Origin of the sequence: Streptantibioticus parmotrematis (assembly GCF_019890615.1) — a bacterium.
GTDB classification, from domain to species: Bacteria; Actinomycetota; Actinomycetes; order Streptomycetales; family Streptomycetaceae; genus Streptantibioticus_D; species Streptantibioticus_D parmotrematis.
In genome coordinates, this window is the sequence record NZ_JAINVZ010000038.1 from 1 (window position 1) to 43224 (window position 43224).

Sequence of the window (43224 nt, forward strand, 5' to 3'; positions counted from 1 at the left end):
CCCGACTCGCCGGAGCTGCCCCCGCTGTCGGCTCCCTGATCCTCGCCGTGAGCGGAACCACCGTCGTGGCCTGCGCACTCCACCAGAACCAGTTCCCGAGCACGAACTCCGGCGCGCAGCGGCAGGGCCCACCGCTTACGACGGCGCTACCGCGCTCGCCCTCCGCCACGCCGACCACGAGCAACCACGGCGCCGCAGATGCGGGCAGCGACACACGTCCCGCGCCCGCCTCCAGTTCCAGCGCGACCGTCCGGGCGCAGCACGAGCAGACGGTCCTCGGTGACAGGCCCGCCGGCGACCAGGCCATCCAGGAAGTCCTCGAAGCTAGCAGTCGCCGGAACCTCCCGGTCGCCACCGAGCACCAGTTGACGGCCTTGGGCCGGGAAGTGCTGCTCGCCGAGGTCACCGGGGCAGGCCGGAGCACCTGGCCGGGCTACTTCGGCTCCACCGGCACCCCCTGGGTCTACACCCGCGTCAGAGTCCAGGCCGCGATCGCCCGGGCGACCAGCCCGGGCCACGCGGATGTCCATCTCGTGTGGACCGGCACCTACCCCACCGGCCTCGAACACGACGACCAGCCCGCCACTATCCACCTCCAGCAGCAAAACGGCGCCTGGCAGCCCGTTCAGTGACACTCGGCCACGGCTCGCCGGAAACGGCGCCCCCGCTATTCAGGGCCGGGTGCGGGCGGGCCAGCGGGGTGGTCATGAGGGATCGGGTGCGGTGACGCGTAGCTGTTCAGTGGTGGTACGGATCGTCTCCCGGCGGATCCGACGCGCTGGAGCGTGGAGTGGGCCACGGCCCCGCAACCCCGACGGCCAAGATCACGGTGAGGATCCGGTACCCGGCGTGGTCGAGCTGCGCCTGGTCCGGAATGCGGCCGGTGTGCTTGGTGTGGATGGCCGTCACCAGGGCGTAGACGAAGATCGAGGCGACCGCGGTCACCAGCGCGGTGGCCAGCCACATGCCCACGATGGTCTTCGCCGAGAACAGCAGCCGCCCGACAGGCAGGCCAAGAGCGGCCTGCTCCCGCCGGGCCCAGGCCAGTATCTATGTGCCCAGACTGCCCCGGGGCGAGCCTGTGCCGCATTCGGGCCGTCCTCGCTTCTGCATACGCTTAGACAGCCCTGCTCACTTGTGAGGTGCGCGAGAGAAAGCGGGGCTAGTGTGGCTGGCTGTGACGAGCTATGTATGGCATCAGGCGTGGCCCGCTCCGGGGCATCTCCCCGTCCGTCAGGTGTATGCGTGGGTACTCGACGAGAACGCCCAGGTCCTGCTGATCGAGATGCCGGGAGGGTGGAACCTACCTGGTGGCACTCCTGAGCCATGGGACGAAGGCTGGGAGGCGACCTTGAGCCGGGAGGTCGCAGAGGAGGCAAGCATCACTGTGCGGGAGGTCATCCCGCTCGGCTATCAGGCCGTGCGCACCGATGATGGGGAGTCTTTCGCTCAACTGCGGGTCGTTGCCCGGGTGCAGGAGTGGCTTCCGGCTGGGGCTGATCCGGATACGGGGCTGGTGTATCCGCGGGTGTGGGTGCCGCTGGAGCGGGCGGCTGGTCTGCTCGGGTGGGGGGAGCCGGGCCGGGCGCAGGCGGTGGCTGCCGCCCGGGTCGCTCACGACGTCTACGGGTTCGCCGCGGCGGCGCCGCTCGCCCAGGGCGCCAGGTGTGCGAGTACGCCGGTGATGCAGCGGGTGTAGTCCCGGGCTGCGACCAGTGCGGCGCCTGCCGCTCGCAGCCGCTCGACCGTGTCCGGCGGTGCGGTCAGCGCGCGGTGGATGGCGTCTGCGAGTGCCGCCGGGTTGGCAGGGGGCGCGGTGTAGCCGGTGATCTGGTCGGTGACGGTCTCGGCCAGTCCTCCGGCGGTGGTGGCGACCACCGGTGCGGCTCCGGCCGCGTGTGCCTCCAGCGGGATGCGGCCGAGAGGTTCGGTGCGGGACGGCACGATCACGGCCCGCAGCCTGGGGTGATAGAGCAGGCCGGGCAAGGTCGGGTCGTACCGAGTCCACAGGGACACCGGCAGCGGCAGGGCGGCGGCGCGCTCGCGCAAATGGTGCTGGTAGGTGTTCGGTTCGCCGTTGTCGGTGACGGCGGCGAGCAGCAGGGGCGGCACCGCTACCTGGCGGGTGGCCAGGAGAGCGAGCGCGTCGAGCAGGTCGGTGAACCCCTTGTACGGGGTGGCGCGGCCCATGGAGAGCAGGAACCCGGCCTCGCCGGCGACGTCGGAGGGTAGGGCGGGGGCGGCGCTCAGCGGGGTTCGGTCGAGCTCGGTCAGGCCGCCGGGTACGGCGAGGATGCGGGTGGCGGGCGCGCCTTTGCTGATCAGCAGGGTGCGCATGTGGTCGCTGATCGCGCCCAACTGGGCGCCGGTGCGGACCCATCCGGTGATGCCGTCGCGTTCCCAGGCGGCTCGGTGGTGGTCGTCGTGGTGGTCGGCGCTCGACCGCGGCAGGTACATCAGCCGCCATCCGGGGCGCGGGGTCAGCAGGGGGCCGAGTCCGGCGAAGGGCTGGTCGATGGCGAGCAGCAGGCCGCGGCGGTGACTGGTCATCACTTCGTCCAGGACGCGCGCGGCGTGGTGGGTCAGGTGCCGGAAGGCATCCAGCCCGCCGAACCGCTCTCGTCCTTGCGTGCCGTTGTCGAGGTCGATGACCTGGTGCGGCGCCGGTGCGATCCGCTCGCGTAGGCGGTGGTGGCCTGCCGCGTCGTATTCGGGGCTGGAGGGGTCCAGCCGCACGGGGAGCAGGATCAGGCGCACGTCGGGTGCGAGCGCGTCGGCCACTGCGGTGATGAGGGCGCGGTTGCTGCGTCCGGCGCCGGTTCCGGTGCTGTACCAGCCGTCGTGCAGCGCGATGGCCACGACCGGCCCGTTCCCGTTCACCGGGTGCCGGCCGCTTCGATCGCGCGGGCGAGCTGCTCGGGGTCTCGGTCGGCGTCGATCCGCAGCCGGGGCACGGCTGTCACGAGTGCGGCAAGGTCCTGGTGGGCGTGCGTGAGTGCGGCGGGCGGGTCGCGGTAGAAGTCGCGGAGTCGGTGCAGGACCCCGACGTTCCACCAGGGGTGAGCGGGCTCGAGTCGCGCGCGGCGGCGGGCGAGGCTGACAGTTGGGGGGACGTCCAGCACGATCCAGCACCGCGGCGGGAGCAGGGTCCCGGCGGCGAGGTGCCGGTACGCCCAGGCGGCCCGCTCCGCCAGGCCGCCGGTGCTGGCCGCGTAGGCGAGTGCGGTCAGCCAGTTGCGATCCACCCATACCGGCCCCGTGCACCCGCGGACCTGGGCCGCCTTGCGCAGCCAGTTCGTCAGGTGCGCCGCCTCGTCGCGGTGGTGCGGGTGGTCAGCGGGGGCCAGCAGGGCGCCGCCCGTAGTCGTGTACTCGCCGAGGACGGTGTGTCCGGCCCTCTCCAGCGCGCGTAAGGCGGTCGTCTTGCCGGCGCCCGGCAGTCCCTCGACGGTGAGGTCAAAACAGTGCATCTTGTGTCGTCTCCGGGTGGTTGACGGCGGCCACCGGGGCGGTGACCGGTGCGCCGGGCGGGGCGGGGGCCAGGGCCCAGCCCGTCAACTGCCGTGTGTCCAGCAGCAGCAGGCCCGCGCTGGTGTGCAGATACAGATCCGTCCCGATGCGGCATGCGATGCGTCCGCTGATCACGCATCCGGCCGCGAGCGCGGTCACCTCGATGTCCGGGCGCACTCCGCCGTCCGGCAGTCCGTAGGTGGGGGTGTGGTCGACCGGCTGCGCCTGGCGCCGCTCCTGCGCCTCGGGCCAGGCGAGTGCGTGAGCGCTCTCGGCTGTGGCTGTCAGCTCGTCGGCCCGCTGGCCGGGGGTGCCTGGGTCGCGTCGGGCGGTGCGTTTGCGGCTGGTGGTGATGCGGTCGGGCAGGCCGAGGGCCGCGTGTAGTAGGTGCTCGGTGCGCCGGGCGGACGCCAGTGTGCCGGCGGACACCACCAGGGAGGACAAGGCGCCCTGTTCCAGCAGCCGGACCGCGCCGCGCTCCTCGGCGGTGATGCCCACCTTGATGCCGGCTGTGCCGTGGTGGGCAAGGTAGACGAGGAAGGGGCGCGGGTCGTCCATGGCGGTATCGGCCGCAATGGAGCGGGAGCGGTCTACCGCAGTGCAGGAAGGGCACTGCGGCGTGCGGGCCGCCGGGGCGAGCTCGACGGCGGTGGGGCAGGGCAGGCGCCGCCCGGCCCGCCACACCCCGACACAGCGGCGGTCTGCCGAGGCGCGCATCGACACCTCAGCGTCGATCGTCAGCGGGCTCGTCCGCGCCGGGCGGCCGTCGGGGGCCGACCACTCCAACTCCGGTCCCGTGGCGCTCCAGGTAAGCGCGGTAGCCCGCCACGCGGGCGGCCGTGTGCCGTCCATGTCCACTCATCTCCCACCGCTCGTACAGGGTGCGCAGGACGTCCCAGCCAGCCAGTAGGGCGATATCGGCCAGGGCCTCGCCGGGATTGTCGGGCATGTGCAGGTGATTGCGCAGCGGCCCGGCCCTGAGCTGGTCACGCACCGCCCGCTTGAGCTTCGTGCCGGTGGTGACCGCGGTCGTGTCCCCAGCCAGCACCACCACCTGAACCGGGCCGCTGGTCAGGTACGCGGTGCGGCGGTCGACGAACGCGGCACCGTAGGCGTCCGGATACAGCCGGTCGCACACGGCGGGCGTCAACACGGCGTCGCTGACGTGGACCTCGCGCAGGACGTACCTCAGCCGGGCGCGGATCGCCTGGCGGGGCGCGCCGGGCTTGAGCAGAGCGATGGTGAGCCGCTGCGGCACGGTCGGCAGGTCGCGGGCCGGAGCCCGCATCGCCTGAGCCCAGGTGCGGTGACAGCCGCACCGGCGCTCACCGTGCCCGGGGTGCACCGGCACCGGCGGCGCCATCGCCGCGGCGGCGTCGCCGGCGCACAGCGCGCACGCCCCGCCCGGGCCGGGTGCGGGCCGGACGCGCCCGGCCGTTCGCATGGCTACCCACCAGGCGTCCCACGGGTGCGCCACCGTTGGCAGCGGGACGGGTCGGGCGGACAACACCGCGTCCAGGGACAGGCCGAGGACTGCCGCAAGGCGGCCCCGGCCCATCCCCGGCCCCAAGACGGGAGCGGGGGCGCTCATCGCCAGGATTTGACTATTCCTCCGCTGCGCCCGGCGAATGCCGATGGCCCTCCTCTAATCGCCAGGGGAGGACCATCGTCTCGCGCGCTACCAGAGTTCGAACGCCATCAAGCTCCGTCGAAATCCACCTCGCCTGACTGAGCCAACGCGACGAATGACGACCACCCGACCGGACTGAACTGTAGGGCCGGGCCGCTAGGGTCCTTGGAGTCGCGGACGCCGACCACCCCACGGGTGGTGCGCAGGTCCGCGACCTCGACGCAACTGTTGCCTGAGCCTCCGCTGTACGACGACTTGTACCAGGCGCCCTCGGGCGCCAGCTCCGGGGCTGGGATGTGAGTGTTGATGGCTCTACAACTCTCGTGCTAGTCGTTGCATGAACTCGGGGGTCTCCTCGGACGGGAGTGCCGAGGCGATCATCTGGTTGAACCTACGGGTGAACCGTGCCACCTCCTTGGGCTTGTCCGAAGTCGACACTGCCCCCCAAGCGTTGTCCACCTGGACCATCGGGGGAAGCCCGTCACCCAGATCGAGGATGGCCAAGTCGCTGCTCGCCCGATACCCCCGACCGCTGATGGGCAGCACCTGGATTTTGACATGGTCGAGTTCCGACAGCCTCGTGATCTCCTCGTACTGCTCGCGCATGACGTCGGGGCCCCCGATGGCGTACCGGAGCCCCGCCTCGCCGAGGATCGCCCACAACTTGACCGGATCGGGATCACGCGCCAGGACGCGCTGCTTGCGCTCCATGCGCAGTGCCACGTTGACACGGTTGAACTCGCTGGTCGTCTCTTCGATGGGCTTCTCGATCTCGAAGATCGCCTGAGCGTATGCCTCGGTCTGGAGTAGCCCATGCACCACCTGCGGGTGGTAGATCCTGATCTCCTGAGCCTCGGCCTCGATGCCCACGAATCCCTGCATCGTGGGGAGCATCTGGCCCCGGTAGCGCGTCACCCAGTCCTGGCTGGTCGCGTCACGGTTCATCTCGACGAAGGAGTCAATGGTCTCCTCGTCGTCCACCCCGTACTTGGCCAGCAGCTTTCGTAGGTCGCCGACTTTGCGGAAGTTGAGGCCCCCGGTCTCGATCCGTTGGAGTGCGGCTTCGGAGAGCTTCGTTCCCTGCACCGCCACCTTGCGGGTCATCGGCTTGCCGTTGACCAAGATGTTCTCGCGGATGCCTCTCAACTGGAGACCCAGTTCGAGACGCCTGCCTGTCGCCCCCCGCTTCGCTGCCACCTGTGCGCCCTCCTTGTGCCCGTGTGCCGACCTCAAGGTGCCCTGTGCGCAGTGTTGCACCTTGTGTTCGGGGCTGGCAGCCCCTTGTGCAGGTTCATGCATAGTCCAATGTCGTCTCCGCTGAATTTTCAATGCAGATGCGGTTGCAGATGAACCTACCTACACGAGACGGTAGTTGAGCCAGCACGAACGCGGGCGGCGAAGTCGTGATTCCCCACTACAGGCTGTAGGGGTTCAGGCTGCGTTGTCCCTCTGAGCTGCGGAGGAGTGGGGCATGGCTGTCACTGCGCTGGGCCCGGAGATCCTTGAGGAGCTACGAGCCGGGTGCTCTTCGGACGCCGTGCCCGCCGTCCTTGACGACCTTCATCTGACCATTGAACGTGAGGGCCCGGTAATCGGTACGGAACTGCCGGACGCCGCCGCTGTCTGGGTCGGGCGTCTTCGCCGGATCGGCCGGGCCAAGCTGAACGCCTGGGGTCTGACAGCATTGGTTGATGACGCGCAGCTACTGATCAGCGAACTTGTCACGAACGGTCTCCGGCACAGCACCGAGCAGCAGATCACCTTTCGTCTGGTGGTCGGCACGGACGTGCTGGTGATGGAGGTGGATGACGGTTCGCCTGCTCTACCGCGACTCCGCCAGGCCGACTCCGATGCGCTCGACGGCCGCGGCCTCCTCCTCGTGGATGCGGTTGCAGCGTCCTGGGGCGTCAGCTCGGACGGTACGAGGACCTGGTGCACCCTCAAGTTCCCTGACACGGCACGGAGAAGTCGATGAGGTACAGGGTGCTTGGGCGCAACGTGGACTCACCTCGTCTCAGTCAGGAGGGGCTTTGCCGGACCGACCCTCTGGTGAAGGCACGAACTCTCGCCGCGTTGCGAGGGCACTTCCTCTTGGAGTCGCCGGAAGTCCCCGTGGTTGACGCCGTCTTCGATGACCTGGAACTCGTCCTCGGCGAGGATGCCGAGCTGACAGGTGCAGACGTAGCGCGCCTCACGCCACGTCTGCACCTGGTGTACCGACGCATCCTGCTCGCCGCCAGCCAGCCGAGCAGCGGCGTCCGCCCCGAGACGGCCGCGGCGTCCCGGAATCTCTTAGTCGAGAGATTCCCGAACGAGTTCGTCCCGGCCCGCGCCCACCTTCGACGTCTAGCCATGGCCGTTTCGGATCTGCTCGACGAGCTGCTGGAGGACATGCCGTGAACCTTCTAGCGACTGCGGCCGGGCAGCACGACCGCACCCGTACGTCTCTGTCGGTCGAGATATTGCCCGCTCGCGAAGCCTACGACTACGAATTCGTAGCCGCGCGGCTGCACGACCAGGGCCTTCTGGCCGGTAGCGTCGCCGTGCGCATCTTCCGGGCTCCGCTCCTCGCAGTACCGGTAGGCGGGTGTCGACGGGGCAGACGGACGGACATAGGACCGGTGACGGCAGCCTTGGCCGTTCGCTCAGCCCTCCTCGGCCGACCGGGCTTCCCCCTGCTCCGGGTCAGCTTGTCCAGGGACGCACGCGGGGAGAGTTGGCTTGTCGAATGGGGCGAACAGGCGCTGGGTCACCGCGCTGGCACCCCGGAGCGGCTTCGATTCTTCGGGTACTCCGATTGCGGGCGCTGCCGACTGTCCTCACCGGTCGCCCTGCGGCCCTGCGCGAACACTGTCGGCCTCGGCGTCCGTGGGCATCAGCGTGAGACGGACACAACCCGCCACCTCTAGACGGCCGCCCTGGTGAACCGGTGCTTCGAGCAGATCATCGGCGCGGCGCAAGACCCGGACTGGGAAAAGCGGCCCCTCGCAACTCACGTCAGGGGCATGGCACCTCGGATCGGTGGCCGGGATCCACCTCTGTGGAGTTGCGTTCTCCGTACGCTCCGCGCGTAGGTGCCCGGCAGTAACACCACCCGCATTTCACATCGACACCACGGGAGTTCGAATGAGTCCCCAGATCACCCACAGCAGGCAGGCACAGCCCACGGGCCTCGGCGCGTCGGACGGCTTTGACCTGGACGTCACCCTGGTCGAGGTCGGCGACACCGCCGGGCTGGTCAGCCTGACCGACGACGGCTGCGGCGAGACCTGCGGCGCCTGCACGACCAACGTCGCCTGATCAAGGCACACGGAATCCAGGCCGGTGCCTTCGCGCAGCGCGAAGGCACCGGCCGCCCGCCTGGACCCCCGAAGGTTGCGATGGCTTCGAGCACCGCGTTCCGCGCCGGGAAGACTGCTCTCCTCCGTGCGGTCGCCCAGCCGGAACTTCACGTTCCCCCCTGCCCAGACCTGGACGCCACCTCTGCGCAGGACACGGCAGCCCGCCTCGCGTGGCTGCGCGAGGTCTCGGCCGTGGAAGACCTCGCCGAGGCCCTGGAGCACGCCAGCCCGGTCCTGGCCGCCCAGGTTCGGGCACTGTGCTCCGCCGAAACTCCGTCCGACCGCGATGTGCGGCGAGCCGCTGCCTCGGTGGCTCGCTATGTGTCGCGCGCCGCGCAACGGGCAACCCCCTTCGGACTGTTCGCCGGCGTGGCCCCAGCCATGATCGGCACTCGGGCCGAGGCGAACTGGGGCTCCGACCACACGGTGGTCGCGCGGACCAGCGCGGAGTGGCTGACGGCGGTCGTGGAGCGGCTGGAGTCCTGCCCCGAACTGGTGGAACGGCTTGCTGTGACCCTCAACAACGCCGCCCAGGTGCGCGGCGGACAACTCGTGGTGCCGTACCAGTCCGACGGCCAGGGCGAGCGGCAGCGGGCAGTCGAGGCGTCCATGGCCCTGACCGATCCGGTACGCATGGTCTTGGACACCGTCCGGGAACCCATCTCTGTGGGCACCCTCGCCGACAAGCTGGTGGCGGACTTCCCCACAGCGGGCCAGCGGAGGGCGCAGCAACTCGTACGAGGGCTGATCCACAACCACGTGCTGATCACCAGCCTCCACGCGCCGAGCACGGAGACCGAGGTTCTGAGCTACCTGCTCGGACAACTCGACGCCGTGAACGCAGACACGATCGCGCCCGTGGCCGACCTGATCCGTGATCTGCGCTCGGTGCAAGCCGAACTGCACGGGTGCGGCACCCGGCGCGACCGAACCGCGGCTGCCGACAGGATGCGCGCACTCGTTCCGGACCTCCGCCGCCATCCCCTCGCCCTCGACCTGTGCTTGGACGCCACGGTCGAGTTGCCGGATCTGGTCGCCCGCGAGATCGAGCGCGCCGCCAGCGTCCTGACCCGGGTCAGCCCCCTGCCCTACGGGACCGCCGCGTGGAAGGCATACCAGCGGCGGTTCTACGAGAAGTACGGCATCGGCACGCTGGTGCCCCTCAACGAGGTCGTCGCCGACAGCGGCACCGGCTTCCCCGACGGATATCCCGGCACCCGGGCCGCCGATCGTCGCTCGCGCCTGTCCGTTCGCGACGACACCTTGGTGCGACTGGCGCAGGCCGCCGTTCTCGACGGCCGCGACGAGGTGATCCTCACCGACGAGGTGATCGCCGCCATGGACCTGGGGCCGGAATCTCCGAGGGTGCCTCCTCACCTGGAACTGACCGTGCAGGTGCACGCCGCGAGCACTGAGGAGCTGCAACGGGGCCGCTTCCGTCTCGAATTGGTGAGCGTGTCGCGCGGCGTCGGCGTCACCACCGGCCGCTTCCTCAGTGTGCTGGCTCCCGAGGATCACGAGCGGCTGACCGCAGAGCTGTCTGACCTGCCGACCGCCGACGCCGGCACCGTCGCTGCCCAGTTGTCCTTCCCTCCACTGCGTCCCACCAGCGCCCACGTCACCCGTGTCCCGCAGGTCCTGCCCACCGTGATCAGCGTCCAGGAGCACCGAGGTACCGACAGCGACGTGCTCACGCCGCACGACCTGGCGGTGGGCTGCGACGGACGCCGCATGTACCTGGCGGCACCGAAGCGCGGCCTGCGGATCGAGGCCGTAGGGATGCACGCGCTGAACCTCAAGGAGCACACGCCGCCCTTGGTCCGGTTCCTCACTGAGCTGCCCCGCGCCCAGTGCGCGCAGGTCACCATGTTCGACTGGGGCGCCGCGGAGGCGATGCCGTTCCTACCCCGGCTGCGCTACGGCCGCACGGTGCTCGCCCCGGCCCGATGGTGGCTGGAGGCCGCCGAGCTGCCCGGCCGTGACTGCCCGCAGGACGAGTGGGACGCCGCTCTCCAGGGGTGGGGCACCCGGCGGAGGTTGCCGGGGCGGGTCCACCTGGCCGAAGGCGATCGACGCCTCCTCCTCGACCTCGCCCTCGCCGCGCACCGAACCCTGCTGCGCCAGCACCTCACCCGGGCCCCGTCGGCGGTGCTTGTGGAAGTCCCTGATCTCGACGCCTACGGCTGGAGCGATGGGCGCGCACACGAGGTCGTTGCACCTCTCAGGGCGGTCCGGCCCCCGGCTTGGCCCGTGCTACCGGCCCCCACCCCCGCCCGGACCTTCTCCCCGGCGCAGATCCAGACGCCGGGCGTCTCCTCGCTGCTGCTCGCCACGCTCTACGGCGACCTGCGCCGACAAGACGTCCTCCTCGCTCGCTACGTCCCTGACCTGTTGGACCGGCTCAGTGATCCGCCCTGGTGGTTCATCCGATTCCGCGACCCGGACCACCACCTCCGGCTGCGCATCGCGCTGCCGGAATCCGACGCCTTCGCCGAGACCGCACATGCTGTTGGCACCTGGGCCAACGAGCTACGCGCAGCCGGCCTGTTGTCGGACGTACGCTTCCCGACGTCTTACCGCGAGATGGGCCGATGGGGCTCCGGCTCAGCGTGGGACGCAGCCGAGGACGTCTTCCGCGCCGACTCGCGATCCATCGTGGCCCAGCTCGGCCTGCGGCAGCAACCGTCCAGGCGCGCGCTGGTGGCCGCCCACACCATCGCTATCGCCACAGCGTTCCTCGGTAGCACCGAGGCCGCGATGCGCTGGCTGGCCGCCAACATCCCCTCCTCGATGCACGCTCGCGTGCCGCGCCCGGAGTTCACCGAAGTCGTACGGCTGGCCGACCCGACCAACGACTGGGCGGCGCTGCGCGACGTAGCAGGCGGGCAGGCCATCGTGGAGGCGTGGAGAGAACGGGACGCGGCACTATCCGCTTACCGCCCCCACCTCTTCGGCCCGGACACCCAAGGAGTCCACCCGGACGACGTCCTCTCCTCGCTGCTGCATGTCCACTTCGTGCGGCACGTCGCGGTCGACTTCCCGGAGGAAGAAGTCTGCCTCTACCTCACCCGCGCCGCCGCCCTGGCCTGGCTGTCTCGGAGGGCACGGTGACCAGTCCCCTCGCGCTGGAGGTCGCGGACGCCGTCGCCGACCTCTTGGCCGATCCCAACACCGCCCCGGTGAGCCCGCGCACCACAACCACCGACCGGCAGCAACTCGCCTACGGCCCGCTGGGAATCGCACTGCTGCACATCGAGCGAGCCGCAGCCGACCGCGGCCCGTGGCAGCGCGCCCAAGCCTGGCTCGCAGCCGCCACCCGGGAACCCTTCACGAGCGGACCCGACAGCCATCCCTTCTACGGTGCCCCGGCGCTCGCCCATGCCGTGGCGTGCGCCGCCGACCACCAACCTGCTTCGTACCAGCGCGCCCTCCGAGACCTGGACGCGCAGATCGACCGCGACGTACGCCGTCGTCTGGATGCAGCGCACCGCCGGATCGACGCCGGCGAACTGCCGGAGCTGGCCGAGTTCGACGTAATCCGTGGTCTCAGCGGCTACGGCGCCCACCTACTCCACCGCGACCCGCTGAGCCCGACTCTGAGCAGGGTCCTGCACTACTGCGTCCGTCTCGCCGAGCCGGTCGGGCACGACGGCGAACGACTGCCCGGCTGGTGGGCAGCTTCCGGGCCCTCCGGCCGCCCGGACGAACGCTTCCCCGGAGGACACGCGAACAGCGGCATGGCCCACGGCATCGGAGGAGTCCTCGCCCTGCTGGCCCTCGCTGCCCGGCAGGGCAACACCGTCGGCGGCCACTACGAGGCGATCCGAACGATCTTGGCGTGGCTCGACCGGTGGCGAGAGAACGGCCCCGGCCCGGCTTGGCCGTACTGGGTCACGCGTGACGAACTCCGCGACGGTCGTCTCGCCCCTGTCGCCCCGCGCCGCCCCTCGTGGTGCTACGGAACCGTCGGCCTCGCCCGTGCCCAGCAGCTCGCGGCCCTCGCCCTGGGCGACTCCCCCCGCCAGGCCGAGGCCGAGAACGACCTCGTCGCCGCCATCACAAACTCCGCGCAGCTCAAAGCCACGGTTGATGACGGCCTGTGCCACGGCATCTCCGGGCTTGCCCACGTCGCGGCCCGGACGGCCGCCGACGCACTTCCCTCAACCGCCTCGCAGATCCGGACGGTCATACCGGCTCTCCTGAGCGTGTTGTGCCCGCCGGGCGCCTACCCCGCCGCGGTGGCCGCGGCCCTGCTGAAGGACGAGGGAGCGGGGCCCGGCTTCCTCGACGGGGCCGCAGGGACAGCCTTTGCCCTGCTCGCACCTGCCTCCGCCGCCTCGCCCGTATCCGCCTGGGACTCCTGCCTGCTCCTCGCCTGACGTCTCCGATCGAAGGACCCCCATGGACCACGACCGCTGGCACCAGCACAACATCGTCTTCATCGAGCGCGAGAACGGCAAGCGCGCCATCGCCGAACGCCTCGGTCCCGCGCTGCTCGCGGCGGAGCGCGCCGGACAGCTCGGAGGCTGGTGGTTCATGAACAAGCAGCCGTGGCCACTGCGCTACCGGGCCGTCGAGCCGTCACCGCTGGTTGAGTCGGCCTTGAGCGGACTCGTTGAGGACGGCACGGTGCAATCCTGGCTGCCCGGCATCTACGAGCCGGAATCCGCCGCCTTCGGTGGAGCCCTCTCGATGGACGCCGCCCACGACCTGTTCCACGAGGACAGCAGGCACCTGCTCACCTACCAGCCCGGTCCGGGACGCGTCGGGCGCAGGGAGACCGCTGTCCTGCTGTTCAGCGCCCTGATGCGTGCCGCCAATCTGGACTGGTTCGAGCAGGGAGACGTCTGGGCGAAGGCCGCCGCGCTGCGCACAGCCCCCGTCCCTCTCACACCGGAGCGGACCGCCGCCCTCATACCGGCGATGCGCACGCTGATGACCGTCGACGCCCACAGCCTGTCCGTCGCGGGCGGCCCCCTCGACGGCCACGCCGAGTGGGTGGCGGCGTTCGAGCGGGCCGGTACGACGCTGGCCTACCTCGCCAGCGGTCCCGGCCTCTCGCGTGGCCTACGAGCCGTCATCGCCCACCACGTGATCTTCCACGCCAACCGGGCTGGTCTCCTTCCAGACGACCAGAGCGCCCTGTTCAACATCGCACGAGAGGCAGTCATGGGATCGAGTGACAACACCGCGTCGTCCGCCGGGAGCACGCCCGAAAGCACTAGCGTCAGGGCGGTGAACACCGACACGATCACCACCTCCCAGGCCGACGCCGCGCGGCTCCGCAACGACCTGGTCGACAAGATCCGTGAGTCCGGATACGCCCGCACTCCCGAGGTCGAGAACGCTCTGCGCACGGTGCCGCGCCACCTGTTCGTGCCGGACTCAACTCTCGAAGACGCCTACGCCAACACCCCGGTGAACGTGAAGTACGACACCGACGGCACGTCGATCTCCTGCGCCTCACAACCCGGAGTCGTCGCCCTCATGCTGGACCAACTGGAGGCTCAGCCCGGCGAGCGCATCCTCGAACTCGGCGCTGGCACCGGCTACAACGCCGCCCTCCTCGCGCAACTCGTCGGCGAGAGCGGCCACGTCACGACCATCGACGTCGACGACGACCTCGTGGAGGGGGCCCGCGAGCACCTGGCCGCAGCCGGGGTCACCAACGTGGAGGCCCTGACCCGCGACGGGGCGGTCGGTCATGCGGAGGGAGCGCCGTACGACCGGATCATCGCAACCGTCGGCGCGCACGGGGTCCCGCACGCCTGGATGCAGCAACTCTCCGACGGGGGACGGCTCGTCGTGCCCCAGCGTCTCAAGGGCAGCGTGTCTCGATCCATCGCCTACGAGAAGCGCGACGGCCGCTGGACCAGCGTCAGCAGCAAGATGAACACGTTCATGCCGCTGCGGCGGGGCATCGCCGACGACGACCGCCGCGTCATCACGCTCAGCAGCGACGGCACCGTACGCCTCCAGGCCCCCGCCGGGCAGACCATCGACGCCGAGGCCCTGGCCGGTGTGCTGGAACAGCCGCGCACCGAGGAGTGGACCGGGATGATGGTCCGGGCTATGGAGTCCCCGGAGTGGATGGAGCTGTTCGTCTCCTGCTCCGTGCCCAGCGGGCTGATCCGGATGCTGTTTCCGCAGGACGCCAAGGGGACGGTCCTCACGGACGATCCCTACCCGTCATCCACCGCAGCCGTGGACAAGGGCGCCCTCACCTACCTCGCCCGGCGCCTGTCGGAGCAGAAGACCCCGGAGGGCGGCAAGCTCTGGGAGTTCGGGGTCATCGGCCACGGACCCGGCAGCGAGGACCTGATCGCACGGGTCGCCGACGCGATTCGCACGTGGGACCGCGAGTTCCGGGACCGTGAGGCCACGTTCGAGATCCAGGACCTGGGCGCTCCGGCACTGGAGCCGAGCCCCGGTCTCTTCGCTCTGGACACCCCGCTGAACCGCATCGTCATCGACTGGCGGTGATGGCCGCCTCAACCTGATGGTGGCGGTGCCCGCGTCCGATCGGCGGGCACCGCCACCCTCTCGCCCACCGCATCCCGCACCCGTCGCCCCGGGGGGCACATGGACCCGCACGGCCCGATAGCAAGGCGCTTCCCGCTCGTGGCCCGGTTCCGGCCTGCCTGCCCACCGCTGCCCGCCCGTATCCGGGCGCTGACGGAACTCGCCGACAGGGCCGTTGAGGAAGATGGACAGGGGCTGGCCTCCACCGTCTTCAACCAGGCCGCGCTTCTCGCGTCCGATCTCGGTCTTCCCGAGCTGGCCCGCTCGATGTGCCACCGGCACGCCGACGCGTACCTTCGGGCCTGCCCGCTCACCGCGATGAGCGCCATCCGAGGACTGGAACCGCTGGTCAACCTGGCCCGATTGCAGATCCGCGCCGGCCAGACCGATGACGGGCGTCACCGGCTTCTTGACCTGTACGAAGCTGTGGGCGCCGGGAACACCGCCGTCTTCGAGGGCATCACCGTGCCCCCCGCACTGACCACGACTGTCGAGGAACGGCGCGAAGTCCACGCATGGCTCTGGCGCGTGGTACTCGCCGACGGCACACGCACCCTCACCACCACAGGCCGCTGGCGCGAGGCTCTGGCCCACATCGAGCAGCACCGAGGCGTGGGTACCAGGATGCTTGACGGGCGACAAGTCGCCGTAGTGGCGGCCCTCACGGGGGGCGACCGGGAACGCGCGGCGGCGCTGCTCGCCGAGACAGCCCCAGGTGAACCGTGGGAGCAGGCTGTCACCGCGTGCTTGGTGGTCCTCTCCCGCCGCGACGTCCCGCAGCGAGAGGACGGCAGTGCGGCCGAGCTGGTGAACATCTTCCTCGGCCGTGAGGCGGAGCCGGGCTTGACCGTCTTCGACACCAGGCTTGGCCTCACGGTCCTTGACGCGGTCGGGCTGGAGCACCCCGGAGCCCGCTCGGTCGCCGAGGACTTGATGCGGCGGGCCACCGCGTCACTCAACGGCTACGCCGCCCGCGACCTGATCTCGCACGCGCTGTTCGCCGCACTTGCCACCGACGGCGAAGCCCGTGCCTGCCGCGACCTGATCCGGGCCTGCGGGCTGGGAGCGGAACTTCTTCCCGATGAGTTGTCGAGTGAACTCTCGACGGCACTGGACCGCAGTGAGGCAGTGATCACCCAATCGTCAGCGGCTGCGGCGTGAGCACGGCGACCTGACGGTCCCCGACCCGGGACCTTGGCGGCCACGGAATCCGGACTGTCTGTGAGCACGGCTACGCTCGAACGCTTGAGTGCGTCTACCGAAGGGCTGACTCTGGGGGCCGTCAGCGCGATCGTCGAGAAGAAGATCCTTACCAACAAGATCCGCATCTACCGGCCTGGCGAGCCGGTCTTCAATCCGGACACGGGGCAGTACGAGCCCGGTCCTCCCATCACGATCTACGAGGGGCCGGGGGCGATCTTTCCCATCGGTGGGCCGTCCGTCGTGCTGCACCTCGCCGGACAGGCGTACGCGCACGACGCTTCTTCCGGTACCGACTGCTTGTCAGCGCCGGTCGCCTCCCGCGAAGACACCGTCACCGTCGTCCAGGCGGACGACGAGTCAGCCGTCGGCCGGACGTGGCGAGTGATCGACATCGGGGAGACCTCCACCCTCAGCATCGTCCGCACCACGTGGGTGGACCAGAACACGCAGACGACGGGGGCCGGGGTATGACACCGCCTGTGTCAATCTCACATCGCTTGAGCGGACGGTTGTGGGGTTGTGAGACGTTGAAGTCCGCCGTGTCGGTCGGGCTGGTAGGGCTCGTGGTTGAGCCAGCAGCGGTGGATCACGCGGATCCAGGCGCGGGCCAGGACGCGGACGGCGTGCGGGTGGTCCATGCCCCGGCCCCGGGCCCGTTGGTAGGTGTCCGCCGCCCACGCGCTCTCGTGGCGGCTGTTGTCGGCGAACGTGGTCATCGCCTGGCGGAGGCGTTTGTTGCAGGCCCACCGGCAGGACACCCCGCGCATGCGTCCGGACGCCTTGGTGACCGGGGCGACGCCGGCGAACGCGGCGACGGCGTCCGCGCTGTCGTAGGCGGTGCGGGAGTCTCCCCACTCGGCCAGGATCTAGTGTCCTGAGTCTTAGAAAGTCCATAGAAGTATGCTGGGTTCATGGCGCGGATGGGTCGGCCGACGGTCGAAGTGGTCCTGACGGATGACGAGCGGGAGACGTTGCTTCGCTGGTCACGGCGTGCAACGTCTGCCCAGGCCCTGGCGCTGCGCTGCCGGATCGTCTTGGCGTGCGCCGACGGGTTGTCGAACACGCAGGTGGGCAAGGATCTTGGGCTCCATCCGACGACGGCGGCGACCTGGCGCAAGCGTTTCGCTGCCCACCGGCTGGAGGGTTTGGCGGACGAGAAGCGGCCGGGGCCGGCCCGCACGGTGACCGACGACCAGGTCGAGGACGTGATCGTGCGGACGCTGGAGACCACGCCGAAGGGTGCCACCCACTGGTCCACGCGGGAGATGGCGAAGCAGAGCGGGCTGAGTCAGTCGACCGTCTCGCGGATCTGGCGCACCTTCGGCCTCAAGCCGCACCAGGGGGACACCTTCAAGCTCAGCAAGGACCCGCAGTTCGTCGAGAAGGTCCGCGACGTGGTGGGCCTCGGCACGTCCACAAGACCCGCAGCCACCAGCAGGACGGCTTCAAGGCCTACCTCGCCTTCGAACCCGAGACCGGGCTGTTCACCGCCGTCGCCCTGCGGCCCGGCACCGGCGCCGAGCACCACGAAGCCGCCGTCGCCCTGGACTTACTGGGCGAGGAGGACGGCCCCCTGGACGTGCTGGGCGACACCGCCTACTCCAGCAGTCGGGCCCGCCAGGCCCTGGAAGAAGCCGGTCACCGGCTCTTCGTGAAGCCGCCACCCCTGCGGCCCGCCGTCCCCAGCGGCTTCGCCCTGGACGACTTCGCCATCGACACCACCGCCGACACGGTGACCTGCCCCCAAGGCCACACCGTCGAACTCGCCCCACCACGCGGACAGCACCAGCAGCGCAAGGCGACCTTCGGGAGCCTGTGCACCGGATGCCCGCTGCACGAACGCTGCACCACAGCCAAGGCCGGGCGCATCCTGACCATCCGCCCGCACTACGACCAGCAGGCCACCGCGCGCCGCCAGGCCGCCACCGACCCCGCCTGGCAGGCCGAATACCGCCGATGGCGACCGCCGGTCGAGCGGGCCGTCGCCTGGATCGTCCAGCACGGCAACCGCCGCCTGCACTACCGCGGCACCCTCAAGAACGACACCTGACACTAGGCGGCGTTGACCTGCCCGGCCCGAGGCAGCGAGATGAAGATCCGTCCGTCGGGATGTTGACCGAGGTGGGCGGCGATAGACCGGTCGAGGTCCTTCTTCACCGTGCCGAGTGTCCGCACCACCGTGACCAGCGCGACGACAGCATCACGACCGGTCTCGGCTTCGCCGGTGACGCCGGCCGTGGCCGAACGCAGGCGTTTGACCAGCTCGTCCGCGCTGCGGCGGCCGGAGTATCCGTGTTTAACGCAGAACGCGGCCATGCGCTTTTGGCCGAGTGCGGCGGCGGAGGCCAGGGTCGGGTAGTGGGTGAGGAAGTCCAACGCGATCGGCGACTCCACTTCTGCGAACAGGGTCTTGGCTACCGGGCCAGAAGGCGTCCAGCAGCGAGGTGAGCATGCTGGTGGCCATCGCCCGCAACCGCACCACGTCGTCGCGGGTGCGGGCCGCGCTGAGCTTGTGGTGCCGCCGCCGCAGGTACTCGGCGATCATTATCGCGTCGCCCGGGTCGGACTTCGCGCCGGACAGGACCTCGGCGTCCCGCCATGCCTCGATGGCGTTGGACTTCACCGCACCACCGGATGGCCAGCCTCCAGCAACTGGTCGACCAGCCGTCCGTCGGGCCGTTCGATCGCCACGGGTATGTCCTCGGCCTGGCCGAGCTTCGCGAGCCTGCGGATCACGTCGGCGAACCCGATGGCGGTGTGGGTGATGGCGAACTCGGTCTTCACGCGGCCGGCTTCGATCAGGACGCAGACCGCGTGCTCGGCCGAGCCCAAGTCGATGCCGACGTAGTACGCGCTCTCGGGCAGTGCCACAGCTCTCCTCGTGCCTATCGGTGGCAGGCCGGTGGAGGCCGCCGGGTCGAACCTCTCTTGTCGAGCCCCCCGTAAGCCCCCGCGCCATCGAGTGAGCCAACGGGCGGGTAGAAGCCTCAGCCGCAGCCACCGCCCACCCTGATCCGACCCTGCCAGCCACCGAGGCAAAGCCGTCGCCGGTGATCCCGCCGCGACCGCAGCAGCCGTCCGCTGTCCTGCGCCCGCCCTCGCCTCCGCCGGTGGCGCCGGTGGATGGTTCCCGACAGCGTTGGCTCCGTGGGCTGTTCGGCCGCCCGCGCCGCCCCTGGCGCCAGGTCGCCGACGTCGATGGAGGCAGCGGAGGACGAGCGGGGGATGCGGCGACCGAGCTGCCTGGGGGTTGCACAGATGCTTGCACAGACCGATTGCACCGCAGGTCGCAGGCATTCCACCCCTCGTTTCCAATCGGGTTTCGCACCACGTTCCGATCGACCCTCGTCGTTTCCAACGGGCAGCCGGGCGAGAGCTTGAGCAGATCGGCGGTCACCTTGCCGGGGCGGGCGGCACTTGCTCTGTGTGGCTGGTGGAGTGTGTCCGCCAGCCACAAGGAGACGATCATGGTTCATGCGGTGGAAGGCCTCGGCGGGTGGGCGCGCTGGCTCGGGCCGGTGGCGTACGGGCCGAGCCGGGCTCTGGGCTGGGCCGGCGCCCACGAATGGCTGCCGGCGGCGGTCGCGGCGTTCGCGGCTGCGGGATGTGCGGCGTTCGAGGCGTGGCGCCGGAGGCGGGCTCAGGAGGCGCTGGAGGGCCGTTTCACGGTGGAGCTGGTGCCCGCCCGGTCCTTTGATCCGGCGCCGGCCGAGGTGGGGTGGTTCACCCGGCAGGTGGCGTCTGTGCGGGCGGCGGCCGGGCCGGTACCGCAGCGTGCCGCGGGGACCCGGGTGCGGCTGGTGTGCGTGGACGGGCAGATGCGCTACCAGCTCGAGGGTCCGGCCCGGGCGGCGAGTGTGCTGCGGATGCCTGGCTATCAGGGAGTCGAGGTCGTCACGGCTGATGCCCGCACGCACTGCCCGCCCCGGATTCGGTTCAAGGGCGCGCCGCCGGTGGCCGGTGGGCGCCGGTCGGGCGGTGGTCGGTGATGGTCGACCTGGCCAAGGACGTGGCGGCCGGTGAAGGGCGTGGGCGTCGGTATACGGCGCGGGCGGAGCTGGTGCTGGCCCGGCCGGATCACCGGCCGCTGGCCTCTTTGGGCCTGAGCCCGGATCCGTTGCAGCGGATCGCGGGGGCGATGGGAACGGTGCGCAGCGAGGCCGGTGAGGAGGCGGAGGTGGTCCTCGACCTGGTGCCGGTGCCGGATGGGGTGGTCGCCCGGCGGCGCCGGCGGTTGATGCGGGGCGCGGCGCGGCGGGGGCCGTCCGCGTTCGGCGAGCGCATCGGCGGCGCCGGTGGTGGTGGGGGCTGGTTGTCCTCGCTCGCGGGCACGCTCAACGGCAAGCCCGCCGGGCCCAGGCAGGGGGCGGGCCGGGTACCGCGGCAGACGGATCTGGCCGACGGGGTGGGGAAGTTCGTCCCCGGGCAGGACGTCTTCCGTGTCCAGTTGCTGGTGCGGGTGACCGCGACGCATCCGGCGCGGGCGCAGGCGCATCTGCACCAGCTGCTGGCGGCCTTGGAGATGTACGCGGGCGAGAACCGGTGGGTGCCGGTCGGTCCGCGGCGTACCGGGTGGCGGCCGTATTCGAATGTGTGGTGGCGGCGCGCGTCGTTCGATCGGCGGATCGGCAGCGGGGAGTTCGCTCCGGCGCGGCGGCAGTGGGTGACGCGGGCGGAGATCGCGGGCCTGCTCAAGCCGCCGACGGTGGAGTGCGCGGCGGCGAACGTGGCGCGGGGCGGGGGCATGGTGCCGCAGGCCCCGGCCGGGCTGCCGACGTGGAGCGGGCAGCCGGATGTGGTGCCGCTCGGGCTGGTGACGGATGCGGACGGGCGGCCGCGGATGGGCGGGGTGTATGCGAAGGACACCTTGTTCGGCGCGTTCCTCGGAAAGTCCGGCAACGGCAAGTCGGAGATCGGTCTGGTGCAGGCGATCGCCCGCGCGTATGCCGGGCGGGGTGTGTGGTTTCTCGATCCGCACAACACGACGATCGAGCGGGCTCTGCCCTACCTGACGCATCCGGCGGTGCGCGACCGGGTCCAGCGGATCGACCTGAACACCCCCTCGATGGACGACATGGTCGCCTCCTGGAATCCGCTGTCGATGGCCGGGCGGCGCATCGAGCACGTCCAGGAGGTGATCGGCACGGTCGTCAACGCCGTGGCCGCGGCCCAGGGCTGGGGAGAAGGCGCGCCGCGGGCGCGCACGATTCTGGCGAACGCGGTGCAGGTCCTTGCGTGCTTGTCGAAGTGCATGATCGACGCGGGGCGGCCGGATCTGCAGCCGACGGTCTTCCAGATCAAGACGCTGCTGGAGGACGACGCGTGGCGCGAGGAAGTCCTCGCTCATCTGCCGGACCGGTTTCTGCCGGCGCGCTCGCGCCGGTTTTGGACCGCCAGCTTCCCCAAGTACTCTGGCGAGGCGCTCACTACCGTCACCAACGCGCTCAACCGGCTGGAGACTTCGCTGTCGATGCGGGCGTTCCTCGGCTCGCCGACCGGCTCCTACAACGTGCGCCGTGCGATGGACACCGGCCAGGTGGTGTGGATCTGCCCGACCGGCGGCGGCGAGTGCGACGACCTGATCACCTCGATGCTCATCTACGACGTGTTCGTCGCCGGCCTGTCCCGCCGGGACACCTCCTTCGAGGACCTGGAGGAGTTCTGGGTCTGGATCGACGAGATGAGGGCCGTCGACGGCGCCGGGCGCGGCTACATCGCCAAGGTTCTCGAGCAGCTGCGCAAGTACCAGGTGAGGATGATGGGGCTGACGCAGATGGCGATGCGGCTGTCCGACGACACCCGCCAGGCGCTGCTGCAGAACCAGTCGATCCTGTCCGTGATGGCCTGCGACACCGACGAGGCGAAGTTCATCTCCGCGCGCCTCCCGCACGTGGAGCCCGCCACCGTCGCCAACCTGCCCAAGTACGAGTACGTGATGCGGGTGATGCTGGGCGGCGAGTACACCCAGCCGTTCCGCGTGCGGGGCGTGCCGGTCCACCAGGTCTACGCCGACTACTACGACCCGGCCGGACTGCCCGCCCTGGAGAAGGCGATCGACGCGAACCTCAAGCGGCGCCCCGTCGCGGAGATCCTCGCCGCGCTCGACTCCCTCGACAACGACATCCTCACCCACCTGACCGGCGGCGCCTCACCGGGCGGGCGGGCACCGGGCCGGCGGGCCGTTGAGGACGCGGACGTCGTCCACGACCTGCCCTCCCGCACCCTCCCCGACAACCATCACGACGACGATGACGAGGTCGCCTGATGCCCTACCCCGCCGGGCTCCAGCCCCACGAGCACGGACTTCCGCGACTGGCCCAGGACGCCTTGCCGGTCCTCTACCAGCACCGGCTGCTCACCACACGCCAGCTGCACCGGCTCCTGCAGCCCCAGGCCAACCACGCCGTCTACCTGCGTCGCCAGCTGTCCCGGCTGCGCGAGCGCGGCCTGGCCGCCGCCACCGTGCGGCACCGCGGCGGTCAGGGCGAACTCGTGTGGTACTGCACGCCCACCGGCAGCGAGATCGTCGAAGCGGCTGGCGAAGTCACCCCACGCGCCTACCGGATGACCGAGGCCGCGGCCGCCAACCAGCTCCAGGAGCACACCCTCGCCGTCAACGACACCGGCATCAGCTTCGTGGAAGCGGCCCGCCGGTACGGGCACGACTGCGGGCCCCTGGACTGGCACCCCGAGCGCGCGCACCGGTTCCGCGACGGCACCGGCGACGACGCCTTCCTGATCCCTGACGCCGTCTTGTCCTACGTCCACGACACCGACGGGCGCCGCCGGATGCTCACCTACTTCCTGGAGATCGACCGCGCCACCGAAAGCCCCCTCAAACTCGCCGCGAAAGTACGCGCCTACGCCCGCTACCTCGACTACATCCCCCTGCCGCCACCCGGCCGGCGCCCCGCCGGCCGCGGAACCGGGGAAGCCTGGCGGGAGCGCTACCCCGCCTTCCCCCGCCTGCTGTTCGTCCTCACCGGCGCCCCGGCGGCCACACTCGCCCGGCGGACCGCGGACCTTCGGGCCCTGGCCGACGCCGATCCCCGGCTGCGCCGTGCCGCGGACCGGCTCCTCGCCGGCATCGTCACCCTCGAGCAGCTCCAGGACCGGGGGCCGTGGGTACCGGTCATCACCCCGGTCTTCGGACCGGGCGATCCTACCGACGCGCTGCTGCGCACCCCCCAGGAGGGGCAGAGCCGGCTGTGACCAGACGGAAGCTGGACTCGTTGGAACATGGCGCCAGGCTTGCCGGGGGGAGGGAGGTCGCTGTAGTCCGATTCCGTCCGGCGGGAAAAGGGCTCTGATACAGCTCCATGACGCCGGGTCGTACAAAAATAAACCGGTTGAGCGGGATCTTTGTGATCAAATCGGCATGGCGAACGTTCTTTACCGGGTGCCACATTGGCCGAATTCTAGCTATTCTCATCTCTCTGAAATCGTGAGCGCTTTGACGCAACTTCAACTGCACGCGCTGACGGGTGCAACGGGGGATCCACACTCACGTCGAGAACTTGCTGGGGGACCTGTCGTGGGGTCATCAACTGCCCACAACAGCCGTATCGCAATCCGCCCGGCCGCACTGGCGGAGCTGGCTGCCGCTGCCTTGCTGCTGACGGGGTGCGGCGGCTCGGGTCACAGCTCTTCCGGCCCGATGCCGTCGTCCACCCCGTCGCACTCGCCGTCCCCTGATGCCACGTCGACGGCGGAACAGGAAGTACTGGCGGCCTGGAGTGGGATGCGCGCCGAGCAGGTAAAGGCCTATGCAACGGGCGACTCGTCGAAGACGAAACTGACCTCGTACGCGTTCGACAAGGCATTGGCCAAGATCCAGGGTGAGCTGTTCGACTACCGCCAGGCCGGTGTGGTGTTCCGCGGGAGTCCGAGCAGCACCGCGAAGGTCACCGATGTCGACCTCAGCCAGACTCCCCACCAGGCGGCCGTCCAGGAGTGCTTCGACACCACGCACTGGACTCCGGTGGTGAAGGCGACGGGCAAGGATGCTTCAACACCTGGGCAGATCCGCCGGTACACCGTCATGGGGAGCGTACGGACCGTCGGGACGAAGTGGATGGTCGTGGACTTCACCGTCGAGAAGACGCAGCCGTGCTGAGGACCGCGGCGCTCAGCGCCGCCGCAACGCTGCCCGCCCTCCGTCTGCTGGACGTCGCTGCGGCTGATCCGCCTCAGGGTCACCAACAGCTCCTTCGGATCTGGCCTATTACCGTCGTAAGGTTGCCGTCCGGACGGAGAGCGATGCACCGATCACAGAAAGCGGCCAATGGGTCGGTTATTTGACGTTCATTTACTCAACTTCCCGTGATGACAACGCCGATGGAGGCTCACGTGGTTTCGACGGCACTCGGTTTCGCCCGCCGCAGTTGGCGCGCGGCCCTCCCCTGCGTGGCAGTGGTCCTGAGCCTCACGTCAGGGTGTGGATCCCATCAGGACTCCGCAGGCTCGCCGCCTTCGGCGCCGGCCGTACGGACGACGCCCTCGGCAGACCCGACCGCTTCCGCGAAGGTCCAGGTCGCGGCTGCGTACCAGCACATGCGGGACGAGGATGTCAAGGCGATGCGTACGGGGCTCCTGTCCGACTCCAATGTGTCGGAGTACGCCATCGGCGCGGCCTACGGCTCGATCAGCTCCGAAGTGGGACGTGACCATCTGCAGGGCATCGTGTTCAAGGGGGCTCCTACCAGCACCATCACCGTGACGGCGGTGGACCTGGACCAGACGCCGCATAAGGCCGCGGTCACGGAGTGCCTTGATGTGACGAACTGGCAGCCGGTGGACCAGAAGACCGGCAAGCCGATCACGATCCCGAACCAGGCCAAGCGGTACACCGTCACTGGGGGCCTGGAGACCAAGGGGTCGTCCTGGGTCGTCGACAGCTACACCGTCAACCGGACGCAGCCGTGCTGACCGTGGCGGTACGAGCTGCGGCGGCCACCGCGGTCCTCGTCTTCGTCGCGGCCGGGCAGGCTGCGGCAACTGGCCCTCAGCCGGGGACATCGGTGGCCCCTCCGACGGACTGCGGAAACGACTTCGTGTGCGTGGGAGTCTCCGCACCGGGAGCACCATCGGCCTCTGGTGGTCACAACCGTTCGTCGGGCAGTGACGCGAAGGGCGGTCACACCTGCCAGACGCCGAAGGGCACGGTCGTTCCGTGCTCGGACCCGAACTGGGGGACGTTCTCCGGCGGCTGCTACTACCAGGTCGCCAGGAACGTTCCGCCGACGGGCGATCCCGCCTGGCAGGGGCACAGCGACCAGGACAAGTCCGGGAAGATGTACTGGCAGACCTGCCCGGACGACGGCTACGCGACCAAGGACGTGTGGATGCCCAACGGCTCCGTCGGAGCGGCGGTCGACCCGGCTCAGCTGGCGCAGCAGGCTGTGGCGAAGATGCGGCTCGGGCCGCCGCAGATCGACATCAGCCCGAAGCCGGGCGGCCGCGGGCTGGTGGGCATGCCGGTGTGGATGTCGGTGGCCAAGTCTGCGACGAGCTGGGGCCCTCAGTCGGCGTCCGCTTCAGCGGGCGGGGTGACCGTGACGGCGACCGCGGTGGTCTCGCAGGTGGTGTGGTCGATGGGTGACGGGCACAGCGTCACCTGTACTTCGCCCGGCACCCCGTATTCCGCCTCGGATGGGAAAGCCTCCTCCCCGGATTGCGGCTACCAGTACTCCCAGCCCTCTTCCAGCCAGCCCGGCGGCACCTATCCGGTGTCCGCGACGGCGACGTGGACGATCCACTGGGCCGGCGGCGGCGAACAGGGCGATCTGACTCAGACGCGCGCCGCGCAGGTCCGGATCGCCATCGCCGAGTTGCAGGTCGTGAACTAACCCGAAAGGCGCGTTGTAGGAATGGAAGCTCCCTCCGCTCCGCCGTCTCCGCCCCAGCAGCGTGCGCACACCGGGCCGGTCTACCCCGGCGAGGTGCCGATCACGGCCGGTTCGCCGGTCAAGCGGCAGCGCCGCTGGTCGGTGGTGGCGCTGTGCGTGGTGCTGGCGGTGGTGTGCGCGCTGGGCGCGTCGGCGGCGGTCACCTCGGCCGGCCACCGCGTCGACGTCCTGGCGGTCGCGCAGGACGTGCCGGCCGGGCAGAAGCTCACCAGCGCGGACGTGGTGGTGGCCGCGGTCTCCGCGGATCCCGCGCTGCGCCCGGTGAAGGCGACGGAGAAGGGCAGTGTGATCGGTCAGCGCACGGCGGTTGACCTGCGGGCGGGGCAGTTGCTGACCAGCAGTGACCTGTCGGCCGGTGGCGGCCTGGGCGACAACGAGGCCACGGTGGGCGTGGCGGTCAAGCGCGGGCAGGCTCCCGACGGGCTGGCCCCCGGGCAGAAGGTCCTGGCCGTCACCACCCCGGCGGCCGGGCAGAAGGTGACCGGCACGCCGATCACGGTGGCCGCCACCGTGGTGACGGTCGGGCAGCCGGATGCCACCGGCACCCAGGTGGTCACGCTGGCGGTGCTCGCGGACGGCGTCACCGGGCCGACGCTCGCCGCGCAGGCCGCGCTGGGCCAGGTGGTTCTGGTGCGCCAGCCGTTGAGCGGGAGCTGACCGATGGCTGTCATCGCTCTGGCGAGCGCGAAGAGTTCCGGGGTGACCACCGCTTCGCTGGCGCTCGCGCTGGCCTCGCCTCGGCCGACGCTGCTGGCGGAGTGCGATCCGTCGGGCGGTTCGATCCGCGGCGGGTTCCTGGGCGGTCAGCTCAACCCGCACGTCGGCGTCTACCAGCTGGCGACAGCCGAGCGGCAGGGGCCTGAGCACCTGGCGGCGGCGTTCGCGCAGCAGCTGCGTGCGCTGGACGGCCGCGGGGACCGGCAGTTGCTGGCGGGACTGGCCGATCCGCGGCAGGCCGCGGCGATGGCCGGCACGTGGGCGCCGCTGGCGCAGCTGCTGCGGTTGATGGATTCCCAGGCCGGCTACGACGTGATCATCGACGCGGGCCGTCTGGTCACGGAAGCAGGCGGGCTGCACCCGGTGCTGTCGCCCTCGGCCGTGCTGCACCACGCGGACGTCGTGCTGCTGGTGGTGAACGGCTGGCTGGACTCGGTCGCGGCGACGGCTCCCGTGATCGAGCTGCTGCAAGCCGAGCTGGCCGCGCGCGGTTCCGGCGCCGACGCGCTCGGGGTGCTGCTGGTCGAAGACGGGCCGGAGCGCCCTCACGGTGTCTCCTCCGCGCTCGGGGTGCCGGTCGTGGCGGGGCTTCCGTGGGATGCGGCGCCCGCGGCCCATCTACGGCGAGGCGCCGCCGCGCCGCGCAACTTCACCCGCTCGCCGCTGATGAGGTCGGCGCGCAGCGCGTGCGGGCCGATCGAGGCGCTCGCACAGCACCGCCGGGTGCGGCAGATGCCCAGCCAGCAGCCCTCGCCAGGCGTCGCGGGTGTCCTGCAGCGTCTGGCCCAGGCCCGGGGGACGATCCATGCCTGAGCTCAACGGCCACGGCAGGCCACGGGACTTGGCGGCCCTTCTGACCGCGGGCATCGCCCCGGCGGCCACCGCGGTGGAGGCCACCCCGGTGCCGCCCGCCCGCTCCCCCGCCGGGCAGGCCCCCGCGGCGCCCGCCTCGGGTGCCGCTGGCGTCGGCGTGGTGGCGTCGCTGCCGGGGCAGTTGCCGGTGGACAGCGCGGTGGTCCAGGAACTGCGGGACGCGGCGTCGAAGCAGGTCACCGCCCAGGAGGCAGCCTGCGGCGGGCGGTTGTCGCTCGAGGACAAACACCAGCTGGCCCGCTCCGTGGTCTCCCGGCTGGTCGCGGAGTTCGCCGCACGGCACGCCGCGACGGCCCGTCCGCTGACACGGGAGCAGGAAGCCGCGCTGCGCACCGTGGTGTTCGACACCATGTACCGGGCCGGGCGCGTCCAGGCGCTGCTGGACGACCCGTCGGTCGAGGACATCCTCCTCGACGGCGAGACGGTGCTGGTCGACTATTTCGACAAGCCGCAGGCCCGCGGACGCGCCCTGTTCGCCTCGGATGCGGAGCTGGTCAGCTGGGTGAACGAGATGGCCAGCCAGTCCGGCCACGGCGAGCGGCAGCTGTCGCCGGGGTCGCCCTCGGTGGGCTTCCGGCTGCCGGACGGCTCGCGGGTCCAGGCCTCGCTGCTGTCGCGGCGGCCGTCCGCGGCGATCCGCCGGCACCGCATCCAGCGCACCGTACTGAGTGAACTGGCCGACTGGGGCACCTTGTCGCCGACGCTGGTGCAGTTCCTGCGGGCGTGCGTGGAGGCCCGCAAGAACCTGCTGATCGCAGGCGACATGGGCGCGGGCAAGACGTCGCTGCTGCGCGCGCTGGGCCGTGCGATCCCCGAGTGGGAGCGGGTCGTGACCCTGGAGAGCGACCGGGAGCTGTACCTGGACGAGCCGGGCCCCGGCCCGTATGCGATCGCGTTCGAGGCGCGGCAGTCCAACGGTGAGCGGTCCGGTACGGGGGACCTGGTCGGCGAGGTGTCGATCGCGGACCTGTTCCCGGTCGCGCTGCGCTACAACGCCTCCCGGGTGATCGTCGGCGAGGTGCGGTCGGTGGAGGTTGTGCCGATGCTGCAGGCGATGACCGCGGGCGGCTCCGGGTCGATGTGCACCATCCACGCCCGCGACCACGCCTCCGTCATCGGCCGGCTGATCCAGCTGTGCACCGAGGCGGGGATGTCGGAGGCAGCCGCGAATCACCTGGTCGCGCACGCCGTGGATGTGATCGTCTACATCCGGCTGGTCAACGAGACCGCCGTCGGCGGGCGCAAGCACCGCTTCGTCTCCCACGTGCGCGAGGTGCACACGGCGATGGAGGGCGGAGGGCCCACCACCTCCGACCTGTTCGCTCCCACGGCCGGGGAGCCGCGGGCCATGCCGTCGATGCCGCCTTCCTTCCTGGCCGGCCTGGAGACCGAGGGCCGCCTGGATCCCGGCTGGCTGCTGCCGGCCCACGCGGGCTGGAAGTACCCCCTGCAGACGGTGAGGCCGCTATGAGCCAGAACTCGTGGGCCCTGCTGGCGGCCGTGTGCACGCTGGGCCTGCTGGGAGCGGTGTTCGCCGCCGTCCTGGAGGGCCGCGGCCGGATCCCGGATCCGTCCCGGCCGCCGTCCCGGCTCAAGCGGCGGTGGCAGCGGGCACAGAGCGAACTGCCAGCAGAGTGGCGGCGCCGCTACCGGTGGCTGGTGGCCGCGGCCGCCGCGGCGGCGATCGTGGTGTGGGCGGTGAGTGGCTGGCCGGTCAACGGGCTGCTGGCCGCCGGCGCAGTGCTGGGGCTGCCCTACCTCCTGCAGCCCGGCGGCGCGGCGACCGCACGGATCGAGCGGCTGGAAGCGCTGGCGCAGTGGTTGCGGCACCTGGCCGGCGTGCACACCGCCGGGGTGTCGCTCAACCAGACCATCGAGGCCTCCGCGAAGGCCGCCGCCGCACCGGTCGCGCCGCAAGTCCGTGCCCTTGCGGGGCGGTTGCGGGCGCGCCAGGACCCGGTCGCCGCGTACGGGCAGTTCGCCGACGACTTCGGCGACGGGGTGGTCGACCACATCGTGCTGCTGCTCCAGTCTCACGCCACCCTGCGCGGCGAAGGCCTCTCAGGCGCGCTGGAGGCGATGGCCGACAGCATCGGCCGCCAGGCCCGCGACGCCCGCGACATCGAGGCCGACCGGGCCAAGGTCCGCGCGTCCGCGCGCTGGGTGTCGCTGTTCATCGTGTTCGTCGTCGCGGTCTGCCTGCTCAACCACAGCTACTCCGCCCCCTACGACTCGGCGTTCGGCCAGATCCTCCTGGTTGTGCTGGGCGCCGCGTTCTGGTGGGCCTTGTCCTGGCTGCGGCGTATCGCCCGCTCCCAGCCCGAGCCACGGCTCCTCGGCCCCGAGGCTGCGGCCTCTTACCAGAAGGGAGCCGGCCGGTGATCTCCACGGTGGGCATGCTGTGCGGGGCCGGTGCCGGGGTCGGCGTGGCCCTGATCGTTCGGGAACTGGCCCCGGCACGGCCGGACTTGTCCGACGCGCTGCGCCGCCTGGACCCGGACCGCACCCCTCCCCCGCCGCCGGCCGGAACGCTGCCGGCCGGTCCGGCGGCGCTGCCCGACCGTGTCGGCGAACGGCTGCTGTCGCTCGCCGGGGACTCGGTACGCCTGCCACGGCGCGATCTCGACCTGCTGCGCATCACCCCGGCCCAGCACCTGGGGAAGAAGACCCTGTGGGCGGCAGGCGGGCTGCTGTTCCCGCAGATGCTGCAGATCCTTCTGGCCCTGGCCGGGACACGCTTGCCGTTCGCGATCCCCGGCGTCGCCTCCCTCGCGTTTGCCGGGCTGCTGTGGGTCCACCCCACCTCCGAGGTCAAGCAGCACGCCAAGGCCGCCCGGCGCGAGTTCCGGTACGCCGTCGCCTCCTACCTCGAGCGCGTCGAACTGGCCCGTGCCGCCCGTTCCGGCGCACCGCAGGCCTTGTCCCGTGCGGCGGCGGTAGGCGACTCGTGGACGTTCCAGCGCCTGCGCACCCGGCTGGAACAGGCGCAGTTGTCCGGGGTGAGTGCGTGGGAAGCGCTGCGTCAGCTCGCCGACGAACTGGGCGTGCCGGAACTGGCCCGCCCCGCCGAGACCCTCGCGCTGGCCGGTGAGGACGGTGCGAGCGTCCGCGCGACGCTGCAGGCTCAGGCGCGTCAGCTGCGTGCGGCACTGCTGGCCGACGCGAAAGCCGAGGCGAACACCGCCTCCGAAGCCATGATCATTCCCGTGGTGGCGCTCGTGGTGCTGATGATGTTCTTCGTCGGATACCCGGCCGCCATGCAGATTCTGTCCAGCTGACGGAACCGTGAGAAGAGGACTGCGCCGTGATGGAAGTGTGGACGATGGCCAAAGCCGTCGTGACCTCCCGCTACTACCTGCTCCGGGAACGGATGAAGACCGACGACCGGGGCATCACCACGACCGAGGTCGCGCTGATCACCGGCGCGCTGCTGGCCGCGGCCGGACTGCTGGTCGTGGCGATCAAGGCCAAGCTCGCCGAGAAGATCGGCATCATCAACAGCGGCTGACCGGGACGGGCATTGGCAATGCGAGGGGAGGCAGCGGTGGGCAGGGGAAGGGCCGGTGGCGTGCTCGCTGCGCGGTGGCGCTGCGTCATACGGCACGGTGCGGATCGCGGTTCGTACTCGGTGGAACTGGCGATCCTGGCGCCCGCGGTGCTGATGCTGGTGTTCGCCTGCATCCAGACCGGCCTGTGGTGGCACGCCCGCGAAGTCGCGCTGACCGCGGCCAAACGCGGCGTGGAATCCGGCCGCACCCTCGACAGCTCCCCCGCCCAAGGCGCGGCCGCCGCACGGTCGTTCGTCGCGCGGTTCGGCGGCTCCGTACGCGACCCTGCGGTCACCGACGCCGGGAGCAGCGCCACGACCGTGCGGATCGACGTCTCCGGCACGGTCATCACCCTGGTGCCGGGCTGGGACCTGCACATCGACCAGCACGCCGACGGCCCGCGGGAGAGGTGGATGCCGTGACCAGCCGCAGAAGGCGGGTATGGGCGGATGACCGGGGCAGCTACTCGCTGGAGACCGCGGTGCTGGTGCCGGTGATCTTCGCCGTGCTCGGGCTGCTGATCGCGTTCGGCCGGGTCACCACGACCAGCGGCGCGGTGGACTCCGCCGCACGGGAAGCCGCCCGCGCCGCCTCCCTCGACCGCGACCCGGCAACCGCCCAGCGTGATGCCCAACAGGCCGCGCAGGACTCGCTGTCCGGTGATGGGGTGCCGTGCACCAACATCGCGGTGCGCGTGGACACTTCCGATTTCGACCTGCCGCTCGGGCAGACCGGGACGGTCGTCGCGACCGTCGCCTGCACCGCCCGGCTGTCCGACATCGGCCTGCCCGGCTTGCCCGGCTCCAAGACCCTGACGTCCGACTTCCGCAGCCCCATCGACGCCTACCGGGCCCGCACATGACCACACCGAGCGCCGCCAGGCGCCGTACGCTTCCTCGCCGGTGGCGCGAGGAGACCGGCAGCATGAGCCTGTTCTACGCGGTCTGCCTCACCGGCATCTTCATGATCCTGGGCCTGGTCGTCGACGGCGGCGGCCGGCTCCAGGCCGGATCCCGCGCCGACTCCCTCGCCCAGGAAGCCGCCCGCGCCGGCGGCGAACAGGTCGACCCGGCCCAGGCCATCACCGGAACCGCGATCGCCGTCCAGCCGGCCGCGGCCCAGCAGGCCGCCTCCTCCTACCTCCACCAGGCCGGCGTCACCGGCGAGGTGTCCGTCAGCGACAGCGGCCAGACCCTCAGCGTGACCGTCCACACCACCTACCACCCGGTGTTCGCCTCACTGCTCGGCTTCTCCAGCATGCCGGTCACCGGCCACGCCACCGCGACCTTGCTCACCCACGCAGAAGGCTGACACGCCCATGGCCGCCCATCCCCTGCGCATCGTCTCCGCGCTGCTGCGCTCCGCGCTCGCCCTCGCCGTTCTGGGCACGGCCTTGTTCGCCGCCCCCTACGCGATACTGCGCTGGGGCAGCCTCCCGCACTCCCTGCCCACCATCAGCGGCGTACAGCAGTTCCTGTCCGGGCCCGCCGATGACTCGTTGCTGCAAACCGCGATCACCCTGGTCGGGCTCGCCGCCTGGGCGTGCTTCGCCCTCTCCGTCGTCCTGGAACTGGCCGCGCTGCTACGCCACCAGGCCGCCCCCCGCCTGCGCGGACTGGGCGCGTTCCAGGGGGCCGCGGGATTCCTGATCGGCAGCATCGTGCTGCTCGCCCCGACCGCCGCGTCCGCAGCCACCCTCACCGCCACCTCTGCGGCCGCCGCCGCCCACCACGCGACCACGGTGACGGCGCCCGGCGGGACATCAGCGCCTCGCACCGGTACGACGGCCGTACGGCACACCACCACCCGGGCGGAGACCACGTTGTGGGACCTGGCCGACACTCACCTCGGTGACGGCTTGCGCTGGAGGCAGATCGCCGACCTCAACCCCCAGCTCGCCGAAGGCCCCATCCCCGCCGGCACCGTTGTACGCCTGCCCGCCGACTCCACCACTCCCCCGCCGCCGTCCGGCAACACGCCGCGTACCGACGACGAGACCACCGCGGCGCGCGCGCCGTCACCGACGACGCACTACATCGTCCGCACTGGCGACGACCTGTCGGACATCGCCCAGGACAAGCTCGGTGACGCCTCCCGGTGGCAGCAGATCTTCCGCCTTAACGAAGGCGAACAGCAGCCGGGCGGTGCCCGTTTTACCGACCCTGACCTGATCTACCCCGGGCAGAACCTCGCCCTGCCCGGCGCGGCGGCCACCGCACCCGAGGCGCCCCCCGCCACTGCCGACCACACACCGGCCCCCGAACACCACGCCTCCCCGGCACCCTCTACCTCCGCCTCGGCGACCTCACCGTCGCTGCCCCGCCAGCACGGCGGCGCCTCAACGCCGGAGCACCAGACCGCCCCGGCCACCCCGACGTCCACGCCCACTCCCCCGGCGGGCACGCCGACGCCGTCCGCCGCAGTTCCCTCCCTCTCCGAACCGACCAGCACGGCAACCGCCACACCGGATCTCGCGCACTCCCCCGCTCCGGCCACCGCCTCAACGGCGCGGACCGGCGCGGCCCGCCCGGTCAACGACCGCCTGATGCTGCTGCTCGGCGGCGGACTGCTGGCCGCATCCATCCTCACCGCCCTGGGCGCCCGGCGCATCTGGCAGCAACGCAGCCGCCGCCCCGGCCACCGGATCGCCATGCCCACCGGCAGCGCCGCCGCCACCGAAACGGCCCTGCGCGCGGCCGAGGACCCGACCGGCACCACCCTCATCGACGCCGCCCTGCGCACCGCCGCAGTCCACCTCGCCGACGACCGCCGGGAGTTGCCGGACCTGGCCGCTATCGTCTACGGCCCACGCGACGGCCTCACCCTCCACCTCGCCACTCCGGCGCCACCCGTGATGCCGTTCACCGCCGAACCTGAGGACCAGACCCGCTGGCACTGCCCGCCCGACACCGAGGAACTCCTGGACGCCACGCGCACCGACGACGTCGACGCCCCCTACCCGTCGCTCGTCGCCATCGGCGGCAACGACGAAGGCCACACCGTGCTCATCGACCTCGAGCACCACGGCACCGTGCGGGTCACCGGCTCAGGCCGCCGGGACGTGATGCGGGCGCTGGCCGTCGACCTGGCCACCAGCGTCCTCGCCGACTGCCTGGAAGCCACCGTCACCGGCCCGGTCTGCCCCGGCCTCGCCGCCCTGGTCCCCGAACGCCTCACCGAAGCAGCCGACCCGGCCACCGCGGTACGCCAGTTCAGCGCCCGGCACGCCGCCCAGCAGAAGGCCCTGTCCGCCGTCGGATCCGACGGGATGCGAGCCGCCCGCACAGGCGGAGACAACGAAGCCTCCTGGACCCCGCACCTCCTACTCGCCGACCACGACTTCGACCAAGACACCTGGCAGCACCTGACCACGGTCACCGAGGCGCGTCCGCGGACCGCATCAGCCATCGTGACGACCAGCGACACCAACACCGCCGCCCTTGGCGCAGGGTGGCAGGTCGTCTGCGACGGCAGCCCGGTCACCGTGCCGGGCACCACGGTCTCCTTCATCCCACTCGCGCTGACCGACACCGACTACGCCGACATCATGCAGGCGCTGTCCACCACCACTGAGCCCGATCTGCCCGCGCCCCACGCCCAGACTTCCGCACCCGAGACCATCGCGCCGCCCGACGGAGCGCCCGCCGCCGCGACGGCACCGGCGGAAAGCCAGCACGAGGCAGACCGCCTCCGGTATCCCGCCCAGGACGGCGAGCCCGTCCTCGCGTGGGCTGACGACTCCGGCGAGGAAGGCGAGGACCTCATCGCTCAACTCGCGGGCGACCTGGAGGATCCCGGCCTCGACGATCAGGACGCGGACGGAACCGAGTTCGCAAACGACGACGGCACCCTGCCCACTGCGGCCGCCATCGAGGTGCGCACGCCGGACGACTACGAACTCGCGCGCTCCGCCGAACCTCCTGTGGCCAACGCACCAGTAGCCGCCGCGGCGTTGGTCCCGGCAGAGCCCGCGGAACCGGGACCGGTGGCGGTGTCAGCGGAGGAGGCCGATGAGCCGTCGGCTCGGCAGGAGGAGGCCGGGCTGATGATCCGGGTGCTGGGGCCGGTGGAGGTCACCGGCGCGGGCGGCACGATCGACAGCCGGTACCGGCGCACCTCCACCGAGCTGGCAGCCTGGATGGTCCTAAATCCCGGCAGCGACCACCACGCGCTGGACGAGGCGATCTGGCCCGGCAAGACCGTCAGCCGCGGTACCCGCAACCCGGCGATCAGCCGACTGCGTACCTGGCTCGGCACCAACGAGGCCGGGCAAGACCACCTGCCGAAGGTCGCCACGAACCCCGACGTCCGCTACCGCCTCGCCACCTCCGCCCGATGCGACTGGCTGCTGTTCCAGCACCTGGCCGCGACCGGAACGGACGACAGCCTGCGCGCAGCACTGGAACTCGTACGCGGCCGCCCCTTCGCGGGCGTTCCAGCCCGCCACTACGTATGGGCCGAACCCCTCATCCAGGAAATGATCGCCGCGATCGTCGACGCCGCAGCCGACCTCGGCGCCTCCCGGCTGGAGATGTGCGATCCACGCGGCGCCCTGTGGGCGGCCAGCAAGGGCCTGGACGCCGCACCCGAGATGGAAGTACTACACCGGATCGCGTTCCGCGCCCACCACGCACTCGGCGACCACCAAGGCCTCGAGCGGGCCATCCAACGCCTGGAGAACCTGCTGTTCGACCTCCAGACCGACATGGACAACGAGACCTCCGGGCTGCTCCACCAACTGGCCACCCTGGCGTAGCAAGGCAACAAGGGCAGGGAGACTTGCACAACCTGATTCGCAGTGCGTTACTGACTTCGGCTCGTCAGGGTGATGTTGGGGTGTAGAGGATCAGGCCGGTGCCGGCTATGAACCCGTCGAGGATGTCGGGCCGGTACTGCAGGCGCTTGAGCCGGTTGCGGACCAGGGCCTCGAGCCGGTCGAGGGCCATGACGGCGAGGTTGGCCAGGCTGCGGACTGTCCAGCCAACGGGTCTGGCCCGTAGTCGGTGGTGACGCCGGGTAGCGGTCAGGGCAGAAGGATGCGGTGGCGGAGGAGGTCGAATCCGGCACGTCCGTGCATCTGTCTCATGATCTTCTTGGTGCGGGTGTTGACGCCTTCGGTGCGGCCGTTGTGGTAGGGCAAGGTGAGGCCGGCGTTCACGGCGGGCCGGTCGATTTCGAGACCGTTGGTGAAGCTGCGCAGGTGAGGCAGGTCGATGGCCCGGGCGGTCGTGATCCACTCGGTGAGTTTGATGTCGTTGCCCTCGGCCGGTTTCAGCAGGGTGGCGAAGCCGCGTACGAGATCGGCGAGTGCGGTCATCTCCGGGCAGGCCGCAGCGATCTTCTCCAGCAGGGTCGTTTCCTTCGGGCGCAGGTTTTCGGGGTTGGTGAGCAGGAGGCGGCTGGCGTGACGGGGCGGTCGCCTTCGGCGCGGCCCTGGTTGAGGTAGCGGACGAGCAGGTTGGCGCTGCCGGTGTAGCCCAATTCCCGGATCTCTGCGAGGAGGTGGGTGACCGGGACGGCGGGTTCCTCGGCACGTCGTCGACGCAGGTGCTCGCGGTAGGGGTCGACGAGGGTGGGCCGGTAGGCGGGGGCGATGCGCAGGGCCTGGGGTTCTGGCATGCGGGCGTAGCGTTTGACGGTGTTCAGGGCCACGCCCAGGCGGCGAGCGCAGTCGAGCAGGCCGACGCCCTGGCCGATGAGATCGTGGATCTTGGTCCAGCGTTCGAGTGTGGTCTGCTCGCGCACTCCGCCGGGGCGGGGCGGGTTGATGGCGGCCCAGCATCCGGCGTGGGCGCGGACCTCGAGCTGGACTTTGTCGCAGAGATTTCGCCAGAGGTGCCATCGGTCGCTGACCTGCACCGCGTCGGGCAGAGCTCGGCGGACGGCCTCGGCATAGGTGGCCGAGCCATCCCGGCACACGACCTCGACACCAGGATGTTCGCGCAGCCCGGACTCCAGGGTGGCCGCCTCGCGGTCGGGCAGGACCGCGACGCGCCGGCCGGTCTCGGCATCCGTGATGATCGTGGCGTAGCGGTGGCGGCGGCGCAGGGCGAAATCGTCCACGCCGATCACTCGCGGGACCGCCTGCTGCGGCAGCGGCAGGTGCCGCAGATGGCGCAGCGCGGTACTCCGGGAAACGGGCACGGCCAGCAGTCCGGCCAGGCGTGCGGCCGCCCGGCCGCATAACTCCCGCGCCACCTGGGATATGTGCCCGACAAGACGCACCGTGCGGCGCTGATGGCGCTCCAGCAGTCCGGGAATCTGCTCGCGGAAGGTCTGCCGCCAGCAGCCCAGGGCCGGACAGGCCAACCGCCGTACGCGCAGCTGGACGACGACCTGGCGGCCGTCGACCGGCACGTCCCTCACCGTTCGGCGGTGATAACCGTGCACCTTCGCCGTCGGCGTCCCGCACACCGGACACGGCACCGCCACGTCCCGGGTCCGGGCCGAGACCACCACCGCGTCGCCGCCGTCCGCCACGTCCTCGACGACCAGCGCCGAAAGCCCGAAAACACCGTCCCCATAAGGGAGTTGATATACACCACAAGACTATGATCAAGGGCGGCGACTCGGCGTCACCACCGACTACGGGCCAGACCCGAACGTTTTACAGACCCGCCGGTTACGCGATGGGGTCTGTCCAGTCAACGGCTGATCTTGCTTGTTGAGGGTCAGTGGCCGGTGGTGGGGGTGAGGCGTTCTTCGAAGGCGATCTGGAAGGCGGGGTGCCTTCCAGCGTATCGTCCAGCGGCGCTGTCCCTTGCCGGTTGGGTCCAGGCTCATCAGCGCCATGTGGACGTACTTCAACGCGGCGGCCTCCGACGGGAAGTGGCCCCGGGCCCGGACGGCCTTGCGGATGCGGGTGCTGACGCTCTCGATCGCGTTCGTGCCGCGGATCACCTTGCGGATCTCGACGTCGAAGGAGAGGAAGGGCACCATCTCGGCCCAGGCACCGGACCACAGCTTGATCACAGCCGGATACCTGCTGCCCCACTTCTCGGAGAACTCCAGGAACCGCTCGGCTGCGGCCGCCTCGCCCGGCGCAGTGTAGACGGGCTTGAGATCCTTCGCGAGCTTGTCCCCGTCCTGACAGGCGCAGTAGCGGATGCTGTCGCGGATCAAGTGAACGATGCACGTGTGGACGGCAGTTCGGGGCCAGACCGTCTCGACCGCGTCCGGCAGACCCTTCAGCCCGTCGCGAACCAGCATGAGGACATCTTCAACTCCGCGGTTCTTCAGCTCGGTGAAGACCTGGAGCCAGTGCTTGGCACCCCCGCCGCCGTCGCCGACCCAGATCCGGGGGATGTCGCGAGTGCCCTCGGCCGTGACCGCCATCGCTAACACAGACAGGCCGACTGGCTGCCTTGCCATCGCGAATCCTCACGTTGACGGCGTCCACGAAGACCACGGGATAGACGCGATCGGGAGGGCGAGACTGCCATTCCGCCATGCCCTCCATCACCTTGTCCGTGATCGTGGTGATGGTCTGCTTGGACACCTCGGCGCCGTACACCTCGGCCAGATGCGCCGATATCTCTCCGTGGGTAAGACCCTTCGCGTCCAGCGACAACACCATCTCATCAACGCCGGCCAGGCGGCGCTGCCGCCTGCGCACGATCTGTGGTCCGAAGGCGCCGACGGTATCGCGGGGCACCTTCACCTCAACCGGGCCGACGTCGGTCAGCACGGTCTTCGACCGGGTGCCGTTACGGGAGTTGCCGCTGCCCCGGCCCGCCGCGTCGTGCCTGTCATAGCCGACGTGATCGGTGATCTCGCCCTCCAGGGCAGACTCCAGCACCCGCTTCGTCAGCCGCTGCAGCAGCCCGCCCTCGCCGGTCAGCTGCAGGCCATCGGAACGGGCAGGGTCGACGAGCATCGCGATCAACTGCTCGTCCGCCACCGCCTCCGCAGCCGACTCGGCGACCGGCTCCTCCACGACCTCGTGCTCGGTGACAGTCTCACTCATCAGGCGTCTCCTCGATCACCGGATCCGCCGTCCATTGGACACTCCCGGCATGGGAGCTGTCCGGCGCGAGGGCCGCCGTCGGCAGGACCACGGTCATCGCGGACGGCGGCTACCAGGGTACCGGCCTTGTCATCCCGCACCGCCGCGAGGCAGGCCGGGCCGAGCTCCCCGCCTGGAAGGAAGACCACAACGCCGCCCACCGCAAGGCCCGTGCCCGCGTCGAGCACACCTTCGCCCGATTGAAGGGCTGCAGGATTCTCCGCGACTGCCGCCTGAAAGGCGACGGCGTCCACCACGCCATGCTCGGCATCGCCCGCCTGCACAACCTCGTCCTTGCCGGGTGACACAGAAACGGAAGGTCACCGAGCATACCAAAGATCATTTACGGGACAACCCTTAGTCAGCACCCGCGCTGCCCGCTCCACTCACTTCCCCCTGGTCCATCGCCATTCCTGGAAGCACCGCCGCTGCCAGGTATCGAGCCGCGTCGATCGCGTCGGACTCCTCCGTGAAGCGGCCGAAACTCAGGCGGATGCTGCCCCTGATGTGCTCCGGCAACAGCCCGATCGCCTGGAGCACATGCGAAGGCTCCTGGGCCGAGCTGTTGCAGGCCGAGCCCGTCGAGAGGGCGAGGTTGCCGAGGCGCAGCAGCAGTTCCTGCGCGTCGACACCCCCCAGGGACAGGTTCAGCGCGTGAGGCAGGAATCCCGGACCTATCCCGCTGTTCAGCCGGAAGGGCACCCGTGAGCTAGTGGCGAGTTCGACCAGGAAGGCGCTGCGAAGCCTCTCCAGGCGGTGTGCCTCTTCCTCCCGCCGGTCCTCGACAAGGGTGACCGCCGTGCCGAGGCCAATGATGGCAGCCGTGTTAAGCGTGCCCGCCCGCATTCCTCGCTCCTGGCCGCCGCCGTGCATGAGCGGAGTCAACGGAGCCATGTCGGTGAGCCAGTTGGAGATGTAGAGCGCGCCGATGCCCTTTGGACCGTAGATCTTATGGCCAGAGAATGTGAGCAGATCGACGCCGAGTTCGGTCACGTCCACAGCGAGCGAGCCAACCCCCTGCGTGGCATCGCAATGCAGCGGGACGCCCGCCTGCCGTGTCACCCGGCCGATCTCTGCGATTGGCTGGATGGTGCCGATCTCGTTGTTGGCGAGCATCACTGAGACAAGCACCGTGTCATCCCGCAATGTGCCAGCCACCTGCTCAGCGTTGATCCGCCCCTCGGCGTCGACGGGGAGGACGGTCACCGAGTAACCCGCTTCATGAAGGTACGCGCAGGTGTCGAGCACCGATTTGTGTTCGGTCGCCGTAGTCACGATGTGGCCGCCGGGGTATCGTCCAGCTACCCCTTTGATCGCGATGTTGTTGGCTTCTGTCGCTCCGGAGGTGAAGTAGATTTCGCTGCGTGCCCCTCCGAGGAAGCGGGCGACCGCGCTCCGGGCTCTCTCCACCTCGCGGGAGGCGCGGACTCCTGCGGCGTGTGGACTGGCGGGGTTGGCGAAGTACTCCACGTAGGAGGTTTGCATGGCCTCCATCACCGCGGGATCCATGGGTGTGGTGGCCTGATGGTCGAGATAGATGCTGCGCATGGAAATGCTCCCTGTTTGGCTGGTTCTAAGGGCTGTCCCGTAATACCTGGCGGGCTCAGAAATCGCATGTGGAAAAAGCCATCTCGACCACATCGGTACACGACGGGTCAGCGAAGACGAGGATGATCTCGTCGGTTGGAGATGCGTGATTCCGCAGGTATATCTCGGCACCCTTAGTGACTTTCTCCTTATCCGCGAACGAATTGATGTCGATGACATAGGCTCGAGTACAGTCGGAGTACTGGCGCATCCGGGCGAAGTACTTGATGAAGTACTCGTTGACTATCAACGGGCATCGTGGAACGACGTAATTGTCCTTGACCGCACCAGCGAGGACCTTCTCGTACTGGCGGGACCGGTAGTAGATGTCGTCACCATCCCGGACGAACCTCGGCTCCACGGACGGGTCCTTAAGCCACTGCTTCATCGACCGGGCCGCCCGGTTGCGCAGAGTCCGTTCGCGGGTGACGGTGAAAGTGACCCCGGCAGCGGCGGCGGCAGCGGTGAGGGGAGTGATGTCGTACGCCCCCGGTTTTGCCGGTGCTGTGTTCACCGAGCAGGCGTCGTCTCCACAGGCCCGCCCGAGGTCGTTGTGGATGACATCGAAGAGCACTTTGTTGCCACGATGGCGGTAGCGAACGGACGCACCCAACTTGTGGGCGAGGGCGAAAGAGTTGCGGGAGAAGTTCCCAATACCTCCGGCGGACTCGAAGTAGCCTCCGGCGATGAGTGACACAGAGCGGTGCTCACGGCTGATGAGTTCGAGAATCGGACCGATGTGGTCGTCGTTGGCGAGACGCGCGAATCGGTCGGGCAGGTGACTGGACGGCATGAGATGACCCTTCTTTATGAATCTTCTGCGAGTGTTCTACGGGCCTTCCACGAGGAGGCGGCCCTCTCCTGTGGACTTCTTCGGATCCGGTGCGGTGCCAGGTGCTCTGGCCCGGCCTTCAGTTCGCCGCGACAGCGGCGACCCTCATAGGCAGCACCCTGACCCATTGCAGCGTGGAGAGCGCCTCGCCCAGCACGACGAAGCCCACCAGTGTCGCGATCACCGGCTCCAGGGTGTTGAGTACGGCGGACACCCGGGCGGCAATCCGACGCAGCGCGACGGACTCCAACGAGAAAGGCACTGCCGTGGCCGGTACGGCGACTGCGAACGCCACCGTCAGGACCCCGGGTCAAGCGGTGCGCTACCGGCGATAGCGGAGTACGAAGACGCCCGACAGTGCGACGACGGACGCCACCGCCATACGCATCGTCAGCCCCGCGCCGCCTGGCGTGGCCAGGGCTGGCCGCCGACGCCGGCGGGATGTACCCGTTCAGCGCCATACCGGTGAGGAGGGCTGTAAGCACTCCGTCGGAATCATCCCTCGCGTGGCTGCCGCCAACGACGACCAACCCGCCCCGGGCGAGTAGGCCCCAGAGCATGTCCAGCGCCCTGCGAGAACTGACGAGCGTGATGAGCAGCGGCCCGGTGTACCCCAGCGTCACCACGACACCGAGCGGGAGTCGTGAGGTCGCTTCGTAAAGGCGAGAGAAGAGGCAGCGCCGCGCGGTAACGATGAGCGGACTCGGCAGTGGGGCACCAGCGAGGCCGGTGCATTCGAAGAGCTGCCTCGCAAGGGCCGAGCCAGACTGGAATCTCACCATTCCGGCCAGCAGCATGAACGGCGCTGGAGCGACTCCGGACAATCCGGTCGGAATGGCCTTAACGCCGTGCAAGGCTTTGGTTCCGGGAACGGACTTCCTGGCCGTGCTAGCCCTAATCATGAACCATCTGCGCCGTCTGTGGCGGCGGACGGGGCTGATCGCGCCCTGAGGGCGGACGTTGATGGAGCCATCACCCCAGATGTCCGACTCTTCATCGGGACGAGGATTTACGTCGAGGCGGCAGTCCTCATGGCGATGGTGATCTCCTTTACACTGCACGACCTGGCCCCCGATCTTCGCTCAAGGCACCGTCGGCTGTGGCAGCAGGCACAACCGATCCACTGGTACTACGGATCCCGGCGAGCGCAAGTTCTCAATGAGCCCTTTCCAACCTCACATGGCAGCGGGGCAGTTAAGGTGACAGACAGGTGAAGCCCCTGGTAGATGGGTTTCGACCAAGAGAACCGTTGCACCGCCTCTCAGCAGATCCGGCCGCGCCGTCGTCCTGCCGCACTCACGTGATGCCTCGGTAAAGCGCAGCGGTCCGGCCCGCTCAGCGACACGGCCGATGCATCTGCACGCTCAGCCGCGGTGGGCGGGCGACCACCGAGACGGCCACGACACGGGCGATAGAACGCGGCGATCCCTGAGGGCCAGGCAACCCAGACGCCGCCCTTCGCCGGGCACTTGCTTGAAAGATCGTGGGGCTACAGCGCAGAAGCCAGCAGCTGTCCCTGATCGGGGGACACAGAGGCGGCCACAGTCG

Annotated in this window: 41 protein-coding genes and 6 pseudogenes; 31 read left to right on the forward strand and 16 right to left on the reverse strand. The window is 70.1% G+C overall.

The genetic code is table 11. The features are described from left to right. On the forward strand, positions 1–632 hold a 632-nt coding region (locus K7472_RS30810; RefSeq protein WP_222982335.1), incomplete at its 5' end, for a hypothetical protein. A 106-nt stretch (positions 633–738) separates the two neighbouring features. On the opposite strand, the gene K7472_RS30815 is transcribed toward K7472_RS30810, so the two are convergent. Continuing rightward, entirely contained in the window at positions 739–966 is a 228-nt protein-coding gene (locus tag K7472_RS30815) for a hypothetical protein (RefSeq protein ID WP_222982336.1), read from the reverse strand. Between the two features lie 271 nt (positions 967–1237). Between K7472_RS30815 and K7472_RS33800 the strand changes: the two genes are divergently transcribed. Beyond that, the gene (locus K7472_RS33800) at positions 1238–1699 is read left to right on the forward strand and encodes an NUDIX hydrolase (protein WP_372458143.1); all 462 of its coding nucleotides are present in this window, start codon (positions 1238–1240) and stop codon (positions 1697–1699) included. Here the strand turns inward: K7472_RS33800 and K7472_RS33585 are convergent. The 6 genes from K7472_RS33585 to K7472_RS30845 form a co-directional block, all read right to left on the reverse strand. After that, positions 1624–2859 carry a glycosyltransferase gene (locus K7472_RS33585; RefSeq protein ID WP_222982340.1) on the reverse strand — a complete coding sequence of 412 codons (1236 nt, stop codon included), beginning with the start codon at positions 2857–2859 and terminating at the stop codon, positions 1624–1626. The genes K7472_RS33800 and K7472_RS33585 overlap by 76 nt on opposite strands. A gap of 17 nt (positions 2860–2876) precedes the next feature. Beyond that, a complete protein-coding gene (locus K7472_RS30830) occupies positions 2877–3470 on the reverse strand; it encodes a dTMP kinase (RefSeq protein WP_222982341.1) in 594 nt (197 codons plus the stop codon). Next, the gene (locus tag K7472_RS30835; protein WP_372458140.1) at positions 3457–4068 is read right to left on the reverse strand and encodes a DUF2797 domain-containing protein; all 612 of its coding nucleotides are present in this window, start codon (positions 4066–4068) and stop codon (positions 3457–3459) included. Before K7472_RS30835 ends, K7472_RS30830 begins: the two co-directional genes overlap by 14 nt. Positions 4069–4234: 166 nt before the next feature. Further along, complete coding sequence (locus K7472_RS33080; protein WP_252396519.1) at positions 4235–4954, reverse strand: nucleoside-diphosphate kinase; 720 nt, start codon at positions 4952–4954, stop codon at positions 4235–4237. Positions 4955–5208: 254 nt separating this feature from the next. Continuing rightward, on the reverse strand, positions 5209–5448 hold the full coding sequence (locus K7472_RS30840) for a DUF397 domain-containing protein (RefSeq protein ID WP_222982396.1): 240 nt from the start codon (positions 5446–5448) through the stop codon (positions 5209–5211). A 4-nt stretch (positions 5449–5452) separates the two neighbouring features. Further along, positions 5453–6337: a helix-turn-helix domain-containing protein gene (locus K7472_RS30845; protein ID WP_308014163.1), complete on the reverse strand. Its 885-nt coding sequence runs from the start codon at positions 6335–6337 to the stop codon at positions 5453–5455. 274 nt (positions 6338–6611) lie between these two features. Between K7472_RS30845 and K7472_RS30850 the strand changes: the two genes are divergently transcribed. From K7472_RS30850 to K7472_RS30890, 9 genes are all read left to right on the forward strand, one after another. Further along, complete coding sequence (locus K7472_RS30850; RefSeq protein ID WP_252396520.1) at positions 6612–7115, forward strand: ATP-binding protein; 504 nt, start codon at positions 6612–6614, stop codon at positions 7113–7115. Further along, on the forward strand, positions 7112–7540 hold the full coding sequence (locus K7472_RS30855; protein WP_222982352.1) for a DUF6415 family natural product biosynthesis protein: 429 nt from the start codon (positions 7112–7114) through the stop codon (positions 7538–7540). Before K7472_RS30850 ends, K7472_RS30855 begins: the two co-directional genes overlap by 4 nt. Beyond that, the gene (locus tag K7472_RS30860; protein ID WP_222982353.1) at positions 7537–8049 is read left to right on the forward strand and encodes a DUF6302 family protein; all 513 of its coding nucleotides are present in this window, start codon (positions 7537–7539) and stop codon (positions 8047–8049) included. The genes K7472_RS30855 and K7472_RS30860 overlap by 4 nt, the downstream gene beginning before the upstream one ends. Positions 8050–8266: 217 nt before the next feature. Then, the gene (locus tag K7472_RS30865) at positions 8267–8440 is read left to right on the forward strand and encodes an FxLD family lanthipeptide (protein ID WP_222982355.1); all 174 of its coding nucleotides are present in this window, start codon (positions 8267–8269) and stop codon (positions 8438–8440) included. Between the two features lie 80 nt (positions 8441–8520). After that, positions 8521–11592 (forward strand): lantibiotic dehydratase, encoded by a 3072-nt coding sequence (locus K7472_RS30870; RefSeq protein WP_222982357.1) that lies wholly within the window; start codon positions 8521–8523, stop codon positions 11590–11592. Continuing rightward, positions 11589–12860 (forward strand): lanthionine synthetase C family protein, encoded by a 1272-nt coding sequence (locus K7472_RS30875; RefSeq protein WP_222982359.1) that lies wholly within the window; start codon positions 11589–11591, stop codon positions 12858–12860. Before K7472_RS30870 ends, K7472_RS30875 begins: the two co-directional genes overlap by 4 nt. A gap of 22 nt (positions 12861–12882) precedes the next feature. Further along, complete coding sequence (gene fxlM / locus K7472_RS30880; RefSeq protein WP_222982361.1) at positions 12883–14964, forward strand: methyltransferase, FxLD system; 2082 nt, start codon at positions 12883–12885, stop codon at positions 14962–14964. A 99-nt stretch (positions 14965–15063) separates the two neighbouring features. Then, a complete protein-coding gene (locus K7472_RS30885) occupies positions 15064–16164 on the forward strand; it encodes a hypothetical protein (RefSeq protein ID WP_222982363.1) in 1101 nt (366 codons plus the stop codon). Between the two features lie 84 nt (positions 16165–16248). Next, positions 16249–16677: a DUF6093 family protein gene (locus K7472_RS30890; RefSeq protein WP_222982365.1), complete on the forward strand. Its 429-nt coding sequence runs from the start codon at positions 16249–16251 to the stop codon at positions 16675–16677. 17 nt (positions 16678–16694) lie between these two features. Here the strand turns inward: K7472_RS30890 and K7472_RS30895 are convergent, their stop codons facing one another. Further along, complete coding sequence (locus K7472_RS30895) at positions 16695–17072, reverse strand: transposase (protein ID WP_222982398.1); 378 nt, start codon at positions 17070–17072, stop codon at positions 16695–16697. 45 nt (positions 17073–17117) lie between these two features. Here K7472_RS30895 and K7472_RS30900 point away from each other — a divergent pair. From K7472_RS30900 to K7472_RS33595, 3 genes and pseudogenes are all read left to right on the forward strand, one after another. Further along, positions 17118–17612: pseudogene (locus tag K7472_RS30900) on the forward strand (IS630 family transposase); the annotation flags it as partial. Next, positions 17516–17788 (forward strand): annotated as a pseudogene (locus K7472_RS33590) (hypothetical protein); the annotation flags it as partial. The pseudogenes K7472_RS30900 and K7472_RS33590, both read left to right, overlap by 97 nt. A gap of 69 nt (positions 17789–17857) precedes the next feature. After that, positions 17858–18256, forward strand: a complete 399-nt coding sequence (locus tag K7472_RS33595) for a transposase (RefSeq protein ID WP_222982401.1) — start codon at positions 17858–17860, stop codon at positions 18254–18256. Between the two features lie 2 nt (positions 18257–18258). Here K7472_RS33595 and K7472_RS30910 read toward each other — a convergent pair whose 3' ends face one another. Beyond that, the gene (locus tag K7472_RS30910; RefSeq protein ID WP_222982367.1) at positions 18259–18600 is read right to left on the reverse strand and encodes a hypothetical protein; all 342 of its coding nucleotides are present in this window, start codon (positions 18598–18600) and stop codon (positions 18259–18261) included. Positions 18601–18825: 225 nt separating this feature from the next. After that, the gene (locus tag K7472_RS30915) at positions 18826–19077 is read right to left on the reverse strand and encodes an IS110 family transposase (RefSeq protein ID WP_222982369.1); all 252 of its coding nucleotides are present in this window, start codon (positions 19075–19077) and stop codon (positions 18826–18828) included. Between the two features lie 596 nt (positions 19078–19673). On the opposite strand from K7472_RS30915, the gene K7472_RS30920 reads away from it, so the two are divergent. The 16 genes from K7472_RS30920 to K7472_RS30995 all read left to right on the forward strand — a co-directional run bounded on the left by K7472_RS30920 (position 19674) and on the right by K7472_RS30995 (position 36008). Next, positions 19674–20195, forward strand: coding sequence for a hypothetical protein (locus K7472_RS30920; RefSeq protein WP_222982370.1), 522 nt, complete (start codon positions 19674–19676; stop codon positions 20193–20195). Next, entirely contained in the window at positions 20195–22471 is a 2277-nt protein-coding gene (locus K7472_RS30925; RefSeq protein ID WP_222982372.1) for a type IV secretory system conjugative DNA transfer family protein, read from the forward strand. The genes K7472_RS30920 and K7472_RS30925 overlap by 1 nt, the downstream gene beginning before the upstream one ends. Beyond that, the gene (locus tag K7472_RS30930; RefSeq protein WP_222982374.1) at positions 22471–23418 is read left to right on the forward strand and encodes a replication-relaxation family protein; all 948 of its coding nucleotides are present in this window, start codon (positions 22471–22473) and stop codon (positions 23416–23418) included. The genes K7472_RS30925 and K7472_RS30930 overlap by 1 nt, the downstream gene beginning before the upstream one ends. A 166-nt stretch (positions 23419–23584) precedes the next feature. Continuing rightward, complete coding sequence (locus K7472_RS30935; protein ID WP_252396521.1) at positions 23585–24322, forward strand: hypothetical protein; 738 nt, start codon at positions 23585–23587, stop codon at positions 24320–24322. A 461-nt stretch (positions 24323–24783) separates the two neighbouring features. After that, positions 24784–25134: a hypothetical protein gene (locus K7472_RS30940; RefSeq protein WP_222982376.1), complete on the forward strand. Its 351-nt coding sequence runs from the start codon at positions 24784–24786 to the stop codon at positions 25132–25134. Positions 25135–25265: 131 nt separating this feature from the next. Beyond that, entirely contained in the window at positions 25266–26054 is a 789-nt protein-coding gene (locus tag K7472_RS30945) for an ATP/GTP-binding protein (protein ID WP_222982377.1), read from the forward strand. Positions 26055–26075: 21 nt separating this feature from the next. Further along, positions 26076–26771, forward strand: coding sequence for an SAF domain-containing protein (locus tag K7472_RS30950; RefSeq protein WP_222982378.1), 696 nt, complete (start codon positions 26076–26078; stop codon positions 26769–26771). Between the two features lie 3 nt (positions 26772–26774). Beyond that, the gene (locus K7472_RS30955; protein ID WP_222982379.1) at positions 26775–27644 is read left to right on the forward strand and encodes a MinD/ParA family ATP-binding protein; all 870 of its coding nucleotides are present in this window, start codon (positions 26775–26777) and stop codon (positions 27642–27644) included. After that, complete coding sequence (locus tag K7472_RS30960) at positions 27637–29175, forward strand: TadA family conjugal transfer-associated ATPase (RefSeq protein WP_222982380.1); 1539 nt, start codon at positions 27637–27639, stop codon at positions 29173–29175. The genes K7472_RS30955 and K7472_RS30960 overlap by 8 nt, the downstream gene beginning before the upstream one ends. After that, the gene (locus K7472_RS30965; protein WP_222982381.1) at positions 29172–30086 is read left to right on the forward strand and encodes a type II secretion system F family protein; all 915 of its coding nucleotides are present in this window, start codon (positions 29172–29174) and stop codon (positions 30084–30086) included. Before K7472_RS30960 ends, K7472_RS30965 begins: the two co-directional genes overlap by 4 nt. Next, a complete protein-coding gene (locus K7472_RS30970) occupies positions 30083–30982 on the forward strand; it encodes a type II secretion system F family protein (RefSeq protein ID WP_308014164.1) in 900 nt (299 codons plus the stop codon). Before K7472_RS30965 ends, K7472_RS30970 begins: the two co-directional genes overlap by 4 nt. A 29-nt stretch (positions 30983–31011) precedes the next feature. Beyond that, the gene (locus K7472_RS30975; protein ID WP_222982382.1) at positions 31012–31212 is read left to right on the forward strand and encodes a hypothetical protein; all 201 of its coding nucleotides are present in this window, start codon (positions 31012–31014) and stop codon (positions 31210–31212) included. Positions 31213–31248: 36 nt separating this feature from the next. After that, entirely contained in the window at positions 31249–31674 is a 426-nt protein-coding gene (locus tag K7472_RS30980; protein WP_308014165.1) for a TadE/TadG family type IV pilus assembly protein, read from the forward strand. Continuing rightward, a complete protein-coding gene (locus K7472_RS30985) occupies positions 31671–32114 on the forward strand; it encodes a TadE/TadG family type IV pilus assembly protein (protein WP_222982386.1) in 444 nt (147 codons plus the stop codon). Before K7472_RS30980 ends, K7472_RS30985 begins: the two co-directional genes overlap by 4 nt. A gap of 62 nt (positions 32115–32176) precedes the next feature. Next, positions 32177–32563, forward strand: a complete 387-nt coding sequence (locus tag K7472_RS30990; RefSeq protein ID WP_252396522.1) for a hypothetical protein — start codon at positions 32177–32179, stop codon at positions 32561–32563. A gap of 7 nt (positions 32564–32570) precedes the next feature. Beyond that, entirely contained in the window at positions 32571–36008 is a 3438-nt protein-coding gene (locus K7472_RS30995; RefSeq protein WP_222982389.1) for a LysM peptidoglycan-binding domain-containing protein, read from the forward strand. A gap of 64 nt (positions 36009–36072) precedes the next feature. Here the strand turns inward: K7472_RS30995 and K7472_RS31000 are convergent. The 3 pseudogenes from K7472_RS31000 to K7472_RS31010 all read right to left on the reverse strand — a co-directional run. Beyond that, positions 36073–36222 (reverse strand): annotated as a pseudogene (locus K7472_RS31000) (IS630 family transposase); the annotation flags it as partial. A gap of 53 nt (positions 36223–36275) precedes the next feature. Beyond that, a pseudogene (locus K7472_RS31005) lies at positions 36276–37776 on the reverse strand (ISL3 family transposase). 205 nt (positions 37777–37981) lie between these two features. Continuing rightward, positions 37982–39221, reverse strand: a pseudogene (locus K7472_RS31010) (IS256 family transposase); the annotation flags it as partial. A 44-nt stretch (positions 39222–39265) separates the two neighbouring features. Here K7472_RS31010 and K7472_RS31015 point away from each other — a divergent pair. Further along, positions 39266–39562: pseudogene (locus tag K7472_RS31015) on the forward strand (transposase); the annotation flags it as partial. A 52-nt stretch (positions 39563–39614) separates the two neighbouring features. Here the strand turns inward: K7472_RS31015 and K7472_RS31020 are convergent. The 3 genes from K7472_RS31020 to K7472_RS31030 all read right to left on the reverse strand — a co-directional run bounded on the left by K7472_RS31020 (position 39615) and on the right by K7472_RS31030 (position 41971). Beyond that, positions 39615–40805 (reverse strand): cysteine desulfurase family protein, encoded by a 1191-nt coding sequence (locus tag K7472_RS31020; RefSeq protein WP_222982391.1) that lies wholly within the window; start codon positions 40803–40805, stop codon positions 39615–39617. Positions 40806–40860: 55 nt separating this feature from the next. Continuing rightward, a complete protein-coding gene (locus K7472_RS31025) occupies positions 40861–41637 on the reverse strand; it encodes a hypothetical protein (RefSeq protein ID WP_222982393.1) in 777 nt (258 codons plus the stop codon). A gap of 118 nt (positions 41638–41755) precedes the next feature. Beyond that, the gene (locus K7472_RS31030; protein WP_308014166.1) at positions 41756–41971 is read right to left on the reverse strand and encodes an EamA family transporter; all 216 of its coding nucleotides are present in this window, start codon (positions 41969–41971) and stop codon (positions 41756–41758) included. Positions 41972–43224 lie beyond the last annotated feature (1253 nt).

Excerpts from the sequence above, each read along its gene's own strand:
- K7472_RS30975 (WP_222982382.1), top strand. The coding sequence starts at position 31,012 with ATGGAAGTGTGGACGATGGCCAAAGCCGTCGTGACCTCCCGCTACTAC.
- K7472_RS30885 (WP_222982363.1), top strand. The coding sequence starts at position 15,064 with ATGGACCCGCACGGCCCGATAGCAAGGCGCTTCCCGCTCGTGGCCCGG.
- K7472_RS30935 (WP_252396521.1), top strand. The coding sequence starts at position 23,585 with ATGGCGAACGTTCTTTACCGGGTGCCACATTGGCCGAATTCTAGCTAT.
- K7472_RS30960 (WP_222982380.1), top strand. The coding sequence starts at position 27,637 with ATGCCTGAGCTCAACGGCCACGGCAGGCCACGGGACTTGGCGGCCCTT.
- K7472_RS30870 (WP_222982357.1), top strand. The coding sequence starts at position 8,521 with ATGGCTTCGAGCACCGCGTTCCGCGCCGGGAAGACTGCTCTCCTCCGT.
- K7472_RS30990 (WP_252396522.1), top strand. The coding sequence starts at position 32,177 with ATGAGCCTGTTCTACGCGGTCTGCCTCACCGGCATCTTCATGATCCTG.
- K7472_RS30995 (WP_222982389.1), top strand. The coding sequence starts at position 32,571 with ATGGCCGCCCATCCCCTGCGCATCGTCTCCGCGCTGCTGCGCTCCGCG.
- K7472_RS30930 (WP_222982374.1), top strand. The coding sequence starts at position 22,471 with ATGCCCTACCCCGCCGGGCTCCAGCCCCACGAGCACGGACTTCCGCGA.
- K7472_RS31020 (WP_222982391.1), bottom strand. The coding sequence starts at position 40,805 with ATGCGCAGCATCTATCTCGACCATCAGGCCACCACACCCATGGATCCC.
- K7472_RS31025 (WP_222982393.1), bottom strand. The coding sequence starts at position 41,637 with ATGCCGTCCAGTCACCTGCCCGACCGATTCGCGCGTCTCGCCAACGAC.
- K7472_RS30940 (WP_222982376.1), top strand. The coding sequence starts at position 24,784 with ATGCGTACGGGGCTCCTGTCCGACTCCAATGTGTCGGAGTACGCCATC.
- K7472_RS30850 (WP_252396520.1), top strand. The coding sequence starts at position 6,612 with ATGGCTGTCACTGCGCTGGGCCCGGAGATCCTTGAGGAGCTACGAGCC.
- K7472_RS30920 (WP_222982370.1), top strand. The coding sequence starts at position 19,674 with ATGGTTCATGCGGTGGAAGGCCTCGGCGGGTGGGCGCGCTGGCTCGGG.
- K7472_RS30835 (WP_372458140.1), bottom strand. The coding sequence starts at position 4,068 with ATGGACGACCCGCGCCCCTTCCTCGTCTACCTTGCCCACCACGGCACA.
- K7472_RS33080 (WP_252396519.1), bottom strand. The coding sequence starts at position 4,954 with ATGCGAACGGCCGGGCGCGTCCGGCCCGCACCCGGCCCGGGCGGGGCG.
- K7472_RS30830 (WP_222982341.1), bottom strand. The coding sequence starts at position 3,470 with ATGCACTGTTTTGACCTCACCGTCGAGGGACTGCCGGGCGCCGGCAAG.
- fxlM (WP_222982361.1), top strand. The coding sequence starts at position 12,883 with ATGGACCACGACCGCTGGCACCAGCACAACATCGTCTTCATCGAGCGC.
- K7472_RS30855 (WP_222982352.1), top strand. The coding sequence starts at position 7,112 with ATGAGGTACAGGGTGCTTGGGCGCAACGTGGACTCACCTCGTCTCAGT.
- K7472_RS30955 (WP_222982379.1), top strand. The coding sequence starts at position 26,775 with ATGGCTGTCATCGCTCTGGCGAGCGCGAAGAGTTCCGGGGTGACCACC.
- K7472_RS30965 (WP_222982381.1), top strand. The coding sequence starts at position 29,172 with ATGAGCCAGAACTCGTGGGCCCTGCTGGCGGCCGTGTGCACGCTGGGC.
- K7472_RS30925 (WP_222982372.1), top strand. The coding sequence starts at position 20,195 with ATGGTCGACCTGGCCAAGGACGTGGCGGCCGGTGAAGGGCGTGGGCGT.
- K7472_RS30865 (WP_222982355.1), top strand. The coding sequence starts at position 8,267 with ATGAGTCCCCAGATCACCCACAGCAGGCAGGCACAGCCCACGGGCCTC.
- K7472_RS30815 (WP_222982336.1), bottom strand. The coding sequence starts at position 966 with ATGTGGCTGGCCACCGCGCTGGTGACCGCGGTCGCCTCGATCTTCGTC.
- K7472_RS30950 (WP_222982378.1), top strand. The coding sequence starts at position 26,076 with ATGGAAGCTCCCTCCGCTCCGCCGTCTCCGCCCCAGCAGCGTGCGCAC.